At 70.9% G+C, this 56,455-nt stretch carries 50 protein-coding genes (1 of these 50 running past the window's edge); 18 read left to right on the top strand and 32 right to left on the bottom strand.

Annotation, left to right across the window (positions count from 1 at the left end; translation table 11 throughout):
* Positions 1–70 precede the first annotated feature (70 nt).
* Positions 71–553 carry a pyridoxamine 5'-phosphate oxidase family protein gene (locus MNOD_RS24980; protein ID WP_280113487.1) on the top strand — a complete coding sequence of 161 codons (483 nt, stop codon included), beginning with the start codon at positions 71–73 and terminating at the stop codon, positions 551–553.
* Between the two features lie 4 nt (positions 554–557).
* On the opposite strand, the gene MNOD_RS24975 is transcribed toward MNOD_RS24980, so the two are convergent.
* The 12 genes from MNOD_RS24975 to MNOD_RS24920 all read right to left on the bottom strand — a co-directional run bounded on the left by MNOD_RS24975 (position 558) and on the right by MNOD_RS24920 (position 10,662).
* On the bottom strand, positions 558–1,121 hold the full coding sequence (locus tag MNOD_RS24975) for a hypothetical protein (RefSeq protein ID WP_015931738.1): 564 nt from the start codon (positions 1,119–1,121) through the stop codon (positions 558–560).
* A gap of 23 nt (positions 1,122–1,144) precedes the next feature.
* A complete protein-coding gene (locus MNOD_RS24970; protein WP_015931737.1) occupies positions 1,145–1,357 on the bottom strand; it encodes a hypothetical protein in 213 nt (70 codons plus the stop codon).
* Positions 1,358–1,406: 49 nt separating this feature from the next.
* On the bottom strand, positions 1,407–2,426 hold the full coding sequence (locus MNOD_RS24965; RefSeq protein WP_015931736.1) for a formate dehydrogenase subunit gamma: 1,020 nt from the start codon (positions 2,424–2,426) through the stop codon (positions 1,407–1,409).
* A 165-nt stretch (positions 2,427–2,591) separates the two neighbouring features.
* Positions 2,592–3,188, bottom strand: coding sequence for a formate dehydrogenase FDH3 subunit beta (fdh3B, locus tag MNOD_RS24960; RefSeq protein WP_015931735.1), 597 nt, complete (start codon positions 3,186–3,188; stop codon positions 2,592–2,594).
* A gap of 18 nt (positions 3,189–3,206) precedes the next feature.
* Positions 3,207–6,146, bottom strand: coding sequence for a formate dehydrogenase subunit alpha (locus MNOD_RS24955; RefSeq protein WP_015931734.1), 2,940 nt, complete (start codon positions 6,144–6,146; stop codon positions 3,207–3,209).
* Positions 6,147–6,153: 7 nt separating this feature from the next.
* Positions 6,154–6,372: a formate dehydrogenase gene (locus MNOD_RS24950; protein WP_015931733.1), complete on the bottom strand. Its 219-nt coding sequence runs from the start codon at positions 6,370–6,372 to the stop codon at positions 6,154–6,156.
* A gap of 49 nt (positions 6,373–6,421) precedes the next feature.
* Entirely contained in the window at positions 6,422–7,081 is a 660-nt protein-coding gene (locus MNOD_RS24945) for a TorD/DmsD family molecular chaperone (protein WP_015931732.1), read from the bottom strand.
* Positions 7,082–7,168: 87 nt separating this feature from the next.
* Positions 7,169–7,825, bottom strand: a complete 657-nt coding sequence (locus MNOD_RS24940) for a DUF3306 domain-containing protein (protein ID WP_015931731.1) — start codon at positions 7,823–7,825, stop codon at positions 7,169–7,171.
* The gene (locus MNOD_RS24935) at positions 7,825–8,361 is read right to left on the bottom strand and encodes a DUF3305 domain-containing protein (RefSeq protein WP_015931730.1); all 537 of its coding nucleotides are present in this window, start codon (positions 8,359–8,361) and stop codon (positions 7,825–7,827) included. Before MNOD_RS24935 ends, MNOD_RS24940 begins: the two co-directional genes overlap by 1 nt.
* Entirely contained in the window at positions 8,358–9,362 is a 1,005-nt protein-coding gene (locus tag MNOD_RS24930; RefSeq protein ID WP_015931729.1) for a DUF6352 family protein, read from the bottom strand. The genes MNOD_RS24935 and MNOD_RS24930 overlap by 4 nt, the downstream gene beginning before the upstream one ends.
* The gene (locus tag MNOD_RS24925) at positions 9,359–9,922 is read right to left on the bottom strand and encodes a DUF6505 family protein (RefSeq protein ID WP_015931728.1); all 564 of its coding nucleotides are present in this window, start codon (positions 9,920–9,922) and stop codon (positions 9,359–9,361) included. Before MNOD_RS24925 ends, MNOD_RS24930 begins: the two co-directional genes overlap by 4 nt.
* Entirely contained in the window at positions 9,919–10,662 is a 744-nt protein-coding gene (locus MNOD_RS24920) for a biotin/lipoate--protein ligase family protein (protein WP_043752037.1), read from the bottom strand. The genes MNOD_RS24925 and MNOD_RS24920 overlap by 4 nt, the downstream gene beginning before the upstream one ends.
* A 162-nt stretch (positions 10,663–10,824) precedes the next feature.
* Between MNOD_RS24920 and MNOD_RS24915 the strand changes: the two genes are divergently transcribed.
* On the top strand, positions 10,825–12,795 hold the full coding sequence (locus MNOD_RS24915; protein WP_050783550.1) for a 4Fe-4S binding protein: 1,971 nt from the start codon (positions 10,825–10,827) through the stop codon (positions 12,793–12,795).
* 335 nt (positions 12,796–13,130) lie between these two features.
* On the opposite strand, the gene glgA is transcribed toward MNOD_RS24915, so the two are convergent.
* On the bottom strand, positions 13,131–14,672 hold the full coding sequence (gene glgA, locus MNOD_RS24910; RefSeq protein ID WP_015931725.1) for a glycogen synthase GlgA: 1,542 nt from the start codon (positions 14,670–14,672) through the stop codon (positions 13,131–13,133).
* Positions 14,673–14,874: 202 nt separating this feature from the next.
* Positions 14,875–16,497, bottom strand: coding sequence for an alpha-amylase family glycosyl hydrolase (locus MNOD_RS24905; protein ID WP_015931724.1), 1,623 nt, complete (start codon positions 16,495–16,497; stop codon positions 14,875–14,877).
* Positions 16,498–16,983: 486 nt separating this feature from the next.
* Here MNOD_RS24905 and MNOD_RS24900 point away from each other — a divergent pair, with 486 nt between their 5' ends.
* On the top strand, positions 16,984–19,503 hold the full coding sequence (locus MNOD_RS24900) for a glycogen/starch/alpha-glucan phosphorylase (RefSeq protein WP_015931723.1): 2,520 nt from the start codon (positions 16,984–16,986) through the stop codon (positions 19,501–19,503).
* A 114-nt stretch (positions 19,504–19,617) separates the two neighbouring features.
* On the opposite strand, the gene MNOD_RS24895 is transcribed toward MNOD_RS24900, so the two are convergent.
* Positions 19,618–20,727: a DUF2252 family protein gene (locus MNOD_RS24895; RefSeq protein WP_015931722.1), complete on the bottom strand. Its 1,110-nt coding sequence runs from the start codon at positions 20,725–20,727 to the stop codon at positions 19,618–19,620.
* 165 nt (positions 20,728–20,892) lie between these two features.
* On the opposite strand from MNOD_RS24895, the gene MNOD_RS24890 reads away from it, so the two are divergent.
* Positions 20,893–22,533 (top strand): GMC family oxidoreductase, encoded by a 1,641-nt coding sequence (locus MNOD_RS24890; RefSeq protein WP_015931721.1) that lies wholly within the window; start codon positions 20,893–20,895, stop codon positions 22,531–22,533.
* Positions 22,534–22,587: 54 nt separating this feature from the next.
* On the opposite strand, the gene MNOD_RS48240 is transcribed toward MNOD_RS24890, so the two are convergent.
* A complete protein-coding gene (locus MNOD_RS48240) occupies positions 22,588–23,037 on the bottom strand; it encodes a phospholipase A2 family protein (protein ID WP_015931720.1) in 450 nt (149 codons plus the stop codon).
* 263 nt (positions 23,038–23,300) lie between these two features.
* Here MNOD_RS48240 and MNOD_RS24880 point away from each other — a divergent pair, with 263 nt between their 5' ends.
* The 4 genes from MNOD_RS24880 to MNOD_RS24865 all read left to right on the top strand — a co-directional run bounded on the left by MNOD_RS24880 (position 23,301) and on the right by MNOD_RS24865 (position 27,452).
* Positions 23,301–24,221: an NAD(P)H-dependent oxidoreductase gene (locus MNOD_RS24880; RefSeq protein ID WP_015931719.1), complete on the top strand. Its 921-nt coding sequence runs from the start codon at positions 23,301–23,303 to the stop codon at positions 24,219–24,221.
* A 709-nt stretch (positions 24,222–24,930) separates the two neighbouring features.
* Positions 24,931–25,170 (top strand): hypothetical protein, encoded by a 240-nt coding sequence (locus MNOD_RS24875; protein ID WP_015931718.1) that lies wholly within the window; start codon positions 24,931–24,933, stop codon positions 25,168–25,170.
* A 212-nt stretch (positions 25,171–25,382) separates the two neighbouring features.
* On the top strand, positions 25,383–26,333 hold the full coding sequence (locus tag MNOD_RS24870) for a 3-hydroxyacyl-CoA dehydrogenase family protein (protein WP_015931717.1): 951 nt from the start codon (positions 25,383–25,385) through the stop codon (positions 26,331–26,333).
* 111 nt (positions 26,334–26,444) lie between these two features.
* The gene (locus tag MNOD_RS24865; protein WP_015931716.1) at positions 26,445–27,452 is read left to right on the top strand and encodes a glucokinase; all 1,008 of its coding nucleotides are present in this window, start codon (positions 26,445–26,447) and stop codon (positions 27,450–27,452) included.
* On the opposite strand, the gene MNOD_RS24860 is transcribed toward MNOD_RS24865, so the two are convergent.
* The 11 genes from MNOD_RS24860 to MNOD_RS24810 form a co-directional block, all read right to left on the bottom strand.
* Positions 27,410–28,678, bottom strand: a complete 1,269-nt coding sequence (locus tag MNOD_RS24860; protein WP_050783396.1) for an adenylate/guanylate cyclase domain-containing protein — start codon at positions 28,676–28,678, stop codon at positions 27,410–27,412. The two genes, MNOD_RS24865 and MNOD_RS24860, sit on opposite strands and share 43 nt — an antisense overlap.
* 217 nt (positions 28,679–28,895) lie before the next feature.
* The gene (locus MNOD_RS24855; protein WP_015931714.1) at positions 28,896–29,309 is read right to left on the bottom strand and encodes a VOC family protein; all 414 of its coding nucleotides are present in this window, start codon (positions 29,307–29,309) and stop codon (positions 28,896–28,898) included.
* Positions 29,310–29,408: 99 nt separating this feature from the next.
* Positions 29,409–29,897: a YciE/YciF ferroxidase family protein gene (locus MNOD_RS24850; protein WP_015931713.1), complete on the bottom strand. Its 489-nt coding sequence runs from the start codon at positions 29,895–29,897 to the stop codon at positions 29,409–29,411.
* A 14-nt stretch (positions 29,898–29,911) separates the two neighbouring features.
* Entirely contained in the window at positions 29,912–30,427 is a 516-nt protein-coding gene (locus tag MNOD_RS48235) for a hypothetical protein (protein ID WP_050783395.1), read from the bottom strand.
* A 204-nt stretch (positions 30,428–30,631) separates the two neighbouring features.
* Entirely contained in the window at positions 30,632–31,495 is an 864-nt protein-coding gene (locus MNOD_RS24840) for an outer membrane protein (protein WP_015931712.1), read from the bottom strand.
* Positions 31,496–31,765: 270 nt separating this feature from the next.
* Positions 31,766–32,533: a peptidoglycan editing factor PgeF gene (gene pgeF, locus MNOD_RS24835; RefSeq protein ID WP_015931711.1), complete on the bottom strand. Its 768-nt coding sequence runs from the start codon at positions 32,531–32,533 to the stop codon at positions 31,766–31,768.
* An 8-nt stretch (positions 32,534–32,541) separates the two neighbouring features.
* Positions 32,542–33,645: a class I SAM-dependent methyltransferase gene (locus MNOD_RS24830; RefSeq protein WP_015931710.1), complete on the bottom strand. Its 1,104-nt coding sequence runs from the start codon at positions 33,643–33,645 to the stop codon at positions 32,542–32,544.
* Positions 33,642–34,538: a prolipoprotein diacylglyceryl transferase gene (lgt, locus tag MNOD_RS24825; protein WP_015931709.1), complete on the bottom strand. Its 897-nt coding sequence runs from the start codon at positions 34,536–34,538 to the stop codon at positions 33,642–33,644. Before lgt ends, MNOD_RS24830 begins: the two co-directional genes overlap by 4 nt.
* Positions 34,539–34,597: 59 nt before the next feature.
* On the bottom strand, positions 34,598–36,145 hold the full coding sequence (ilvA, locus tag MNOD_RS24820; protein ID WP_015931708.1) for a threonine ammonia-lyase, biosynthetic: 1,548 nt from the start codon (positions 36,143–36,145) through the stop codon (positions 34,598–34,600).
* Positions 36,146–36,237: 92 nt separating this feature from the next.
* Positions 36,238–37,305, bottom strand: a complete 1,068-nt coding sequence (locus MNOD_RS24815; protein WP_043749363.1) for an AbrB family transcriptional regulator — start codon at positions 37,303–37,305, stop codon at positions 36,238–36,240.
* A 192-nt stretch (positions 37,306–37,497) separates the two neighbouring features.
* On the bottom strand, positions 37,498–38,439 hold the full coding sequence (locus tag MNOD_RS24810; RefSeq protein WP_015931706.1) for a LysR substrate-binding domain-containing protein: 942 nt from the start codon (positions 38,437–38,439) through the stop codon (positions 37,498–37,500).
* A 191-nt stretch (positions 38,440–38,630) separates the two neighbouring features.
* Here MNOD_RS24810 and MNOD_RS24805 point away from each other — a divergent pair, with 191 nt between their 5' ends.
* The 6 genes from MNOD_RS24805 (at position 38,631) to MNOD_RS24780 (ending at position 43,985) form a co-directional block, all read left to right on the top strand.
* Positions 38,631–40,220: a catalase gene (locus tag MNOD_RS24805; RefSeq protein WP_015931705.1), complete on the top strand. Its 1,590-nt coding sequence runs from the start codon at positions 38,631–38,633 to the stop codon at positions 40,218–40,220.
* A gap of 235 nt (positions 40,221–40,455) precedes the next feature.
* A complete protein-coding gene (locus MNOD_RS24800; protein ID WP_015931704.1) occupies positions 40,456–40,974 on the top strand; it encodes a MarR family winged helix-turn-helix transcriptional regulator in 519 nt (172 codons plus the stop codon).
* Positions 40,971–41,750 carry a DNA alkylation repair protein gene (locus MNOD_RS24795; RefSeq protein ID WP_015931703.1) on the top strand — a complete coding sequence of 260 codons (780 nt, stop codon included), beginning with the start codon at positions 40,971–40,973 and terminating at the stop codon, positions 41,748–41,750. The genes MNOD_RS24800 and MNOD_RS24795 overlap by 4 nt, the downstream gene beginning before the upstream one ends.
* The gene (locus MNOD_RS24790; RefSeq protein ID WP_015931702.1) at positions 41,735–42,073 is read left to right on the top strand and encodes a DUF6616 family protein; all 339 of its coding nucleotides are present in this window, start codon (positions 41,735–41,737) and stop codon (positions 42,071–42,073) included. The genes MNOD_RS24795 and MNOD_RS24790 overlap by 16 nt, the downstream gene beginning before the upstream one ends.
* Positions 42,074–42,316: 243 nt before the next feature.
* Positions 42,317–43,297: an IS110-like element ISMno29 family transposase gene (locus tag MNOD_RS24785; RefSeq protein WP_015927424.1), complete on the top strand. Its 981-nt coding sequence runs from the start codon at positions 42,317–42,319 to the stop codon at positions 43,295–43,297.
* Between the two features lie 307 nt (positions 43,298–43,604).
* On the top strand, positions 43,605–43,985 hold the full coding sequence (locus tag MNOD_RS24780) for a RidA family protein (protein WP_043752024.1): 381 nt from the start codon (positions 43,605–43,607) through the stop codon (positions 43,983–43,985).
* A gap of 18 nt (positions 43,986–44,003) precedes the next feature.
* Here the strand turns inward: MNOD_RS24780 and MNOD_RS24775 are convergent, their stop codons facing one another.
* The 5 genes from MNOD_RS24775 to MNOD_RS24755 form a co-directional block, all read right to left on the bottom strand.
* Positions 44,004–45,692, bottom strand: coding sequence for a methyl-accepting chemotaxis protein (locus MNOD_RS24775; protein WP_015931700.1), 1,689 nt, complete (start codon positions 45,690–45,692; stop codon positions 44,004–44,006).
* A 419-nt stretch (positions 45,693–46,111) separates the two neighbouring features.
* Positions 46,112–48,313 carry a 3-hydroxyacyl-CoA dehydrogenase NAD-binding domain-containing protein gene (locus tag MNOD_RS24770; protein ID WP_015931699.1) on the bottom strand — a complete coding sequence of 734 codons (2,202 nt, stop codon included), beginning with the start codon at positions 48,311–48,313 and terminating at the stop codon, positions 46,112–46,114.
* 72 nt (positions 48,314–48,385) lie between these two features.
* Positions 48,386–48,859, bottom strand: a complete 474-nt coding sequence (locus MNOD_RS24765) for a DUF2059 domain-containing protein (protein ID WP_015931698.1) — start codon at positions 48,857–48,859, stop codon at positions 48,386–48,388.
* Positions 48,860–48,995: 136 nt separating this feature from the next.
* Positions 48,996–50,204 carry an acetyl-CoA C-acetyltransferase gene (locus MNOD_RS24760; protein WP_015931697.1) on the bottom strand — a complete coding sequence of 403 codons (1,209 nt, stop codon included), beginning with the start codon at positions 50,202–50,204 and terminating at the stop codon, positions 48,996–48,998.
* A gap of 200 nt (positions 50,205–50,404) precedes the next feature.
* Positions 50,405–52,198, bottom strand: coding sequence for an acyl-CoA dehydrogenase C-terminal domain-containing protein (locus tag MNOD_RS24755; RefSeq protein WP_015931695.1), 1,794 nt, complete (start codon positions 52,196–52,198; stop codon positions 50,405–50,407).
* 228 nt (positions 52,199–52,426) lie between these two features.
* Between MNOD_RS24755 and MNOD_RS24750 the strand changes: the two genes are divergently transcribed.
* The 4 genes in view from MNOD_RS24750 to MNOD_RS24735 are tightly spaced (each overlapping or abutting the next) and all read left to right on the top strand, a layout consistent with a single transcriptional unit that may run on beyond the window.
* A complete protein-coding gene (locus MNOD_RS24750; RefSeq protein ID WP_043749359.1) occupies positions 52,427–53,524 on the top strand; it encodes a molybdopterin-binding protein in 1,098 nt (365 codons plus the stop codon).
* Positions 53,521–55,500 (top strand): molybdopterin biosynthesis protein, encoded by a 1,980-nt coding sequence (locus tag MNOD_RS24745; protein WP_015931693.1) that lies wholly within the window; start codon positions 53,521–53,523, stop codon positions 55,498–55,500. Before MNOD_RS24750 ends, MNOD_RS24745 begins: the two co-directional genes overlap by 4 nt.
* Positions 55,500–56,039 (top strand): molybdopterin-guanine dinucleotide biosynthesis protein B, encoded by a 540-nt coding sequence (gene mobB, locus MNOD_RS24740; RefSeq protein ID WP_015931692.1) that lies wholly within the window; start codon positions 55,500–55,502, stop codon positions 56,037–56,039. The genes MNOD_RS24745 and mobB overlap by 1 nt, the downstream gene beginning before the upstream one ends.
* Positions 56,023–56,455: the 5' portion of a molybdopterin molybdotransferase MoeA gene (locus MNOD_RS24735; protein WP_015931691.1), read on the top strand. Its footprint extends 821 nt past the window's final position; 433 of the gene's 1,254 nt are visible here — the first part of the coding sequence; the start codon lies at positions 56,023–56,025; its stop codon lies beyond the right edge, outside the window. Before mobB ends, MNOD_RS24735 begins: the two co-directional genes overlap by 17 nt.

Below are 56,455 nucleotides of genomic sequence, written 5' to 3'. Positions count from 1 at the left end.
GCCGGCCGTTCGCGCGTAGCAGGAGCGGCTCGGCTCGCCCTTCGCCACGGAGCGGCATCGGCCGGACACCATTCCGGCCGATGCCCGCCTCACGCAGGCCGAGGCGGCCTTCATCGCCACGCGGGACAGCCTCTATCCTGCCAGCGTCTCCGAGGATGGCTGGCCGTACATCCAGCATCGCGGCGGACCGCCCGGATTCGTGCGGGTGCTCGACCCGGATACCCTCGCCTGGGCGGAATTCGCGGGCAACCGGCAATACATCTCGCTCGACAACGTCACGGCCGACGATCGGGTTGCCCTGTTCTTCATGGATTATCCGGCGCGGCGGCGCCTGAAGCTTCTCGGCCATCTGGCGATCCGGGATGTCGCGGAGCGGCCGGATCTCGCCGAGGCGGTGGCGCTCGGCCCCTATCGGGCGCGGATCGAGCGCGTGGCGGAGCTGATTGTGGCCGGTTTCGACTGGAACTGCTCGCAGCACATCACGCTGCGCTTCACCGCCGCCGAGATCGAGGCGGCGATGGAGCGCCGGCGCCGCGAGACTGCGCTGGGCTGAGGCGCTACGGCGTGCCCGAGAAGAATTTCGGATCGAGGGCCGCGAGCGCGAGCAGGGGGGCCGGCATCACCACGCCGGCCCGGCGCATCTGCTGGGCGGCGGCGCGGCAGGCATGGACGTCCTTGGCGGCAATGGCCGCGTCCGCCTGCTCGATCATGGCAGGAGTCGGCTTGCCCTGAGGGGGCGCGGCCTGCGCGTTACTGGGCGCGGCGGCGTTCTGCGTCTGACCCTGCGGGCCGGCCGCGCCGGGCCCGTTATGCGCCACCGGTCCGCTCAAGCCCGATTTCTGCTGAGTCTCGCCCGCCGCGTTGGAGGGGAGGGCGGGCTGGCCGCCCTGCGGCGGCGCCTGCACGGCGGCATTGGACTGCTGCGCTGGAGCCGGGGCCGGGGCCGGGGCCGGGGCCGGCGCGGGCGGCTGGGCCGGGGCCGGCGGATGCACGAAGGCGGCCAGTTCCTGGCAGAGATCGTTCGGGGCCCGCCCGGCCCCGGGATCGCTCTGCTGCGCGAGGGCCGTCGCCGGCAGCAGAAGGGCGGCCGCAATCCAGGCCGCGCATGCGGGATGCGCCATCGTGATCCTCCCGTCCCGTCGCCTCACGAGCCCGCCGCCTCGGTCTTGAGGCCTGCTGCCGGCTCCGTCACGTTGCCGGTCCAGTGCGGCCCGACGAGGTTGGTGCCGGGGTTCGACACCCGGGCCCCCGAGGTCGCGAAGGCCTCGTAGGCGTATTTCTGGTTCGAGGTCAGCACGAAGGCCGCCCCGGCCGCGAGCGCAACGGCCATGATCACGGCCACCGCGAAGGCTTTCATCGCACCCGTCTCCTGCTGATCGGTGTCGCACCCATGATTCCGCCGGGACTCATTCCGCCGGGACCTGACCGCGGGCGAGCTGCGGCCCGCTCGCAGTCTTTGCCAATTGCTCCTTGACCCAGAGATCGTGATGGACCTTGGCCCAGGCGATGTCGACCTCCCCGCTGCCCATCGCGTCGTAGGCGCCCTCCATGCCGAGCGTGCCGATGTAGATGTGCGCCAGGATCCCGGCGATGAACACGACGCCGATCAGCGAGTGCACCACCTGGGTGATCTGCATGCCGTTGATGTCGGTGGCCGCGAAGGGGAACAGCATCATCAGGCCGGTGGCGCCCATGGCGAAGCCGAAGCCGATCACCATCCAGAACACCAGCTTCTGGCCAGCGTTGAAGCGCCCTGCGCTCGGATGGGCGTCGCCGAGGAAGCCGCCGCCCTGCTTGAGCCACGCGATGTCGATGCGGTTGGGGATGTTGTCGCGCAGCCAGACCACGAGCATGAACAGGACGCCGAGCATGAAGGGCCATGCCAGGAAGACGTGCGCGTATTTCGCCCATTGCGAGAGCGCCGCGAAGGCATCCGGACCGATCAGCGGCATCAGGAGGCGCTTGCCGAAGATGTAGTTCAGCCCCGAGAGCGCGAGCAGGATGAAGCAGGTCGCCGTCATCCAGTGCGTGAAGCGCTCGAAGCTGTTGAAGCGCAGCAGCTTGCGCCCCGATTCCTCGCTGTGCTCGAGGCGGATGCGCCCGCGCGTGAAGTAGAACAGCCCGAGCGCCGCGACCATGCCGAGAATGGCGATGCCGCCGATCCAGGGCATCCAGGATTCGTGGAACATGCGCCACTCCCGGCCCTGCGGCTGGATCAGGTTCGCCGCCTTGGCGTCGGGAATGGTGATGCGCCCGCCGATCTTCGGCGCCTGCTTGAACAGCAGGTCCTCGTTCACCGAGGAGGCGGTGGGGTTCGGGGTGCCGTCCGGCGCGTTCACCGCGCGGGACGGGCCGCACAGGCCGACCACCGCCCAGAGCAGGGCGGCCACTGCCAGGATCCCGAATTGCGTGAGCCCTCGCCGCATGGCGCGTTCCTCTCGTTCTTCCATCATCCCAACGGCCCGGGCTGCTGACGCAGCGGGTGCCGACGCAGCGGGCCGTTGACCTGTCTCGAATCTTCGACAGCGAACCCGAGGTTCGGCGAAGACCCGAGACTAGGACCGGCGGTCATTTTCATGTGACCGCCGGTCTCAGATCGCGACGGTCTCGCGGTAGGCCGTCTTCCAGCCCCAGGCGCCCGAGCCGTAGCCCCGCTTGATCACCCGCTCCTTGTAGATCTGGGCGATCATCTCGCCGTCGCCGGCGAGCAGGGCCTTGGTCGAGCACATCTCGGCGCAGAGCGGCAGCTTGCCCTCGGCCAAGCGGTTCGAGCCGTACTTCTCGTACTCGATGGTCGAGAGGTCCGGCTCCGGGCCGCCCGAGCAATAGGTGCACTTGTCCATCTTGCCGCGCGAGCCGAAGTTCCCGACGCGCGGATATTGCGGCGCGCCGAACGGGCAGGCGTAGAAGCAGTAGCCGCAGCCGATGCAGAGGTCCTTGGAGTGCAGCACCACGGCGTCCGCCGTGGTGTAGAAGCAGTTGACCGGGCAGACGGCCGCGCAGGGCGCGTCCGTGCAGTGCATGCAGGCCATCGACACCGAGCGCTCGCCCGGCTTGCCGTCGTTGAGCGTGATCACCCGGCGCCGGTTGATGCCCCAGGGCACCTCGTGCTCGTTCTTGCAGGCGGTCACGCAGGCGTTGCACTCGATGCAGCGGTCGGCGTCGCAGAGGAACTTCATTCGAGCCATGGCGGTGGCCTTCAATCCTTATGCGGCCTGGATCTGGCAGAGGGTGGCCTTGGGCTCCTGCATCCCCGTCACCGGATCGAAGCCGTAGGTCGTGATCGTGTTGACGCTCTCGCCCAGGACCACCGGGTCGGTGCCCTTGGGGTAGTAGCCCCGCATGTCCTTGCCCTGGTACCAGCCCGAGAAGTGGAACGGCATCCAGGCCACGCCCTTGGCGACGCGGTCCGTGACGAGGGCCTTCACCTTGGTCTTGGCGCCGTTCTCCGCCCCGTAGACCCAGACGAACTGGCCGTCCTTGATGCCGCGCTCGGCCGCATCCTTGGTGTTTATCTCCACGAACATGTCCTGCTGGAGCTCGGCGAGCCAGGGATTGGAGCGCGTCTCCTCGCCGCCGCCCTCGTATTCCACGAGACGACCGGACGACAGGATGATCGGGAAGTCCTTGGCGACGTTCCGCTCGACCGCGGCCTTCTGCACCGAGAAGCCGAGATTCGGCATGCGGAACTGCCGCTCGTCGGGGCGCGTCGGGTACTTGGCCACCAGGTCGGGCCGGGGCGAGTAGACCGGCTCCCGGTGCACCGGCACCGGGTCGGGCAGGTTCCAGGCATTGGCCCGCGCCTTGCCATTGCCGAACGGGCTCACGCCGTGGTCGAGGCAGACCCGCTGGATGCCGCCCGACAGGTCGGTCGCCCAGCTCACCGCGTCGACTTTGTTGCCGCCGATCTTCGTGATGACGGCGAGCTCCTCAGGGCTAAGGTCCTTGTCCCAGCCGAGCTTCTTGAACACCCCCATGGTGAATTCGGGATAGCCGTCCGTGAGTTCGGAGCCGAGCGAGTAGGAATCCTCGGCAAGCAGCGTCTGGCCGTTGCGCTCGGTGCCGAACCGGGCCCGGAAGGTGCCGCCGCCATCCTTCACGTGGAGTTCCGTGCTGTAGAGGATGTGCGTGCCGGGATGCCGGATCTCCGGCTTGCCCCAGCAGGGCCAGGGCAGGCCGTAATAATCGCCGCCCACCTCCGGGTCGTCCTTGGGCGCGCGCAGCGTCACGAGGTCGAACTTGTGCTGGTTGCGCATATGCGCCTTCAGGCGCTCCGGGCTCTGGCCGCAATAGCCGGTCGACCAGCCGCCGCGGTTGATCTCCCGCAGGAGGTCCTCCGCCTCCGGCACGCCGTTCTCGACCTTGATGTTCTTGAACATCCGGTCGGCGAAACCGAGCTTGGTGGCGAGCCGGTAGAGCACCTCGTAGTCGTTCTTGGACTCGAAGGCGGGCTTCACGATCTGCTCGCCCCATTGCAGCGAGCGGTTCGAGGCCGTGCGCGACCCGTCCATCTCCAGCGAGGTGCAGATCGGCAGGAGGTAGGTGTTGTCCTTGCGCGCATCCATCGCCGCGAAGGTGGTGGGGTGCGGGTCGCCGACCACCAGGAGGTCGAGGGCGCTCATGCCACTCACCGCCTCGGGCATGCGCGTGACGGTGTTGCCGCCATGGCCGAACACCATCATGGCCTTGATCGGCGAGCGCTGGTCGATCTGCTCGGCCGGCAACTTCACGGCATCGAACCAACGCGTGGAGGTGATGCCGGGCGCCTCCATGTTCTCCTTAGCCGAGCGCGCCTTGCGGCCGGCCATGGCCGGCACCTCGTCGAAGCGCGATTGCAGCCACTCGTACTCGACGTCCCAGACCCGGGCCCAGTGCCGCCAGCCGCCCTCGACCAGCCCGTAATAGAGGGGCAGGGTCGTCACATCGAGGCCGAGATCGGTGGCGCCCTGCACGTTGGTGTGGCCGCGGAAGATGTTGGCGCCCGTGCCCGACTTGCCGACATTGCCGGTGGCGAGGCACAGGATGCAGAAGGCCCGCACATTGGCGGTGCCGACCGTGTGCTGGGTCGCGCCCATGCACCAGATGAGCGTCGCCGGCTTCTCCTTGGCGAAGAGTTCGGCGACGCGCCGCAGCTGCTCGCCCGGCACGCCCGAGACGCGCTCGACCTCGTCGGGCGTCCACTTGGCGACCTCCTTGCGGACGTCCTCCATGGCGTAGACGCGGTTCTTGATGAACTCCTTGTCTTCCCAGCCATTCTCGAAGATGTGCCAGAGCATGCCCCAGATCACCGGGATGTCGGTGCCCGAGCGCAGGCGCACATATTCGGTGGCATGCGCGGCCGTGCGGGTGAAGCGCGGGTCGATGACGATCAGGTTCGCGCGGTTGATCTCCTTGCCGGAGAGCACGTGCTGCATCGAGATCGGATGCGCCTCGGCCGGATTGCCGCCCATGATGATCATGGTCTTGGCGTTGCGGATATCGTTGTAGGAATTGGTCTGTGCGCCGTAGCCCCAGGTGTTGGCGACGCCCGCCACCGTGGTGGAGTGGCAGATGCGGGCCTGGTGATCGACGTTGTTGGTGCCCCAGAAGGCTGCGAACTTGCGCAGCAGATAGGCCGCCTCGTTGGTGTACTTGGCCGAGCCGAGCCAGTAGACCGAGTCCGCGCCGGATTTCTCGCGGATGGCCTGGAGCTTGTCGCCGATCTCGTCGATGGCCTGCTCCCAGGAGATCCGCTGCCACTCGCCGTTCACGAGCTTCATCGGGTATTTCAGCCGCCGCTCGCTGTGCACGAGCTCGCGGATCGAGGCGCCCTTAGCGCAGTGGGTGCCGCGGTTGATCGGGCTCGCCCAGGAGGGCTCCTGGCCGACCCAGACGCCGTTCACCACCTCGGCCGTGACCGTGCAGCCGACCGAGCAATGCGTGCAGACGTTCTTGCGGATGGTCACCTCGGGGCCGCTCACGGCGGAGCCGGCTGCCTTGGCCGGGCGCACGGCGCCGAGCTGAAGGGAGCCTGCGGCGGCGAGGCCCCCCGCCAGGAGGCCGGATTGTCGCAGGAAGCTGCGCCGGTCGAGGGACTGGGGCAGCCCTCCTGTCACCGAAGGATGCGTCGTGCGGCCCGCAACGCCGCTCTTGCGCTTGGTCAGCATCGGGCCCTCACTTCTTCAGCGTCTCGTAGCCGTTGGTGCGGTAGAAGGCCTTCACGTGGTCGGTCTCGCGGTAGCGCCCGCGGGTCTCCTCCGAACCGGGATCGTAGGCCTTCGCGTCGGTGGCGGAGAGCGGCGAGACCAGGGCCGCCGCGGCGACGGCCGTGCCGCCGCCGAGCGCGCGAAAGAATTGCCGGCGTCCGACCTGGTCCTTCCTGTCCTGCTGCATCACTGGCTCCTCGAATGGAGACTTGGCCGTGGAGACTTGGCCGCGGGCCTTACGCATCCATGGCGAAGGCGGCGGTCTCGATCTCGATGAATGTCCGTCCGAGCGTGCCGACCGCCCGGTAGAAGGGCGTGGCCGCCGAGGCTTCGATGTCCTCGAACAGGCGCCGCGCCCAGGGTTTCAGGTGACGGTCGAAGAAGTGGCGCCCGCCCTCCGCGTCCGCTCCGAAGCGCCGCTCCGCCAGCCCCGCCATCACATCAAGAAGAATCGCGATGTGGTCCTCGGGTTCGCTGACCGCGGGGTCGCACTCGATGCCGAGCAGCGCCAGATCCTCGCGCACCCGGGCGAGGGGCCGCTCGTTCAGGAAGCCGGTGACGTAGTAGGAGGCGTAGGGAAGGATCTTGCCGCGTCCGACGCCGATGAAGAGGTCGAAATAGTCGCGGTCGAGATCGTGGAGGCCGCGATCCGAGGCGGCATGGGTGAGCGCCGCATCGGCGAGCGCCGCATGGGCCTTTCCGAGCGGGCTGTCGTTGCCACGCAAGCCATGCAGCGCCTCGATGAGGTCCGCGCCGGGTGGCCGTCCGAGCGTCGCTGCGAGAAGGTCGTACTGGCGGGCGCGCAGCACGTCGATCTCATCGATCGGGGTTTCGTCAGCCACCAACGCATCCACACCAAGGGCTCGGTTCACATCCGTGCGCCCGACCCCTCGCATCTCCACCCTCGCTCCGCGGTCGATCCGCCGCGGTGTGACGCCACATTATACCTTGGGGGCAGCGGAGCAATCCTACTTTTTAATGCATCAAAGCGGCATCGCGCCGCCGTGACGGCGCGTCCTGGCCGGCTTCGCGGCTTTTTCGGCCGCCTCTGGGGCCGTTCCGGCAGGTTCGGGGGGCAATTCCGGCAAAAGCTCCGTCGGCATCACCGGCACGGCCGGCGCCTCCCCGGCGCCGGGATCCGCCTTCGGTGATGGCACCGCCCCAACGGCGGGCCCCTCCACGGGGGCTTCCGCAGGCTCGGACACGGCCGCGCCTCTCGATGCGGCCGTCGGGGATTCCACCGGTGTCCGCCTCTGGCCGAAGATGCGCTCCACCATCTCGTCGACCTTGTCGACCGAGAGGAGCGGGCCGGCGCCGGGCACCGCGCCGGGGGTGTTCCAGTCCCAGGCATATTCCCGGGCCTCGCTCACGAAGTCGCGGATGGCCGGGTCGAGGGACCACATCCGGCGGAGCGCGGCGTTGCGCAGCAGCTTCGGGACGCCGGCGCGCAGGAACGGCGTCAGGTCGGTCTCCGGGGTCAGGGCATCGAGGGAGGGGAGCTTCGCCAGCTCCTCGGGCGGAAGCTCCGGCTCGGCCGGCGGCGCGACCGACTCCGTGACCGATTCCTTGACCGATCCTTGAGCCGGCTGTGCGGCCTCGCGCTTGCGGCGCGACCAGCGGGCGAGGAAGTCGCCGCTCATCACCGCTCCTCCCGCCGCGGAATCTGACGCGCCAGCGCCTCCGGGTCGGCCCGGTCGCGCTTGCGCTTCTCGAAGGGACGCTCGACGTGGTGGGCGGCGTAGTAGGCGGCGAGCCAGGCCTGCAACTCGGGCGGCATCGGCACCGCCTCGACGATCTCGCCGATGCCTTCCGCGAGGGATTCGCCCTCGTACGGGTCGGCCGTCACCGTGGCGATCTCGTAGGTCTCGGGCCCCGCCTGCCGGAGCGCGATCCACAGCGAGGGGCGGCCCGAGGCGAGGTTGTCGCCGTAATGCGAGGTCTCGGCCGGATGCAGCTCGACCACATGGGCGCCCGCGTAGAAGGTCTCCTCCGCCTCGCTCGCCGTCAGGCGCGTCCAGGGCGGCGTGTCCGGTCGGCCGGGCAGCACCGCGACGGGGAGCCAGGCATGGCTGGCCCAGGGGCCCTTGAGCCGCCGCTTCGCAACGATCACGCCCACCTCGAAGCGCGGCTCGATCGGTGCCGGCGTCCCGGTCACTGGGGGATCGACGGCAGTCACAGGGTCTCTCCCACGATCGGCAGCCCGGCGATCAGGTTCTGGGGCTTCACGGTCACGCGGCGGTCCGGCGTCATCGCGAGCAGCAGGTAGACGGGCTGCGATCCGACCCGCGGATCGATGCCGGCCGGGTCGGCGAAGGTCAGCGTGAACAGGGCGAGCACGCGGGCGCGGGCGGCCTCGTCGAGCGTTTCTCCGCGCCAGAGCGCATTGCCGATGCGTGTCGCCTCGGCGTCGAGGCCGACGAACCAGCGCCAGTCGCTATCCTCGATGCGCGCGCGCGGCGTCACCCGCACCTCCCGGTGCAGCAGGTGGCGCACCCAGGCCTCGATCACCCGGGCGAGCCCCTCGCGGCTGTTCGGATCGGAGCCGAGGTTGAGCGCCATCGTGAAGGCGTCCGACCGGCTCCAATAGGTCCAGGCGGTGTCGGCGGTCAGCACGTCGAGTTCGCCGATCGGCTCGCGGCCGAGCATGGCGACGAGGGGCGACGGGCGGCTGTTTCCCTCCGCCATCTCGACGATCTCGGCATCGGCCAGGAGCAGGCTGCTCTCGCCCGTCGAGACCGCCTGGGGCCGGAAGAACAACTCGCCCGCCCGCAGCACGAAGGGATCGTCGCAGCCGTCGAGGGCATTGCGGAGGATCAGGTGGACGAGCTGGTTGAGGAACAAAGCCGGCGTGCCGGCGCTGCCCCGCCGCACGAGATCGAGATAGGCGTCCTCGACGGAGCGCGCGGCGAGGAGGCGGTCGCGGAAGGCCAGCACCACCTGCCAGTTCTCGCGGGCATCCGGATCCGCGATTGCCGCGATCTCCGCGCCGGCCACGGGCCGGCGCGGGGCGGCGGAGAGGCGCGCATGCAGGCTCTGCTCGGCCGCACAGGCCTCCTCCGGCGGCACCAGCTCGGGCCGGGCCAGATAGGCGAGGAGGAGCTCGTCCGTGACCGCGAGCCCGCCGCCCTCGGTGCGCCGGGCGAGGTGATGCCCGCTGGAGACCCAGAATTCCGTCACGGCACCCTGCTCCCCGTCAGGCCGACGAGGTCCACCTGCTCCTCGGGCTCCTCGTCGATCTCGGCGAAGTCGAAGGCCCGCGCATAGGCGTGCCGGCGGTCGCTGCCCGGAACCGCGCCCTCGCGGGGGCGCAGCAGGCGGAACTGCTCGCGGATCCCGCCCGCGTCGAGGCTGCGATGGAGCGCCAGCACGCTGTTGACCGGCGGCTGGCAGAGGGCGGCGGCGGCTTCGATCTCCTCGCGGGCGGCCTCGCGCGCCAGCGCGAGGCTCGGGGCGCCGAGCCGCTCATGGATCTGCGCAGCCAGGGTCTCGACGGCGGCCTCGCGCTCGGCCTCGCTCGCCTCGCTCACCACCACGAGGGTCGAGAAGCCGAAGGAGCGGATGCCGAGGAAGCCCGACCGGAAGGCGATCCGCTCCTTCGGCGAGAGGCGTGCCGGATCGGCGTCGAGGAACAGGAAGGAGCCGGTGACGGCCCATTCGCCGGGCTCCGCGGCCTGCGCGAAGACCAGCGTGTCGGACGCGTCCACGCGCAGCGTGCGGGGGAGCTTGAGAGCGGTCACAGGCGCGGCGCTCCGGTGGCGGGATCGAGCCATGCGGCCACGTCGAGGGCGGAGCGCAGGGATAAGAGCCGCGTCCCGGCCCCGGAGGAGGCGAGGGCGTCGCCGCTGTCAGTGAGCGCGAGCCGCTCGCCGGGCGGCGCGGTCAGGAAGGTGCGGTAGCGTTCCGCTCCTCGCGCGAACCCGTCCTCCTCCAGCACCGACAGGCCCTTCATGACGTATTGGGCGAAGCTCTCGACGATGAGGCAAGCGGCCTCGCGCGGAAAACCTTCCTCCTCGAGCGAGGTGGATTCGGGCGTGAGTCCCGGATCGCCCGCATGCCGCTTCGAGGCGATCAGCATGGCGGAGAAGACGAGCCAGTCCGGCACCGCCTCCTCGGCGCAGTCCTTCGGCCAGGCGAGCCGCCCGCCGCCGAGGCGGGCTCCGTCGAAGCGCAGGGTGTCGGGCCACGCGATGGCGATCGGCTTGTCCGGCGGCGCGTGACTGCCGAGCGCGTCCGCCAGCGCGCCCATGCCGATCAGGAAGACGCGGCGGGCGAGCGCCAGCGGCTCCTCGGGCGCCAGCACCAGGGCGGCCTCGATCACGCTCCCGTCCGCGGCGAAGACCAGCGTTCCGGCCGCATCCTCGGCGGCGGCGCGACGGCAGGCCTCCGCATGGGCGCAAGCCCCGGCACCGAGCGTCACCAGCGTGAAGGGCGGAGGCAGCATCAGGCGCGAGGCGGCGCCCTCAGCGGCAGCTTTCATGATCGGTTCCATGGCGGGGGACCTGCGCCCACATGTCGGGTCGCACTTTTTAACGACTCCTAATATAGGCACGAAATCCCCAGCAAGGGACCCGAATTGCACAGGTTCAAGGACGAGACGGTGTCGGAGCGCGTGGTCATCGCCTGTTCCTGCGAGGGAACGATGCCGCTCGACACGGAGGCGATCGGGCGGGGATGCGGCGGCCGGCTGGAGACCGGCCACCAGCTCTGCGGGCGCGAGCTCGACCGCGTGCGCCGGCTCTTCGCCGCGGAAGCAGCGGTGACCGTGTCCTGCACCCTGAAGGCGCCGATCTTCGACGCGGTAGCGCAGGAGGAAGGGGCCGAGGGCCGCGTTGCCTACGCCAATATCCGGGAGGCGGCCGGCTGGTCGGACGAGGCGGCCGAGGCCGGTCCCAAGATGGCGGCCCTGCTCGCCGCGGCCGCCGAGCCGATGCCGCCGGCCTCCGTCGTGACGCTGGAGAGCGAGGGCGTGGTCCTCGTCTACGGGCGGGACGAGACGGCGATCGAGGTCGGGCGCCGGCTCGCCGACCATCTCGACGTCACGGTCATGCTGACCCAGCCCGGCGATGTCGTACCGCCCCGATTCGCAGATTTTCCCGTGCTCAAGGGCACGATCCGCACCGCGACGGGGCATCTCGGCGCCTTCTCGCTTGCCATCGATGACTACGCGCTGCCGGCCCCCTCCTCCCGTACGCGGCTGGTCTTCGGAGAGGCGCGCCACGGCGCGACCTCGACCTGCGACCTCGTGGTCGACGTCTCGGGCGGCACGCCGCTCTTCCCGGCTCATGCGCTGCGCGACGGCTATCTGCGGGCCGATCCGCGCGACGCCGCGGCGGTCGAGCGCGTGATCTTCGAGGCCTCGCACCTCGTCGGCACCTTCGACAAGACCCGCTTCATCGACTTCAAGGACGGGCTCTGCGCCCATTCGCGCTCGCGCATCACCGGCTGCACCCGCTGCCTCGAGGTCTGTCCCACGGGCGCCATCGCGCCCGCGGGCGACCACGTGGCGGTGGATCCTTTCGTGTGCGCGGGCTGCGGCGCCTGCGCCTCCGTCTGCCCGACGGGGGCGGCCGCCTACACACTGCCGCCGGCCGACGCCCTGATGCGGCGCCTCCGCCGCCTGCTGCGCGCCTACCGGACCGCCGGCGGGCGCGATGCCGTGCTGCTCATCCACGATGGCGACCACGGCGAGCCCCTCATCGATGCCCTCGCCCGCTTCGGGGCCGGGCTTCCGGCGCGCGTGCTGCCGGTGCGGGTCAACGAGGTCACGCAGATCGGGCTCGAAGCGCTCGGCGCCGCCTTCGCGTATGGCGCTGCCGCGGTGCGGCTGCTCCTGCGCGCCCGGCCGAAGCACGACGTCGCGCCTCTCCGCACGAATATCACCCGCGCCGACGCGATCCTGCAGGCCCTCGGCTACGGTCCGGCAGACGGCGCGCCCGTCGTGTCGCTCATCGAGACGGACGATCCGGACGCCCTCGGCCAGGCGCTCGCGGACACCGCCATCGGCACCGCCACTGCGGCGCCGGCGGGCTTCGTGCCGGAGGGCGACGCGCGCAGCGTGCTGCGGCTGGCGATGCGCGAGCTGCACCATGCGGCGCCCCGGCCGGTCGACCGGATCGCGCTCGATCCCGGCGCGCCCTTCGGCGGGCTCGTCTTCCGGACGGAGGCCTGCACGCTCTGCCATGCCTGCGTCGGCGCCTGCCCGACGAGCGCGCTCTCGGATGATCCCGACCGGCCGGTCCTGACCTTCTCGGAGAGCCTCTGCGTCCAGTGCGGGCTCTGCGCGGCGACCTGCCCGGAGGACGTCATCACGCTGGAGCCGCGGCTCGATTTCGCGGCCTGGGCCGCGCCGCGGCGCACGCTGAAGGAAGAGGAGCCGTTCGCCTGCGTGACCTGCGGCAAGCCCTTCGGCACGCGCAGCACGATCGAGCGCATCATCGGGCGCCTCCAGGACAAGCACTGGATGTTCGCCGGCAGCGCCGGACAGACCCGGCTGCGGGCGCTGATGATGTGCGACACCTGCCGGGTCTCGCACGTGGTGGCCGAGAGCTTCGACCCGCACGCCGCGCCGGGACCGAAGACGACCGAGGACTACCTGCGTGAGCGGGGCTGAGGGGCTGCCCGGTCGGCCAGCCGGACGCCGCCGGTCTTGATCGAACCTGAGATGCGTGGAGGCCGCTACGCACCCCGGCCGGCCACCCGGATCTCGGAACGGCGTTCAGAGGTGCTTCGAGGCCCGCTGGCGCGGGCACCTCAGTTTCGCTTGAGACCGCGTCAGCCCACGCGACGAGTCCGCCCGACGCGTCCAGCGACGATCATCGATCGGCTCGCCCGCTCTCCCTGTCCCGGGTCGCATTCCGCTGACGCTGCATGCGCCCGGGACAGGGAGAGCGGGAAGGGGCGGAGACGCTGTGATCCGCTCTCCGAACCGATCGTCCGGAAACCGGATCACGCCGCCCGCGAGCGCAGCAGCTCGGCGCCGTTGCCCATCGTCCGGGCATAGAGCGCGCTGTAGCTGAGCGCCGCCTTGTCCCAGCCGAAGCTGCGGGTCATGGCGGTGCGGCGCATGGTGTTGAGGTGGCGCTTCGACGCGAAGGTGTCGAGGGCGCGGCGAATGGCGCTGGTCAGGCCCTTGAGCGACGCCTCCCCGAACAGGAACCCGGTGACGCCGTCCTCCACCGTGTCGGCGAGCCCGCCGGTGCGGTGAGCGATCGGCAGGGAGCCGAAGCGCTGGGCATACATCTGCGCGAGGCCACAGGGCTCGAAGCGCGACGGCATCAGCAGGAAGTCGCTGCCCGCGAACATCCGGTGCGCATCGGTCTCGTCGAAACCGATCCGCACGCCGACCGCGCCGGGATGCCGCCGGGCGAGATCGAGGAAGGCGTTCTCGAAGCGCGGCTCGCCCTGGCCGGTGACGACGAGCTGGCCTCCCTCCGCCACGATCGATTCCGCCGCCGCGAGGGTCAGGTCGACGCCCTTCTGGTGGACGAGCCGCGACACGATCGCGAAGAGCGGGCCGCGGGAGACGCCGAGGCCGAAGCGCTCGCGCACCGCATCCGCGTTGGCGCGCTTGCCCTTCCAGTCGTCGGGCTCGAAGGCCGTGGCGAGGTGCGGGTCCGTCCGCGGGTCCCAGGTCTCGTCAATGCCGTTGAGGATGCCGGCGAGCCGGCCCTGCCGGGCGCGGGTGCGCAGGAGCCCGTCGAGGCCGCAGCCGAATTCCGGCGAGGTGATCTCGTGCGCGTAGGTCTCGCTCACGGTGGTGACGTGCGACGCGTAGAACAGGCCCGCCTTGAGGAAGGAGAGCTTGCCGTAGAACTCGACGCCGTCGATCTGGAAGGCGCCTTCCGGGACGCCGAGACGGCCGAGATTCTCGCGCGGGAACAGGCCCTGGTAGGCGAGGTTGTGGACGGTGAGGATGCTCGGCACCCGCAGGCCCTGCCAGGCCAGATAGGCGGGGGCGAGAGCCGTCTGCCAGTCGTTCAGGTGCAGGAGGTCGGCCGTCCAGTCCGGATCGGCGCCCTTCGCGAGTTCCACGGCGGCGAGGCTGAGGCGTGCGAAACGCAGATCGTTGTCCGGGAAGTCGCCGCCCTGGTCGCCGTAGGGCGAGCCGGCGCGGTCATAGAGCTCGGCATCGAGGAGCACGTAGACCGGCAGCCCGTCGCCGGTCTCGACGAGGCCGAGGTCGCAGGCCGGCAGCCCGTCCCGACCGGGAAGCTGGGCGACGACCGAAATCTCGGCGTAGCGCTCGATGACCTGGCGGTAGCCCGGGATCAGGATGCGCACGTCGTAATGCTGCCGCAGGGCCCGGGGCAGCGCCGCTGCGACCTCGCCGAGGCCGCCGGTCTTGAGGAAATCCGCCATTTCCGGCGTGGCGAACAGGATGCGCTGGCGCAGCGAGCCGTGGGAGGTGTCCGCGCGGCGACGGCCGGGGGGATCGGGGGGCGCAACGGACGCAGAAGACACGGAGCGCACGCACGCCGACCCCATCATCGAGAAAGCCCCCAACGCCGCGGGCCGAAAGAATGCTGGCGGAGGTCGCCACGGCGCCTGTTTCGACGCCGGCAACGCCCGCGAGCGTGGCCGGTTCCGCCGCGTCGCACAATATCGTGATCGGGCAGCATTTCAATTCAAAAAGCGCCGTTCGGCGAGAAAAAACGAGATTTATCCTTGAAAGGCCGAGCTTTTGTGAAGATTAACCTAGGTGAAGCTGGGCCGAATCCGACGCAGGCCTCTCCCTCAGGAGAACAAGGGCTTCGTCTCCCGCAAGTGCGAGATGGCCGTCCGCGGGCCTCTCGCCGATCCGGCTCCCGGAACTCGACAGCAGCACCCGCCAGCCAGAACCGGCGGGCAGGGGGACGCTGCAAGCGGCGTGCCCGAAATTCAGCAGGATGCGCAGCACCTCGTCCGCATGCTCCCGCTCGTACACGAAGACGTCGTTCTCGACCGAGACGGCCCGGTAGGCGCCGAGGCTCAGGGCCGCGTGCTCGCGCCGCAGCCCCAGCAGGCGGCGATAGAGGGTCAGGATCGAGCCGGGATCGTCGCGCAGCGTCTCGACGTTGCAGTTCGCGGCGTGGGGATCGAGGGGAAGCCAGGGCTCGGCGGAGGAGAAGCCGGCATTGGGGCTCGAGTCCCACTGCATCGGCGTGCGGGCCGGGTCGCGGCCGCGGCCAGGCTCGTTCTGCTCCCAGGGGTCGCGGGCGCGCTCCGGCGGGATCGGCACTTGCGCGAGCCCGATCTCGTCGCCGTAATAGAGGGTCGGGGTGCCGCGCAGCGTGAGCAGCAGGACGGCGGCGACACGCGCCTGCGCCGCGCCGACCCGGGCCGCGATACGGGGCTGGTCGTGGTTGCCCAGCACCCAGTTCGGCCAGCCGCCCGGCGGCAGCGCCGCCTCGTACTCGGCCACCAGCGCCGCGATGGTCTCGGCATGCCAGCGGGTCAGGATCAGCTGGAAGTTGAACGGCAGATGGGCGCCCGACAGGTCGACGCCGTAATAGGCCATCAGCCGTTCCAGCGGCAGGTAGATCTCGCCGATCAGCACCCGCTCGTCGTAACCGTCGAGCAGGGCGCGCATCTCGGCGATCACCTCCATCACCTCCGGCTGGTCCGCCGAGTAGAGGGGCGTGAGGCTGTTGATCTCGGCATCGCCCGGGACGTAGTCGGGGTTCGGCGGGTTGTCCCGCAGGGCCTCGTCCTTGATGAGATGCCAGATCACGTCGACCCGGAACCCGTCGACGCCGCGGTCGAGCCAGAAGCGCAGCACGTCGAGCATCGCCCGGCGCACCTCCGGGTTGCGCCAGTTGAGGTCGGGCTGCTCCTTCAGGAAGGCGTGATAGTAGGATTGGCCGGTGGCCGGATCCAGCGTCCAGGCCGGGCCGCCGAAATTGCTCACCCAGTTGTTCGGAGGCGAGCCGTCGGGCTTAGGGCTGCGCCAGATGTACCAGTCGCGTTTCGGGTTGTCGCGGGAGGACCGGCTTTCCTGGAACCACGGGTGCTCCACCGAGCTGTGGTTCGGCACGAAATCCATGATGACCTTGAGCCGGTGGCGGTGGGCCTCCGCCACGAACCTGTCGAAATCCGATAATGTGCCGAAGAGCGGGTCGATGTCGCAGTAGTCGGAGACGTCGTAGCCGTGATCGGCCATGGGCGAGCGGCAGACCGGAGACAGCCAGACCGCGTCGACCCCGAGCCAGGCGAGATAGTCGAGCCGGGCGGTGATCCCCTTCAGGTCGCCGACGCCGTCGCCGTTCGAATCCTGGAACGAGCGGGGATAGACCTGATAGACGGTCCCGGCCTTCCACCAGAGTTCACCGGGCATGGCTCGGCTCCGTTCTGCAGCGCTGCGGGTCGGGGAGATGGCAGGCGCGTGGACTCGTGCGAGCTGAGGCTCGTGCGAGACCCCGCGCAGACCTCCGCAGGCAAGCCGGAAGGGCGGCGCAGGTTCCCGCCCGGGCCTGTTTACAGCGCCCGCGTGACGGTCCGCCGACAGGTCGGGCGAGCACCGGCGCCGGAGCGTGCGGAACGGCACCGCCAAGCCGGCATTCGGGGGCGATGATCTGCACCCCTGCTCCTGGGTCATTCATGGCCGCTTCATCCCGGGGCGGCCACAGTCGTGTCCCGTTTCGATGCTACGTGTCGCGGCGGCTACAGGCCGGGAGACTCGACCGCGGAGGCGCCAACCGTCTCGACACAGCGACCGCAAGGTCACACGATACCGTAGGTTGGCCGTCATTTGCTGTACACAACGCGACAGAGAGCGCGGAGCAGCGAAGACGCCACCGGCGGCAGCAAAGGGGGTTTTGAGGTGCTGAACGAAGTTCTACTGGCAGGAGATCGCCGCACCGATGCCGCAGCGGACGAGCCGCGGGCGGGCTGGCGGCCGCCGGTCCCGAGCCTGTCCCCGAGCGCCGACACGGTGACGCTCCTGCATGACGCGATCCTGCGCAAGCTCGCCTACGCGATCGGCAAGTCGCCGGCCACCGCCCGCGACCGCGACTGGTTCGCCGCGACCGCGCTCGCCCTGCGCGACCGGGTGCTGGATGCCTGCCTCTCATCCGCCGCGCCGCCGGTGCCGCAGAAGCGCGTCTATTATCTGTCGCTCGAATTCCTGATCGGCCGTCTGCTCTCCGACGTGATGGGCAATCTCGGCCTCGCCGAGACGGCCCGCGCGGCCCTGGCCCAGCTCGGGGTCGATCTCGACGCCGTCGCGGGCGCCGAGCCCGACGCGGCGCTCGGCAATGGCGGCCTCGGGCGGCTCGCCGCCTGCTTCATGGAGAGCATGGCGAGCCTCGCCATCCCGGCCTATGGCTACGGCATCCGCTACGACCACGGCCTGTTCCGGCAGGTGATCGAGGACGGCATCCAGCGCGAGGTGCCGGAGACCTGGCTCGCCGAAGGCAATCCGTGGGAGTTCGAGCGGCCCGATTCGGCCTGCATGGTCGGCTTCGGCGGCGAGGTCGCCATGACGGTGCTGGCGGATGGCGCGATCCGCCGGGTCTGGCGCCCGGCCGAACTCGTGCGCGCCGTGCCCTTCGACACCCCGGTCGTGGGATGGGGCGCCAGGCACGTCAACGTGCTGCGGCTCTGGCAGGCGCGGGCGCTGGAGCCCATCGACCTCGCCCGCTTCAACGCCGGCGACCATGTCGGGGCGGTGGCCGAGCGCAGCCGCGTCGAGGCGATCTCGCGCGTCCTCTACCCGAGCGACGGCACGCCGGCCGGCCAGGAACTGCGCCTGCGCCAGGAGTTCTTCTTCACCTCCGCCTCGTTGCAGGATCTCGTGCGGCGCCACATCGCGGAGCGCGGCGACCTGCGCACGCTGCCCGACCATGCGGCGATCCAGCTCAACGACACCCATCCGGCGATCGCCGTGCCGGAACTGATGCGGCTGCTCGTGGACGAGCACGGGCTGCCCTGGGACGATGCGTGGCACGTCACGACCCATACCCTGGGCTACACCAACCACACGCTGCTGCCCGAGGCGCTGGAGACCTGGCCCGTCGAGCTGATGGAGCGGCTGCTGCCGCGCCACATGCAGATCATCTACCTCATCAACTGGATGCACCTCGAAGGGCTGTCGAAGCACGGCAAGGTCGATGCGGGGCAGCTCGCCGCGGTCTCGCTGATCGACGAGGCGCATGGCAAGCGCGTGCGCATGGGGCACCTCGCCTTCCTGGGCGCGCGCCGCGTCAACGGCGTCTCGGCGCTGCACACCGAGCTGATGCGCCAGACGGTGTTCGCGCCGCTCCACGCCCTCGACACCGACAAGATCGTCAACAAGACGAACGGCATCACCTTCCGGCGCTGGTTCCACAACGCCAATCCGGGCCTCACCCGGCTTAGCGTTGAGGCGGTGGGCGCGCGGGTGCTGGACGATCCGACGGCGCTCGAAGGGCTCGCCCGGTTTGCCGAGGACGCGGCCTTCCAGGAGCGCTACGCGGCGGTGCGGCGCGAGCGCAAGGAGGCGCTCGCCCGCGTGGTGAAGGACCGCACCGGCATCGCGATCGATCCGGCGGCCCTGTTCGACGTCCAGATCAAGCGCATCCACGAGTACAAGCGCCAGCTCCTCAACATCCTGGAGACGGTGGCGCTCTACCAGGCCATCCTGGCCGAGCCGCAGCGCGACTGGCCGGCCCGGGTGAAGCTCTTCGCCGGGAAGGCGGCGTCGAGCTACCATCAGGCCAAGCTCATCATCCGGCTCGCCTGCGACGTCGCCAAGCGCGTCAACGCCGATCCGGTGGTGGCGGGCCGGCTGCAGGTCGCCTTCGTGCCGAACTACTCGGTGAGCCTCGCCGAGGCGATCATTCCGGCGGCGGACCTCTCCGAGCAGATCTCGACGGCGGGCCTCGAAGCTTCGGGCACCGGCAACATGAAGCTCGCGCTCAACGGCGCGCTCACGATCGGAACCCTCGACGGCGCCAATATCGAGATCCGGGAGCATGTCGGGGACGAGAACATCTTCATCTTCGGGCTCACCGCGGCGGGCGTGCAGGCCACCACGGCCGAGCCCGGCTATGCGGCCCGCGCCATCGCGGCCTCGCCCCGCCTGAAGGCGGCCCTCGACCTGATCGCCTCGGGCGGCTTCTCGCCGGAGGAGCCGCACCGTTTCCGGCCGCTCGTCGACGAGCTCACCGGCCAGGACCGCTACCTGCTCACCGCCGATTTCGACGATTACTGGCGGGTCCAGCGCGAGGTCGATGCCGCGTGGCGCCGGCCGCGGACGTGGTGGCGCGCGGCCATCCTCAACACGGCCCGCACCGCGTGGTTCTCCTCCGACCGTACCATGCGCGAATACGCGGAGGACATCTGGCGGGTGGAGGTGGCGTAATACGGCTTCCGGTTGGATTCCTTCCGAGGTGAGGATGCGCGGGGAACCCCTCTCCCACTCGGGAGAGGGGTTCCCCGCGCGGACTCGTCTCGAAAAGATCAACCGGAAACCGGATCATTCCCCGGCCTCATCCAGGAACGCCTCGAAATCCTCCCGCACCCGCTCGGCCGCCTGCACGGCGCTGTCGCGCAGCCATGGATCGGGCAGGGCTTCCAGATAGGCCCGGAGCGGGCCGGCGCCGCCCACCACGCCGAGATGGACATTGGCGAGTTCGCGCCCCATCGCGTGCAGGAGATGGCGCTGGTCGGGCAGGTCTTCGATCTCGTCGATCTCGACCTTCCGGGCCTCGGGCGAGAGCCGCCGCAGCACCCAGGCGCCATCGTAGCGCAGCGCCGGGTCGGGGGCCCGGCAGGAAGCGGTGACGAGACGAGCCGAGTCGCCCGCCGGATCCGGGCGGACGGGCTTCCCCACATGCACCGCCGAGGGCGCCGCGGCCTTGGCCTCCCGCGCCGTGAGCCCGCCATTCCACTCGGCGACCGCCACGTAGCGCGGGCGGCCGAGGCTGCCGACGCCGGCGCGCCGCCGATAGAACTGCACCGGCCGCGCGCCGTCCGGAAGCGCGGCCAGCAGGCGGTCGCGCACGACCTCCGGCACCGCCTCGACGTCAAGCCGCTTCTGCTGCCGCAGCTTGCGCCAATGCGCCCGGGCATCGGCGCCGCTCGCGGCGGCAAGGTCCCGCAGCCAGGCGTGCCGGTCCTCCAGGATGAAGGGCTCCGGGCCGAAGCGCAGATGGGCCATATAGCCCTCCAGGATCGCATCCGCGGCCTCGGTGGCGCTTAAGTGGAAGTTGGGGCTCTCGGCCTCCAGGACGGCGCTCGCGGCGAGCCGCACGAGGTCGCTCGTGAAGGGCAGCTCCGCCGCCTCGTCGAAATCGTTGATGCCCCAGGCGAGGCGCCCGTCCGCATCCCGCCAGGTGCCGAAATTCTCCAGATGCATGTCGCCGACCACGAGCCATTTCGGGGCGAAGCGCACTTGGTCGGGAACCGCCGCGAAATGGTGGTGCCAGCGGTAGAAGCTCCCGCGCAGGAAGGCGAAGGGGCTCTGGCGCATCGCGGCGCATTTGCGCTTCAGGTCCTTGTCCCGGAGCGCGCAATAGGTCGCGACCCAGGCGAGATAGGCCTGCGTCTCCTCGGCGAAGCTGCGCGGGGCGCGGTCGTCACTCATGGGGCATTCCCGGAGCCCGGGGCGGGCGGGCCGCCATCTGAGACGCGGCTGCGGCCGATGCGCAAGGGCGCCGATTCCGGGCGACGGCGCAATCCGCCTCCGGCCTTGATGCGCCGGCCGTGATTTGCGCTAAACAACTCAACAACGCGCATCCCGGGAGGAGACATGGCGGACGCGAAGGGAGAGGCGCCCGAGGATTTCGGCGTCTACGACCACATCGTCGTGGGGGCGGGCTCGGCGGGCTGCGTGCTGGCGAACCGCCTTTCCGCGGATTCGCGCCGCTCGGTGCTGGTGCTGGAGGCGGGCGGCCGCGACAACTGGATCTGGTTCCACATCCCGGCCGGCTACCTCTTCGCGATCGGCAACCGGCGGGCCGACTGGCTCTTCACCACGGAGGCCGAGGCGGGGCTGAACGGGCGCCGGCTCGCCTATCCGCGGGGCAAGGTCATCGGCGGCTCCTCGGCCATCAACGCGATGATCTACATGCGGGGGCAGGCGGCCGATTACGACGGCTGGCGCCAGCTCGGGCTCGAAGGCTGGGGCTGGGACGACGTGCTGCCCTACTTCCTCAAGCACGAGGACCACATCGCGCCGCCGAACGAGTTTCACCGCTCCGGCGGCGAGTGGCGGGTCGAGCCGCCGCGCATCCGCTGGGCGGTGCTCGACGCGATCCGGGACGCCGCGGAGGCGGCCGGCATCCGGAAGATTCCGGACTTCAACACCGGCGACAACGAGGGCTCGTCCTACTTTCAGGTCAACCAGCGCCGCGGGCGGCGCTGGAGCGCCGCCCGCGGCTTCCTCAAGCCGGTGCTGCACCGCCCCAACCTGCGGCTGGAGACGGACGTCCATGTCGAGCGGGTGCTGATCGAGGCGGGGCGGGCGTCGGGTGTCGTGTTCCAGCGGGGCGGGCGGCGCTATCTCGCCCGGGCGCGGGCCGAGGTGGTGCTCTCGGCGGGCGCCGTCGCCTCCCCGAAGCTCCTCGAACTCTCCGGCATCGGCGACGGCGAGCGGCTGCGGGCGCTCGGGATCGAGGTCGTCCATCACGCGCCCGGCGTCGGCGAGAATCTGCAGGACCACCTGCAGATCCGCCCGGTCTACAAGGTGACGGGCGTGCCGACCCTCAACGTCACCTATGCCAACCTTCTCAAGCGCGCCTGGATGGGGATCGAGTACGTGCTCTTCCGGACCGGGCCGCTCACCATGGCGCCGAGCCAGGTCGGCGTCTTCGCCAAATCCTCGCCCGACTACGCCACCGCCAACCTCGAATTCCACTTCCAGCCCCTCTCCCTCGACAAGTGGGGGGAGGGCCTGCATCCGTTCGGGGCCTTCACGGCGAGCGTCTGCAACCTACGACCGTCGAGCCGCGGCAGCATCCATGCGGTCAGCCCCGATCCCGCCGCACCGCCCGCGATCCGGCCGAACTACCTCTCCACCGACGAGGATCGCCGCGTCGCGATCGACGCCCTGAAACTCACCCGCCGCATCGTCGCCCAGGCGCCGCTCGCGCGCTACCGTCCCGAGGAGTACCGGCCGGGGCCGGAGGTGACGAGCGACGAGGGCCTGCTGCGGGCCGCGGGCGATCTCGGCACCACCATCTTCCATCCGGTCGGCACCGCCCGGATGGGGCCGGACCACGAGCCGGGCGCCGTGCTCGATGCCCGCCTGCGGGTGCGGGGCGTGCGGTCTTTACGCGTCGTCGACGCCTCCGCCATGCCCCGGATCACCTCCGGCAACACCAATTCGCCGACCATCATGCTGGCGGAGAAGGGGGCGGCGATGATCCTGGAGGACGCGCAGCGGGGCTGAACCACCCCGCGCGAGGGCGTGCGGCGCGCGGATGCGCCGAACGGGTGATCCGGCCTATTCGTCCCCCTCGCCGTCAAGGTCGGCGGGGCCGGGCGGGAGGACGACGCGTCTCGGCGGGACCGCGAGGGAGGGGCCGGTCGTGCCGAGGGCCGCCGGAGCCATGGGCGACGCGGAGGGCAGCATCCCGGCGCCCAGGGCGATCATCCCGGCGAGCATGCGGATGTCCTCCGGCTGGCGCGGGTCGCGCGAGATGAGGTCGGCCTCCCGCGCGAGGCGCGCGTTGCAGGCCCGTGAAGGCAGCCCGCCATCGGGCGAGCAGGCATCGTGATGGGCGCAGGCCACGTCGAGCGCGTCGACCGGCGGCAGCGGCGCGTTGTTGCCCGGGCCGCAGTAATTGCCGTGGATGAGCATGGTCGGGCCGCGGTGATCGGGATTGAGCCCTTGCGCCTGGACGGGCGCCGCCAGACCGGCGGCGAGCAGGAGGGACAGGGAAAGCCGAACCATGATGCCTCGCGATTGCTGGGAGTCGCGCTCCGCGGCCGGGCCCGCTCGCGGCGGCGGGCAGGCCGGGGCGCGGTGACGCTTGATCGCTGGGCCAACCGGAGACCTGCGGTCCCGGTTCCTGATCCGGGGCCGGACGCTTGACCGCAGGTCGGACGGAGAACGCGGCGGCGGCCGGCGGATTGCCGGTGGCCGGGCGCGGTCTCGCTCCGGACCGATGCCATCCTGCGGTATCCTCTCAACCCGTTGCGAGAAGGCAGCCCGCCGTGGACACGCTGAAGGCCGAGACCGAGTCCCTTCCGCTGGAGGAGCGCCCCTTCCAGGTTCTCGTGGTCGCCGGCTCTGCGCGCCGCCGCGACGGCTGCCCCGGCCTCGACGGCAAGGCGCGCTTTCTCATGCACCGCATGCTCGGGCGCCTGCCGCCGGACTGGCAGGTCGACCACGTCGACATCGGCAACGAGCACGGGAAGCCGAAGATCCAGGGCTGCAACGGCTGCGTCGGCTCGTCCATGGCGCTCTGCGTCTGGCCCTGCAACTGCTACGCGCCGGACAGCGACCATCAGCCGGACCTGATGTGGAACGAGAGGCTCTACCCGCGCCTTGCCCGTGCGGATGCCTGGGCGATCATCGGGCCGGTCTGGTGGTACGGCCCGTCCACGAACCTGAAGGCGATGTTCGACCGTCTCGTCTGCGTGAGCGGCGGCAATCCGCGCCCGGACCTGATCGACAAGAAGAGCACCTTGAAGGCCCAGGCGCTGGAGCGCTCGCCCCTGTGGCGTCAGCTCAGCCGCAACCATCTGGAGGGGCGGACGGCGGCGTTCTTCTGCTACGGCAACCAGGGCGGCGACGAGCTCGACGAGGACGGGCGACCCCGCAACCTGGCGCACAGGGCTTGGTTCGATCCCGCGCTGCAGCCCTACCAGGGCGAGGAGCGGTTGGCTTATCAGGGCCTCGTCTGGCAGTGCCGCTACAGCGGCATCGAGGTGCCGGACCAGCTCTGGCGGCACGCGACGGTCGGGCGGGGCAAGCCCTATGCGGACGACCAGTCCGACGACATGGCCCGCGACGCCGATGCGATGGCCCGTTTCGACGCCTGGGTGGACGACTTCGTGCGGCACGTCACCGCCAAGGGGCGGGTCCCCGGCACCGCGCAGGCCGAACGGGCCGCCCAGCCCACGACGGCTTAGGATCAGGGAGTTCCGGCATCCCTGGCCGGGTCGGCCCACGCTGGTGGGCAACTCGGTCGCGGGCTTCACGAGAAACGCGCGCATCATGCCGCCGGCCCGAGATGCTGACGTATCGGGCCGTTGAGCCAACTCGGGTTTTCGGTGCCAGGCCAGAGGCTTGGCGACAATTCGAGAATGGAACCAACGGTCATGTCCAAGGCCCGTCGGGATCAGTTCAATACCGGCTGCGCCGATCGTGACGGATGAAACCGCGACTGGAAACCGCGGCTGACTGATCGCTCCCGCTCATGGCAGCCAACCCCGGCCCTCATGCTGAGGTGGCCGGCGCGAGCCGGCCCTTTGGCCGGCATCAGCCGGCACGCACCCCGGACCGGTGCTCCCGGCCACCAGAGCCTCGGACCAGCGTTCCGGCGTGCTTCGAGGGCCGGCTCGCGCCGGCCACTCAGCATGAGGAGCGGGGCGGCTTCCACGCAGGTCAGGTTCTATTAGCTCCCGCGCCGGCCGTTCTTCGCTGAGGAGACGCAATCGCCGGCCGACGACGTCCCGCGGCCCAGCGCGAGCCGGAGAGGCTGGCCGCCTCGGAGAGCGGCGCCGGCACGATCATGCAGGTGTCGTCGTCAACAGGCGCTATTTTGCAATGCAAAAATTTGTTGTGCAGCGCGGTATGTGATGATTTAATTGAATCAGAAGCCGATCACTGGAGGTTCCCATGCTCGTTCGCCGTTGCTGGAGCGCGTCCGCCGCACTCGCCGTTGCCGTTGCCGCCCTCGCCTCCGCTCCCGTTCGCGCCGAGGAGGCGCGCGTGACGGTGTTCCCGCCGCTCTATCGGGAGATCGCTCGCGAGACCCGCGCGATCGCGCCGCGAGCGGAGCTGACCACCACACCGCAGCCGGTGCCGGCCGCGCCCCGCAAGGCCGAGGCGGCGGAACGGGTCGCCCAGGTCCGCTGACGCGCCCGGACCGGGCAGGGCACCACAGGGGCCCGCCCGTCGGACAGGGCGATGCGACCGGTCCGTGACGGGCCGGTCGGGACGCGACCCCCTGGCCGAGTTCCGTGGATCATCGGCGTGCCCTTGCCGCGGCTCCGGCGCCGTTCCAGAGTGACCTGCCGGCCGACGCCCATCGGAGAACGGGGCGCGGATCGAACAGGGGAGGGGACGCGATGAGGCAGATCGCCGTAATCGGCGCGGGCCTGATGGGGCATGGCATCGCCCTGGTGCTGGCGCTCGGCGGGCATCGGGTGCGTCTGACCGACAGCCGGCCCGAGACGCTGGAGCAGGTGCCGGACCTGATGGCGTCGGCCCTCGACACGCTGCGGGAGGCAGGCGCGGTCTCCGCCGACTGGACGCCCGCACGCCTCGCCGAGGCGGTGCAGCTCCTCCCCGACCTCGCCGCGACGGTAGCCGGGGCGGATCTCGTCATCGAGGCGATCACCGAGAACCCGGAGGCGAAGCGCAGCCTGTTCGGCGACCTCGCGCGCCTCTGCCCGCCCGAGACGATCCTCGCCAGCAACACGAGCTATCTCGACGTCTTCCCGCTGATCCCGGAGGAGTGGCAGGCGCGCGCCCTCGTCGCGCACTGGTACACACCGCCCTACATCGTCGATCTCGTCGACGTGGTGCCGGGTCCGAAGACCGACCCCGCGGTCGTGGCCGAGATCCGCGACTTGGTGACCGGCCTCGGGCAGGTGCCGATCGTGCTCAAGCGCTTCATCCCGGGCTATGTCGCCAACCGCATCCAGTCGGCGATCTCGGCGGAGGTCTACCACCTGCTCGACGAGGGCATCGCCTCGCCGCGGGAGATCGACGACGCCATCATCCACGGGCTGGCGCTGCGCATCCCGATCCTCGGGCATCTCGCCAAGGCGGACTTCACCGGGATCGAGCTCCTGCGCCATGCGCTGGCCAATGCCAGCTACAGCCCGCCGCCCGCCCGCACCTCCTCGGCGGCGCTCGACGCGCTGGTGGCGGAGGGCCGCACGGGCGTCATGGCGGGCCGCGGCTTCTTCGATTGGGGCGGACGCGACCCGGCCGACCTGTTCCGCGACCGGGACCGGCGTCTCCTCGCCCTCAAGCAGGCCATGAAGGCGGTGGGACGGATGGAGGGGGACTGATACGGCCCGAGATGCTGACGCATCAGGCCGTTGGTATGAAACGGTCGACCGTTGTCCGAGCGATGCTATATCGGGGCGAACGCGTCCTTTCGCGCGGGAATCCGGCCGTCCATGTTCGACTTTCCCGTTCTCATCGGCGATATCGGCGGGACCAATGCGCGTTTCGCCGTGGTGCCGCGGCCCGACGCCGATCCGGTGACGCTCGCCCACGTGCAAACCGCCGCCTACCCGGACCCGAGCGCGGCGATCCGGGAGGCGCTGGCGCTTAGGCAGACGGCAGCCCCCCGCTCGGCGATCCTCGCCATCGCGGGGCGGGTCGACGGGCCGTCCGTCCATCTCACCAACGCGAATTGGGTGATCGAGGGCGCGCGGATCGGCCGGGATTTCGGCCTCAGCGCCTGCGCGGTGGTCAACGACTACGTGCCGGTGGCGGCCGGCGCGGCCGCCCTCGACCCGGCCGGCGAGGACCGGACGACCCTGGCGCCGATCGGCCCGGCTCTCGCGCCCGGCCGGGGCGCCCGGCTGGTGCTCGGCCCCGGCACGGGGTTCGGCGCCGCGGCGCTCGTGCCCTTCGGCAAGCAACTCGCCATCGTCTCCACGGAGGCCGGCCACACGGATTTCGGCCCGAGCGACGCGGCCGAGGCAGCGATCTGGCCGGCCCTGGAGCGGATCGAGGGACGCGTCACCGTCGAGACCCTGCTCTCGGGTCCCGGCCTGTCGCGGCTCTACGCGGCCCTCAGCGGCGGCAGCCGCGCCGCGCCGGCCGAGATCACCGCGCGGGGGCTGGCGGGCCAGGACCCGGCGGCGGTCGAGACGCTGAGGCTGTTCGCCAAGCTGCTCGGGCGTCTCTGCGGCGATCTCGCGCTCACCTTCCTGGCCACCGGCGGCGTCTATATCGGCGGCGGCATCGCTCCGCGCATCCTGCCGGTGCTGCAGCAGGGCGATTTTCGCCGGGCCTTCGAGCACAAGCCGCCCTTCTCCCGCATGATGCAGGCGATCCCGACCTGCGTCATCACCATCGCGGACCCGGCCTTCACCGGCTTGGCCGCGCTGGCCTCCCGGCCGGAGCTTTTCGCCTATGACGGGCAGGTCTGGCGGGCTGCGACCGGATCGGCCTGACCCGGGGCGGGATCGAGGGCCACCACGTCCGGGCAGTCATCCTCCCCGTCCCGCCGGGGCAGGCGGCGGCCAGGCGGGGCCGCGGGGTCGAGCAGCCGCGCGAATCGCTTCGAGACGGCGAGGTCGAGATTCTCGCGCTTGGCCCGGCGCTCGATGCGTGCGAGCGCGTTCATGGCCGGCCCGAGCACCGTGAACTCCGCCCGGTGGCCGTCGTCGAAGACGCCGACCAGCACCTCGCCCGTATGAAGGGCTGCCGTCACGTGAAGGGCCGGCAGCCCCTGCTCGACACGCCTCCGGTTGTCCTCGCTCACGCGGCGGCGGATCTCGCGGGCGCAGGCGAGGGCGGCCCGGGCCTGCGCCTCGGGCGACCCGTCGAGAAACAGCGCCAGCACGCCGTCCCCGATATACTTGTCCACGATGCCGCCCTGCCGGGAGATCGCTCCTTGAGCGGTCGCGCGGATGTCGAGGAGCCATCCGGCCACTGCGCTGCCGCCCCAGAAGCGGGTCAGGCTCGAGAAGCCGCGGATGTCGAGGGCGAGCAGGGCGGCGTTCCGGAAGCGCAGCGGCGTGTGGCCGTCCGGCGTGACGAGGTCGATCCCCGCCGGCACGAAGCGGGCGAGCTGCGCCCGTTCCTGCTCCAGGCGCAGAGCCTCGCCGAGGGCACGGCGCAGGCGCGCCACCCCGTCGATGACGAACAGGCCCGCCGCACTGAAGGCGAGGAGCCCGAAGGTCTGGTGGCTGAGCCTGAGCGCCGGCGCGAAGGGCGCGAGGTCCGGCCACACGACGCCGAGCGCCAGCACCAGCCCCCAGGCGCCGCTGACCAGACCGGCGAAGACGGCGGTCTGCGCGATGCGCAGGGTCAACCCCGTCTGCAGCAGGAGCAGGAAGGCCGGCAGCCAGCTGACCATATCGCCGGCATCGGATGGCCCCTTCGTCCCGGCCATCATGTGCTCGATCACGACATAGGCCGCGAGGGCCGCATCGAGCAGGGTCGAGATCCAGGACAGGCGACCGCCATCCCGGCGACGTTCGGCGAGGATGAGCCACACCGAACTCGCTGCGTATCCGCCGAGGATGAACCAGTGGCTGCCCGCATGGAGCGCGCCGTCATGGATCTGCGCCGCCACCAGGAGCAGCAGGAAGATCACCAGACGCAGCGCGAGCACACGGCGGCGGTTCCCGGCGGCCAGCACCGAGGCCAGGGTCTCCCGCGTCCGCCGCTGCACCGCCTCCCGGCCACCAATAGTCATGGGGCCGGATTTACGCTGCGTCCGCGCGGCCGTCGAGGGCCGGGCTCTCGCCGATTGTGCCTACGAACCGTGGGACGCTGACGAAGGGTGCGTCGAGCAAAAGCCGTTCACGGTGGAACGGTTTATGCTCGAAGCTTTTGAGTTTTCTGCATTTTTCTGCGACGAACCGGCATCCGCTTCGTCGGACAATGCTCTAGTAGCCCTTCCAGAGGCCCGGCGTAGCGAGTTCGACGAGGTGGCCGTCCGGATCGCGGAAATAGAGGCTGGTGCCGCCGCGCGGCCAGATGGTGCGGCCCTCGATGGCGATGCCGGACGCGGCCAGATGCTCCTCCCAGGCGCCCAGCGCCTCCGCCGGGATGGAGAGGGCGAGATGCAGCGGTCCCTGCCCGTCATGCGGCGGGATGGTGCCCCCGGGCATCTCGATCGGGTGCAGGGAGCCGCCGCGCGGGAACAGGAGCAGCACGCCGCCGCCGGCGACGTCGAAGGCGCGCATGCGGTGATCGGCGTGGATGCAGGGCAGGCCCATCGGGCCGCCCCAGAAGGCGGCGGCCCGCTCAAGATCCTCCACGTAGAGGACGGTTTCCAGGATGCCCGCGATCTCCGGCATGGTCGTCTTCCGGGGAATCCGAAGCGGCATCCGCTCCCGCCGGGACGGATGCCGCTCGGGTTTCTGGTCTTGGCCAGGGCGGGGGTTAGGCCCTCCGCCCTATGCGGCGGCCGGATTCACGGCCTCTTCGGCGAGTTCCGACAGAACTTCGTCGGTATTCTCCTCCTCGACAAGGGTCTCCTTGAGCAGTTCCTCAGCTTCCCCGAGGCCGAGCTGCCGGGCCCAGGCGAGAAGAGTGCCGTAGCGGGTGATCTCGTAATGCTCGACCGCCTGCGCGGCGGCGATCAGCCCGGCATCGAGCGCCTCGCCGCCCGAGAACTCGCTCATCACCTCCTCACCCTCGGCGATGATGCCCTGAATCGCCTTGCAGGTGACGCCCTCGGTTTTCTCGTCCAGGAGGCGGAAGATCTGGTCGAGGCGCTTGACCTGCTCGCGGGTCTCCTGAAGGTGGATACCGAAAGCGCCCCGCAGCGCTTCCGTGCTGGCGGCCTCGGCCATCTTGGGCAATGCCTTGAGAATCGCGTTTTCGGCGAAATAGGTGTCCTTGAGCTGGTGGAGGAACAGGGCCTTCAGGTCTTTCCCGGGCATCTTGGTACTCCTGATCAGTATATCAGTACCCCCGGAAACTCGGGCTCAAGGGGGATCGTTCCGGGCCGAGAACACCATTCGGCACCTTGACCGCGGCGGGCCGGATGGGCGTCGTGGAGCATCCTCACCGCCTCTTTTCGAGTCCCGCGATGCCTGCGCTCCCCGATCCCGACACGATCCTCACGCTGCTGCGTCGGGCGACCGAGAAGGTGCGCGCCGCGACGGCGCGGGCCCAGGCCGCGGAAGCGCGCGCGACCCGGATCGCCGCGCAGGTCCGTCCGCTGCTCGACCGCGTCGAGGCCGAGCTGCGCGCGGCGGCCGGTCGCGTGGAGGCGGCGCGGCGGGACGCGGCGGAGGCCGAGGCCCGCTGCGGGGCCGCCGAGGCGGTTCTCGCCGTGGAGCGCGAGCGGGCGCGGCGCCTGGAAGCGCGGCTGGCGACGGCCGAGGCCCGGCTGGCCCGGGCCCGGGAGGGTTCTGGCGGAGGAGCCGTCGCGGCCGCAGGCGAGCGGTCTCGACGCCGGAGCGGCCACCTCCCTCCATTGAGCGGCCGTCCGGAGGCGGGGTGCCGGGGCGTGCCGGTCGGAGGCTGGCAGGTGCGTCCCGACGGATGCCGGTTGTCATCGGTCGTCCGTCCAGGCGAGACGAAGAATCGGTCGCGGGGCTCCCGACAGGAGCGCAACGAAAAAGCCCGGCCTTTCGGCCGGGCTTCTGCTGGGGATCGGGGGGGCCCAGACTTAGTAGGTGCCGAACTTGTAGTTCAGGCCGGCGCGGACCACCGCGAACTCAGTGTCGCGGCGCAGGTTGGCGCCGCTGACCACCACCACGCCGGGGCTCGCCGTCGTGATGAGGGTGCCGGCATTGTTCACCGCGAAGGCGCCGCTGCGGTTCCGCTCGCGCTCCAGGTTCACGTACAGGCCTTCGACCTTCACCGTCACGGCGTTCGACTTGAAGAAGTTCAGGAACGAGTCGGTGGGCAGGGCGTACTCGACACCGCCGCCAGCGGTCCAGCCGGTCTGGAAGTCGTCGCGGTTGGGCAGGCCGAAGTCGCGGCCGCCGCCGCTGCCATAGGCGAAGCCGCCGGTGGCGTAGACCAGGGTGCGGTCGAAGGCGTAGCCGAGCCGGCCGCGCACCGTGCCGAACCAGTCGAGACCGGAGATGCCGGCCGGGTTGAACACCGTCTGGGCGGCGATCGGGCCGGTGGCCAGGAAGCGGTTGCGGTTGCGGCCGAAATCGGCGAACTGGGCGTCGGCCTCGAGACCGATCACCACGCCCGAGCCGGGCGTGAACTGGTAGTTGTAGCCGACCTGACCGCCGCCGACGAAGCCGTCATTGTTGTTGCGGTTCTGGAAGGCGATCACCGTCGGGGCAAAGACGAGGCCGGTGGCCGGGCCGACGCCGAGCACCGTCGGGGTGTTGTTGTCGTTGGTGCTGAAGCCGTAGCCGGCGTTGAAACCGGCGTAGAACCCGGTCCAGGTGAAGACCGGCACCGGCGTGAACACCGGCGGGGGCGCAACACGGCGCGGCAGATCCGCGGCCAGGGCGGAACCGGCGACGAGCACGCCCGCGAGGGCGGTGGCGCTCTTCAGAAGCGACTTCATGGTTCTGGTCCTCTCTACGATGCTGCGGGGACGTCCCGGCCGCGGCCCGACGATCTCCCGAAGCAGTGCCTCGACATATCCCGGCAGCCTTGTGAAAGCTGTGTCCTGGCGACAACGCTGGTGAGGTTCACCGCGGCCTTATCGGCGGTTCGTCGCCCGGATTCCCTTGGCTCCTTGCCGCTTCAACGCACGCGAATGGCCAAGGTTCACTGCGTTCCGAAAATTTTTCGTGGCCCGCGGTGTCCGGTGCTTGGCGAATTGGAAGTGCCGCTACGGCGTCAGCGCGATGGCCGACACGAGACGGCCGTAATCCGCCTCCCGGCGGTGTGTGGTGCGGCGATAGCTGAAGAAGCGGTCCGCATCGCCGTAGGTGCACAGGCCGAGATCCGCGACGGTGCCGACGCCCGCCCGGCGCAGCCGCCGCGTGATGTAGCCTGGCAGGTCGAACAGGTGGTGATCCGGTCGGTCGGGGCTCGGCGCGAAGCGGCCGGCATTCTCGGGATCGGCCTCGACGAAGCGGGCGCGGAATTCCGGGCCCACCTCGTAGGCCGCAGCGCCGATCGTCGGCCCGAGCACGGCGGTGATGCGCCCCCGCGCGGCACCAAGCCGCTCCATGGCATCGAGCGTCGCCTCGATGATGCCGGTGAGCGCTCCCTTCCAGCCCGCATGGGCGGCGCCGACGACCCGGTTTTCCGGATCGGCGAACAGGATGGGACCGCAATCGGCCGTGAGGATGCCGAGGGCGAGGCTAGGCACCCGGGTCGCCATGGCGTCCGCCTGCGGCCGCTCGGCGAAGGGCGCCTCGGCGATCACGCATTCGGCCGAGTGGATCTGGTACAGGCTCGCCAGCGCGCCGGGCGCCAGGCCGAGCCGCTCGGTCATCCGGCGGCGGTTCTCGGCGACGCGGGCGGGCTCGTCGCCCGAGCCGAGGCCGCCGTTGAGCGAGGCGTAGACGCCGTCCGAGACGCCGCCCTGCCGGGTGAAGAAGGCGTGGCGGATGCCGGGGAGCACGCTGAGGGCGGGAGCTTCGAGCAGCATGGCGGCGCCTATCCGGAGAGGGTGGAGCGGGGGAGGGCGGGCAGGCTCGGCAGCCCGGGACCAGAGACGCCCAAAACCTTAAAGAGCCGCCCCATTCCGGTGGGCGCATCGTCGGTGAGCCGCGCGGCGCCCGCCGCGATGGCAGCTGCCTGATCCGGCCGCGCCCGGGCCGACAGCCGCTCCACGCGCGAGCCGAGGCCGAGCGCCAGCAGGAAATCGCGCTGCATGACCGGCCCGTGGATGGCCGCGCCCGCCTCGCTCGCCGCACGGGCGAGGCCGCCGAAATCGACCTGCGCGGTAAGGTCGGTCTCCCCCGGCGCGTCGAGCACGCCGATCCTGCGGTGCCGGGAGACCGCCTGGAGCGTGTCGGTGAGGCCGAGGCCGGCTTCGCCGTAATCGATTGCGAGAAGCGCGCCGCCGTCCCGCACGAGGCGGCCGGCGAGAATGCGCATGAGGGCGAGCGCCACCGAGGGAACAGTCAGCACCGCGCCCTCCGGCGCCGCGACCGCAAGGTCCGGCACCGGGTCGGGGTCGAGGCCGAAGGCGAGGCCGGTGCCGTCCGCGGCGAGGCCGACCCGGCGCATGCACCAGCCGCGGGCGGTGCGCTCGTATTGGCGCACTGGCAACGCGTCGAAGAACTCGTTGGCGAGGATGAGCAATGGTCCCGCCGGCACGTCCTCGACCCGGTCGTGCCACGCGATCGGCCGGCCGATCGGGGCGAGGCGCTCCCGCTGCGCGGCGCGCAAGCTCGGGCTCGTCTCCACGAGGTGGAGATCGACCGCCTCCGCGAAGGCGGGCAAAGCGGTTCGGATGGCCCGGAGCGCGTCCGCCATCAGCGTGCCGCGGCCGGGGCCCAGCTCGACGAGGCGGCAGGGCGAGGGGCGACCCATCTCGTGCCAGACCGAAGCCGCCCAGAGGCCGAGGAGTTCGCCGAAGATCTGGCTGATCTCGGGCGCGGTGGTGAAGTCGCCGGCGGCCCCGAGCGGATCGCGGGTACGATAATAGCCGAAGCGCGGATGGCCGAGGCAGAGCGCCATGTAGTGCTCGACCGGGATCGGGCCGTTCTCAGCGATGAGCGCCCGCAGTTCCGCGAGCAGGGGCGTCGGGCTCACGCCGAATGCGCCTCGGCGTCGGCGGGCCCCTGCTCCAGCCGCGGGCGGGGCGCCGTGGCGCCCCGGAGCGCCAGCGCGATCACCACGATCCCGATGACGACCATCGGGATGCAGAGCAGCATGCCCATGGTGATGCCGCCGTTCAGCGCCGAGACCTCCGTGCCGAACAGGAAGCCGAGCTGCGGGTCGGGCTCGCGGAAGAACTCGCAGGCCGTGCGGGCGATGGCGTAGCCGAGGACGAAGATGCCCCCGAGGAGGCCCGGCCGCCGGAAGCCGAAGCGGCGCATGGCGAGCGCCATGGCGAGGAAGAGCAGGAGCCCCTCGGCCCCCGCCTCGTAGAGCTGGCTCGGATGGCGCGGCACCGGGCCGCCATTCGGGAACACCACCGCGTAGGGGAAGTCCGGCGCCGGCCGGCCCCACAACTCGCCGTTCACGAAATTGGCGATGCGGCCGAAGAACAGGCCGATCGGCACCGCCACGGCGGCGAGATCGAGGAGCGCGAAGCCGCTCAAGCCCCGCGCGCGGGCGAACAGCACCAGGGCCAGCACGGCACCGAGAAAGCCGCCGTGGAACGACATGCCGCCGCGCCAGATCGCCAGGATCTCGGCCGGATGCGCCAGATAGGCGCTAAGATTGTAGAACAGCACGTAGCCGATGCGCCCGCCGAGCACGACGCCGAGGGCCACCCAGACGATCAGGTCGTCGATATCCGCGCCTGAGGGCCGCCGCACCGGTCCCCAGAGGGACGGGAGGGCGACGAGGCGCTTGGCATAGAACCAGCCACCGACGAGTCCCGCGATATAGGCGAGCGCGTACCACTTGATCGCGATCGGCCCGATCGCGATGGCGACCGGGTTGATGGCGGGAAAGGGAATCGCGAGGAGCGGCATCATCGGGCGGCAGAGGTGAACCGACCGCGGCCCAGCGTCAACCTGCGACGCTGCCGCGGGGATCAGGCCGGAGGCGGCGCCTCGGCGCTCATGTTCCCGTCGAGGAAGAGCCGGTAGGCCGGGTTGCCGCTCTCGTCGTGATAGGGATAGCCGAGGTCGTCGAGGGCCCGCTGGAACCGGGTGCGGTCGCTCTCCGGAACCTGGATCCCGGCGAGGATGCGGCCGTAATCGGCGCCGTGGTTGCGATAGTGGAACAGGGAGATGTTCCACGCGTCGCCGAGCCCGTCCAGGAACTTCAGGAGCGCGCCCGGCCGCTCGGGGAACTCGAAGCGGAACAGCCGCTCGTCCGTCAGGCCCGGCACCCGTCCGCCAACCATGTAGCGGACATGGGTCTTGGCCATCTCGTTGTCGCTGAGGTCGAGCACCGGATAGCCGGCCTCGGTCAGGCTCGCGATCAGCGCGCGCTTCTCGCCCGGCTGCCCCTGGAGCTGCACGCCGACGAAGATGTGGGCGTCCGGGCCTTCCGCGTAGCGATAGTTGAACTCGGTGATCGCGCGTTGGCCCAGCGCCTGGATGAAGGCCCGGTAGCTGCCGCGCCGCTCGGGGATGGTGACGGCGATCAGCACCTCGCGGCGCTCGCCGAGCTCGGCCCGCTCGGCGATGTGGCGCAGCCGGTCGAAGTTGAGGTTGGCGCCGCTGTTGATGGCGACGAGCGCGCCGCCCGGACCGGCCCCGTTCTCCGCCGCCCAGGCCTTGAGCCCCGCCACCGCGAGCGCGCCGGAGGGTTCCGAGATGGCGCGGGTGTCGTCGAACACGTCCTTGACGGCAGCGCAGATCGCGTCGGTGCCGACCGTGACGACACCGTCGAGATACTCGCGGCAGAGCCGGAAGGTCTCGGCGCCGGCCTGCCGCACCGCGACGCCGTCGGCGAACAGCCCGACGGAGTTCAGCACCACGCGCTCGCCCGCCTTCAGGGCCGCCGCCATGCCGGCCGCATCTTCCGGCTCGACGCCGATGACCTTGGTCTCCGGCCGCAGGAACTTCACCACGATGGCGATGCCGGCCGCGAGGCCGCCGCCGCCGATCGGCACGAAGATCGCCTCGATCGGCCCGGAATGCTGGTGGAGGATCTCGAGCCCGATCGTGCCCTGGCCGGCGATCACCTCAGGATCGTCATAGGGGTGGATGAAGGTCAGCCCCTGCTCGGCTTCCAGCGCCTTGGCATGCGCGTAGGCCTCGTCGAAGGCATCGCCGTGCAGCACGGCGTTCCCGCCGCGCGCCCGCACGGCCTCGACCTTGATGGCGGGGGTCGTGCGCGGCATCACGATCGTCGCCCGCGCGCCGAGCTTGGCTGCGGCGAGCGCCACGCCCTGGGCGTGGTTGCCGGCGGAGGCGCAGATCACGCCGCGCTCCAGCGCCTCCCGGGACAGCCCCGCCATCTTGTTGTAGGCGCCGCGCAGCTTGAAGGAGAAGACCGGCTGCAGGTCCTCCCGCTTGAGGAGCACCGGCGCACCGATCCGGCCCGAGAGGCGCGGCATCCGGTCGAGCGGGCTCTCGATGGCCACGTCGTAGACGCGGGCGGTGAGGACCTTCTTGATGTAGTCGTGCACGGGACGATGTCCGGATGGCGGGAGGGGCGGAACCTTCCGCAAAGGCTGCCCCATAGCCGGTTTCGGCGCGCGACGCGAGCGTGGGCGTCAATTCAGCCGAGGCTCCGCGAGATCCACTTGGCGACGAGCGGCCCGGTGATGATGACGACGAGGAGCCGCAGCGTCTGGACGGCCAGCACGAAGGAGACATCCGCCCGCGAGCCCACCGCGATGATCGCCACCGAATCGAGGCCGCCGGGGCTCGTGGCGAGGATTGCCGTCAGGAGGTCGATCGGCAGCACGAAGGTGAGGCCGAAGGCCCAGACCCCGCAGAGCGCGATCAGGCCGAGGGTCGCCGCCAGAACCCCCGGCAGGGCGTAGAGGGTCGCGCGCACGGTCGCCCGGGTGAAGCGCAGCCCGACCGTCCAGCCGACCGCCGCATAGGCGAGGGCGAGCAGCCAGTCGGGCAGGCTCATGCTGGCCTGACCCGTGGCGTGGAGTGTCGCGCCGATCACCAGCGGTCCGATCATGGCGCCGGACGGGATGTTGAGCCTGCGGCCGAGCCACGCCCCGAGGGCCGCGACCGCCAGGGTCGCCAGCACGGCGCCCGGCTCGGGCGCGCCGACGGGGGCCGGCAGGCCGGCCGGTGCGTCGCCGACGAAAAGCCGCGCCACGATCGAGGCCGACAGCGCCACGCAGGCGACGCGCAGGTACTGCATGAAGGCGACGAGGCGCGGATCGGCGCCGTATTCCTCCGCCATGGCCACCATGGCGGCGGCGGCGCCCGGCGAGGAGCCCCAGGCCGCGGTGGTGCCGGGCAGGAGCCGGATGCGGGTGAGGAGCCAGCCCACGGAGGCGCTCGCCAGCACCGTCACGCCGACCACGGCGAGCATCAGGATTCCGTCCGCCATCAGTGTCCGCACGATGGAGGCGTTGACCGCATGGGCCACGAGGCAGCCGATCAGCGCCTGCGCGGCGAGGAAGCCGGCCTTCGGCACCCGGATCGCCGCGCCCGACACCCCGAAGCCGATCGCGGCGAGCATCGGCCCGAGCAGCAGGGCGGCCGGGAATCCCGCCGCGGAGAGGACCACGGAGAGGCCCGCCGACGCGGCGACGAGGCCGATCCATTGCGGGGCCGCGTACGCGACGGATCGGCGGAGGTCCAGGTCGGCAGGCTTCATGGCAAGCATCTTTTGGCCGCCCGCGCCCGATCCGGAAGCGGATCCGTCGGGGGACGACGCAGAGGGTCGCTAGAGCATTTTCCGACGAAGTGGATCCCGGTTCGTCGCAGAAAATGCGGCGAAATCAAAAACCTGGAGCAGGATCCGTTCCACCGTGAACGGACCCTGCTCTAGCGGCGAATCATGGCCCTGTCATGCCGAACCGGGCGCCTCCGCGTCGCTGCAGGCAAGCGTTGCACCCGGTGCATGCGCCCGGAAGAACGTCGCGAGCCGCCCCAGCCCCTCGCCGCGCGGATCGCTGGAGCGCCATGCGAGGGCGATCACGCGGTCGGGGCCGCCCTCGGCGAAGTGCCGGCAGACCGTGAGGCCGCTCGGATCCGGGCCGCTCGGCACGGCGAGCGCCGGCAGGAGCGTGTAGCCGGCGCCCGCCGCCACCATGGAGCGCAGGGTCTCCAGGCTGGTGGCGTGCCGCCCCGCCCCCGGGCCGGCCCCGCAGGCCGCCACCGCCTGATCGCGCAGGCAGTTGCCCTCGTCGAGGAGGAGCAGGTCACGCCCGGCGAGGTCGGCGGCCTGCGGCGCATCCCCGACCGCGAAGGCGTGATCGGCCGGACAGGCGAGCAGGAACGGCTCGCGGAACAGCGGCACCACGGTCAGTCCCGCCTCGGCGATCGGCAGCGAGACGAGGGCGGCGTCGAGCCGGCCCTCGCGTAGCCCCTCCAGGATCTCGGCGGTGCGCCCCTCGCTGAGCGCGAGCGCGAGTTGCGGGAAGTCCTGGCGCAGCTGGCGCAGCACCAGAGGGAAGAGATAGGGGCCGAGGGTCTGGATCGCCGCGAGCACCAGCCGGCCGGCGAGGGGGGCGCCGTGGCCCTCGCGGGCCAGAAGCAGCAGGCGGTGCGCCTCGGCCAGCACGGCCCGGGCCTGCCGCACCAAAACCTGGCCGCCCGGGGTCAGCAGCACCCGCCGGTTCGTGCGCTCGAAGATCGTCAGCCCGAGCGCCTCCTCCAGCTTGCGCACCTGAACGCTGAGCGTCGGCTGGCTGACATTGCAGCGCTCGGCCGCCCGCCCGAAGTGGTTTTCGTCAGCGACGGCAACGACATATTCGAGATCGCGAAGGGACAGGCCGGCAAGGTTCATAGGCGCTGTCTATCATTGATTTCGCAACGATGCATTGGCCATGCGGTCATGTGCGGGCCATAAGCCGAGGCGAGAACGGTTCTAAGGGCGGTTGGGGCCGACGCCCCCCGACCCTATGTCAGCCGTCCTCGCGCGGTGCCGATCTTTCCCTGCGAGCCGGCGTCGCGCCCTTCGGTTCAAGAGGAGGCTTCATGAGCGATCAACGCCCCATCCTGACGACCCGCCAGGGCCATCCGGTCCGCGACAATCAGAGCCTGCGCACGGTCGGCGAACGGGGACCCGCGACGCTCGAGAACTACCAGTTCATCGAGAAGATCACGCATTTCGACCGCGAGCGGATCCCCGAGCGCGTGGTGCACGCCCGCGGCGCCGGTGCTCACGGCTATTTCGAGGCTTATGGCAAGATCGGCGACGAGCCGGCCTCCAAGTACACCCGCGCCCGCGTCCTCAACGAGACCGGCGTGAAGACCCCGGTCTTCGTACGCTTCTCGACCGTGGCCGGCGCCAAGGAATCCCCCGAGACCGCCCGCGACCCGCGCGGCTTCGCCGTGAAGCTCAAGACCGTCGAGGGCAACTGGGACCTCGTCGGCAACAACCTCAAGGTCTTCTTCATCCGGGACGCCATCAAGTTCCCGGACATGATCCACGCGTTCAAGCCCGATCCGGTGACGAACCGCCAGGAGGCGTGGCGCTTCTACGACTTCGTGGCGCAGCACCCCGAGTCGATCCACATGGTGACCTGGCTGAAGTCGCCCTGGGGCATCCCGGCCAATTACCGCGAGATGGAAGGCTCGGGCGTCAACACCTACAAGCTCGTCAACGCCGAGGGCGTGGCGCACCTCGTCAAGTTCCACTGGATCCCCAAGCAGGGCGTGCGGAACCTGACCAACCGGCAGGCCGCCGAGATCCAGGCGCAGGATGTCGGCCACGCGACCAAGGATCTCTACGACAACATCATGGCGGGCAACTTCCCCGAATGGGAATTCGCCGTGCAGATCATGCCGGACGGCCCGAACGACCACCTCTCGTTCGATCCGCTGGACGACACCAAGCGCTGGCCCGAGGACCAGTTCCCGCTCCTGAAGTGCGGCCGCATGGTGCTCGACCGCGTGCCGGACAACTTCTTCGCGGAGGTTGAGCAATCGGCCTTCGGTACCGGCGTGCTCGTCGACGGCATCGACTTCTCGGACGACAAGATGCTGCAGGGCCGGACCCTGTCCTACTCGGACACGCAGCGCTACCGCGTCGGCCCGAACTACCTGCAGCTGCCGATCAACGCGCCGCAGCCCGGCGTGAAGGTCTATTCGAACCAGCGCGACGGCCAGATGACCTACACGGTCGACGGCACCGGCCCGAACAAGCACATCAACTACGAGCCGAGCACCCTGGCCGAGGGCCTGCGCGAGGCGCCGAAGCTCGCCAAGGACTACCACCAGCCGGTGACCGGCAATCTCGGCCGCTACCAGACCAGCCGGACCGAGGACGACTACACCCAGGCCGGGGAGCGCTACCGCACCTTCGAGGATTGGGAGCGCGAGGACCTGATCGCCAACCTCGTGGCGGACATGAAGGAATGCCCGGAGCCGATCCAGCTGCGGATGGTCTGGCACTTCTGGCACGCCGACGAGGATTACGGCCGCCGCGTGGCGGAGGGCGCTGGGATCGACCTGGAGAAGGCCAAGGCCCTGCCGCCGCTCCCGGGCCGCGTCGCCCCGCACAAGCGCCTCGCCGCCGAGACCTATTCGGACGGCAAGACGGCCCAGAAGGTCGCGGCGGAGTAGGCTCTCCCGCAGCCTGATGCTGCCCGCCCGGACGCCCCCGTCCGGGCGGGCTTTTTTGTTTGGTGCCGGGCCATCCGGGGCAACGACGAGCGGTCCAGCGCCGCTATCGCCCTCGATGCCGCCAGCTCATCGTGGGGTTCGGCGGGAGCCGGCTTCGGCGAGCGCGATACGGTCCGGAGGATATCTCCGCGCGTGGCGTTGCCATATGGTAAGGCGCCATATAGTATGGCGGCGTATGATAACGCTCGAACGGAAATACGCGGCCTTGCTGGCCAGGGCGGCTGCCGATGATGCGGCCCCGGTCGAGGAGATGCGCCTTTGCTTCGAGGTGCTGGCGCTCGCCGCCGCCATCGATCGCGACTGTGCGGCGCGCCTTGGGCCGCACGGCCTGTCGGAAGGCAAGTTCGTTCTCCTGTTCCTGCTGGAGGATGCAGAGGACGGGCTGTCGCCGCACGAACTGGCGGATCGGGCCGGCGTCACCCGCGGCACGGTGACGGGACTGCTCGATGGCCTCGAACGCGCCGGCTTCGTTCGGCGCCTCTCGCACGATGAAGACCGCCGCAGGCTCGTCGTGCGGCTGACACCAGAGGGCCGCCGGCTGGCGAAGGATCTCATCGCCGAGCATGGTCGGTGGATCGGCTCGCTGTTCTCGGACCTCTCCGGGGAGGAGCGCGCGGTGCTGAGCCGCCTCCTCGCGCGGGCCTTTGAGCGCACGGGCACCGGTGCCGAAGCGGACGGGAGGGCCGAGGCATGAGCCCGCTGCCCGACCGGCTCGCCGCCATCCAGGCGGGCTTACGGGAAACCGCGACCCTGGCCGAGGTGCTGGCGGTCGATTGTCCGGCGCTGCTGCGGGCGGTCTTCCCTGCGCTCGCATCCGAGTGCCGCGCCGAGGTGGAGGCGCTGTCGGGGAGCGGAATCCTGGCGCGCATGACGGCGATGGGCCATCTGCTACTCGACCGGCTCGGCCCGGCCGAGATCGCGCTCCTTGCCGCGCATCCGAGCGATACGGTGCGCGGCTGGGCCTGCTTCATGATCGGCGCGCGCGACATGCCGCTCCCCGAGAGGCTGACGGCGATCCGCCCGCTCGCGGATGACCACCATTTCGGGGTTCGGGAATGGGCGTGGCTCGCCGTCCGCCCTGCCATCGCGGCCGACCTCGACGCTGCCTTTGCCGGCCTCACGGGCTGGACCGGCGACCCGTCCGAGCGCATCCGCCGTTTCGCCTGCGAGGCGACGCGCCCCCGCGGCGTCTGGTGCCGCCATCTCGCCGCGCTGAAGGCCGATCCGCAGCCGGGACGGGCGCTGCTCGACCCTCTGAGGGCGGATCCGTCCGCCTATGTCCAGAACTCGGTCGGCAACTGGCTGAACGATGCGGCGAAGACGCGCCCGGACTGGGTCCGCGGCGTGATCGACGATTGGCTGTCCGGCCACCCCGCACCGGTCACCGGGCGGATCGCCCGCCGCGCCCTCCGCTCCATCGACAGAATCACTCCCGCCGAGAAGGACCCGCCCTCATGCACCACATGCTGATCGAGCTCTATGCGCCGAAGCCCGCTTGGCTCCGGCTCGACGCGGATGCGCGGCAGGCCGTCTTCTCCCGAATCGGCGAGGGGATGGGCGCGATCCTGGCGCTCGGCATCGAACCGCTGGCCTTCGGCGAGATCGCCGGAGATGTCGCCAACTCCGCCGGACAGCGATTCTTCGCCGTGTGGCGAGCGCCTGACCGCTCGGCCCTGGACGCGCTGGTGGAGGGCATCGCCGCGTCCGGGTGGCACGACTATTTCGAGACGGTGAACGCCGCCGGCGAGGCAGTCGACCTCACGGCGCATCTCGGCCAGCTCGCGGCCGCGTGAGACCGTCTCCGAACGCTTGGTTCGGAGACGGTCGACGATCGGCGCGCCCGGCCTCCCGCTCCCTCTTGCATGTTTGACGGGCCGACCAGCGCACCAAGCTGTGAGGTGCGTCGCGGCCGGTGGCCACCGGCCGCGACGCGGGCGGCCGGGATCGATCTCCCTCTAGGATTGGCACCGTGGGAAAGCAGGATCCGGCCGCCCTCTGGCTCTTGTCCTGAACAGATGCTGGGGAGCAAGTCCCGTATGCAAGGCAAGGAAGTGTCCAAACAAGAGACCGCGGGCAAGTCTAGCGTGGGGATCGACGTCAGCAAGAGCTGGCTCGACGTCCACGTCCTCCCCTCCGGCCAAGCCCAGCGGTTCGCCAATACCGAGGTCGGCATCCGGCAGCTCAAGCGCTGGCTTGGGCGCTTTGCTCTGGGGCTGGTCGTGGTCGAGGCCACCGGCAAGTGGCACCGCCAGACCCGCCGCAGCCTGCATGCCTCGGGCCTGCCGGTCGCCGTCGTCGATCCGTTTCGGGTGCGCATGTTCGCCAAGGCGCAAGGCATCTGGGCCAAGACCGATCGGCTCGATGCCCGCGTGCTGGCGCAGTTTGCCGCGGTGATGGCCCCCCCGCAGCGCCCGCCGGCCTCGGACGCGCTCGAAGCGCTCCAGGAACTGGTCGCGGCCCGCGACAGCGCCGTGGCCGAACAAACCGCCCTCAAGAACCAGCTGGCCGCGGCCGCAAGCCCGTTCCTGATCCGCCAGCTCCAGGACCGTCTGGCCAGGATCGCCGCGGACATCGAGGCCCTTGCCGGCGAGATCCGCCGGCTCATCGCGGCCGATCCCGGACTGGCCCGGCGGCATGCCATCCTGGTCTCGATCCCCTCGATCGGGGACACGATCGCGGCCACCCTGGTGGCCAGCCTGGCCGAGCTGGGCACCTGCAGCAGCCGGCAGATCGGCCTGCTGGCGGGCCTGGCGCCGGTCGCCGACGATTCCGGCGCGCGCCAGGGCGTGCGGGTCATCTGGGGCGGCCGCCCGCCCGTGCGCCGCGTCCTCTACCTCGCGGCGCTCTCGGCCGCCCGCCACAACGCCGGCCTGAAAGCCTTCCACGAACGCCTGATCGCCAACGGCAAGAAGCCAAAGTGCGCCATCATCGCCGTGGCCCGCAAGCTCGCCGTGCTGGCCAACAGCCTCATCGCTCAGGACCGCCTCTGGACGCCAAATCAGCCCCAACAGGCTTGACGCCAAACACAGATGCTTTCCCGGGCGCATGCAGCGTCAGCGGAGTGCGACCCGGGACCCAGCACAGGACGTCGCACAGCGACCGCTGGTCAGCCACGGTGAAGACATGCGGAGCCGCTTCGCGGCGAGTCCTCGTGCTGGTTCCCGGATCTTCTTCCGCTGACGCTGCAGTCGTCCGGGACAGAGGGAGCGGGATGGGACGGAGCAGAGTTCCGCGCCGGCCCGACCCGCATCGAGGACATCGCGAAACTCACCTGCTCGCGTATCGTGCCATTGGCGGCCGATGGGGACCGGGATGGACTTGGAGATGCGCAGGCAGGTCGACGGCGGCTCGCCCTTCGAGCGGGCCTACGGGTATTCCCGGGCCGTGGTGCAGGGCGGCTTCGTGTTCGTCGCCGGGACGACGGGCTACGACTACGCCACCATGAGCATGCCGGAGGATCCGGCCGCACAGGCGGAGGCGTGCTGGCGGACCATCGCGGCAGTCCTCGCCGAAGCCGGCTCCTCCCTGGAGCAGGTGGCGCGGGCGACCTACTACGTCACCGAGCGCAGCCATGCGGAGGCAGTGGTCGCCGTGTGCGGCCGGGTGATGGGCGAGATCAGGCCCGCCGCGACGCTCCTCGTCGTGGCGGGCCTGCTGCGGCTGGAGATGAAGGTCGAGATCGAGGTGACGGCGGCGCTGGCCTGACTGGTCAGGCGGGCGGCATCACGCCGCCCGCACGGTGGCCAGGAAGTGGACGACCTCGCCGCTCAGCCGCTCGGATTGCCGGGACAGGTCGGAGGCCGAGGCCAGCACCTGCGCGGCGGCGGCCCCGGTCTCTTCCGCGGCGCCCGCGACCGCGCCGATCGTCGCCGTGACGTCGCTCGTTCCGACCGCCGCCTGGGTGACGTTGCGCACGATCTCCTGGGTGGCCGCGCCCTGCTCCTCCACCGCCGCCGCGATCGAGCCCGAGACCTCGCTGATCTGCCGGATGACGCCGGTGATCCGGCCGATCGCCGCCACGGCCTCACCGGTCGAGCCCTGGATGCGGCCGATCTGGCCGGTGATCTGCTCGGTCGCCCGCGCGGTCTGGCCGGCGAGTTCCTTGACCTCGGCGGCGACCACCGCGAAGCCGCGGCCGGCCTCGCCGGCCCGCGCCGCCTCAATGGTGGCGTTGAGCGCCAGCAGGTTGGTCTGGCCCGCGATGGTCGAGATCATCGCGACCACGTCGCCGATCTCCGCCGCGGCCCGGCTCAGGTCCTGCACCACGGAGGCGGTCTGGCCCGCCTCGGCGACCGCTGCTCGGGCGAGTTCGGCCGAGCCATGCACCTGCCGGCCGATCTCCTGCACCGAGGCGCCGAGTTCCTCCGTCGCAGCCGAGACGGTAGTGACGTTCGCGGCCGCCTCCTCGGCGGCGGCGGCCACGGTGGCGGAGCGGCTGGCGGTCTCGGAGGCGTTCTGGGTCATGCCGTGGGCGGTCGCCTGAAGCTGGGCGGCCGCCGCCGTGACCGTGCCGAGAATGCCGCCGACGGCGGCCTCGAACCCGTCCGCCATCTCGCGCATCGCCGCCCGGCGCTGGGTCTCGGCATCCGCTCGCGCCGCGGCGGTCTCGGCCTCCAGCGCCCGCATCCGCAAGAGCGCCTCCTTGAAGACCTGGACCGCATCGGCGATGCGGCCGATCTCGGTGCGGGCGCCCTGATGCGGGACGGTGATCGCGAGGTCGCCCTCGGCGAGGGCCTGCATCGGGCGCAGGATCGACGCGATGCCGCGGGTGATGCCGCGGGTGATGAGGGCGGCGAGGATGACCGAGAGCAGGATCGCGCCGCCCGCTGCGGACAGCACCCAGGTCGTCATCTCGCCATAGAGCGCCGTCGCCTCGCGCTCGGCCTGCGCCGCGCCCTCGTTGTTGAGGCTGATGAGCCTGTCGAGGGCCACCGAGGCCTCGCGCCGCGAGGCCACGCCCTTGGCCTCGTAGAGCGCCAGCGCCTCGGCCTTCTGCCCGGAGCGGGAGAGGGTCGTCATGGCGTCGGCAACGCCGAGGAAGGCTTGCCAGTCGCGCCGGAAGGTCTCGAAGAGGGTGCGTTCCGCATCGCTGCCGATGAGCGGGAGGTAGCGCGTCGTCGCCTCGTCGAGCTTGGCGCGGCGCTGCGCGAGATCGGCATCGACGCCGGCGAGGCTCTTCTCGTCGGTGGTCAGAAGATGACGAATCAGGCTGGTGTTGTAGCGGCCGGTCAGCGCATCGATCTCGCCGGCCGTCCGTACGCTCGGAAGCCGGTCCTTCTGAACCCGCTGGAGAAGCGTGTCGATCCGCGTCAATCCCGCAAGGCTGATACAGCCGAGGCCGATCATGAGCGCCGTGAGGACGGCGAAGGCCGCCACCAGCTTTGCACGAATGGAGAGACGATCGAAGGACAAGGGAGGGCTCCTGCGGCAGCCCGATCCATGATGGGTCTGCGGGCTCTGGGACCGGATTGGTGCAGTGCAATCGTTAAGGATTCGATCTGCTGAACAAGATCGAAGCAATGCGCCGTGCAACTGATGCAACGCGATGACGGGAGCTGTCTTGGCGTGATCCATCTCGTGCGGGGACGGCGCGGTCCGATCGGTCGCCCCCCATGCCTCGCCGCGGGCGGTCACTCCTCGGCCGCGCAACCGTGCCGAGCCGGCCTCGGCGGCGTCGCACCAATACGAGGACCGCCCGCCGCACGCCGGACCGTGACTCGAACCCGCTCATCGCCGCCCGTCCTCGCGGCTGCGACGCCGCCCGGGAGGGCAGTCTGACGTCGGTTCGTCTCAGCCGGCTGGCGGCTGCGGCGGCCGGGCCGTTGTGGCAGTCAGGCCGCCTGCGTTTCGGCAGGGCGATAGAATCCCCCGCCCGTCTCCGCCATGGCAATCAGGTTGCCGGGCGGCGTGAAGCGGCCGCCGTGCCTGGCCTCCAGGCGCCGGCACAACTCCACGAAACGCCGCGCGCCCATCCCGTCGATGTAGGACAGGACGCCGCCCGTGAAGGGCGCAAAGCCGAAGCCGAGGATCGAACCGACATCGGCCTCGCGCGGATCCGTCACCACGCCCTCGCCGTAGACCCGGGCGGCCTCGACCGCCTGCGCCACCAGGAGGCGCTGCTTCAGCTCGAAGAAATCCACCGCGTCGGGGTCGAGGCGCGCGCCGGCCAGATCCGCGAGGCCGGGCCAGAGCCGCTTCGGCCCGGCCTCGGGATAGTCGTAGAAGCCCTTGCGGTTCTTGCGTCCGAGCCGGCCTTCCCGCTCGACGAGCGCCGTGAGGATGCGCTCCTGCACCGGGTTGACCGCGCCGTCCCCGAGCTGCGCCTTGGTGGCCTTCAGGATCTTCAGCCCGAGGTCGACGCCGACCTCGTCGTTGAGGGAGAGCGGACCCACCGGCATGCCGGCCTGCCGGCCGGCATTCTCGATCATCGCGGCCGGCACGCCCTCGGCGAGCATCAGGTGCCCTTCGAGTATATAGGCGCCGACGCAGCGGTTGGCGAAGAAGCCGCGGGCATCGTTGACCACGATCGGCGTCTTCTTGATCGCTCGCACGTAGTCGAGGGAAGCGGCGAGCGCCCGCTCGCCGGTTGCCCGGCCCATGATGATCTCGACCAGCATCATCTTCTCGACCGGCGAGAAGAAGTGGATGCCGATGAACTGGTCGGGCCGGCTCGACGCCTTGGCCAGGCCGGTGATCGGCAGCGTGGAGGTGTTGGAGGCGAAGATGGCCCCGGGGGGGATCGCCGCCTCGACCTTGGCGATGACCTCGGCCTTGACCGTCGGGTCCTCGAACACCGCCTCGATCACGAGGTCGCAGCCCGAAAGCGCCGCATAATCGGCCGTGGCGGTGATGCGGGCGAGGAGCGCGTCCCGATCCGCGGTCTTGGCGCGCCCCTTCATGATCTGGTCGGTGACGAGCTTGTGGGCGTAGGCCTTGCCCTTCTCGGCCGCCTCGACCGACTGGTCGATGAGGACGACCTCCAGTCCGGCCTGGGCCGTGACATAGGCAATCCCTGCGCCCATGAAGCCGGCGCCGACGACGCCGACGCGCTTCAGGCTGACGGGACCGACTGAGGCGGGGCGCCGGGCGCCCTTGTTGAGTTCGCCCATCGAGATGAAGAGCGAGCGGATCATCGCCGCGGCTTCCGGCGAGCGCAGGATCTTGGCGAAGTAGCGGCTCTCGACCTTGAGCGCGAGATCCATCGGCAGCTGCAGGCCCTCGTAGACGGATTGCAGGATCGCCTTCGCGGCCGGGTAGTTGTCGTGGGTCTCGCGGCGGTAGATGGCGTTGGCGGGCGGCCAGGTCATCATGCCGGCGGGCGAGTAGACCTTGCCCGAGGGCGCCTTGAACTTCGGCTGGTCCCAGGGCGCGACGGCCGAGCCGCCGTTCTTGATCCAGGCCTTGGCCTGATCGACGATCTCCTCGCGTTTGGCGACCGCATGGACGAGGCCCATATTGCGGGCCATGAGCGGGCGGATTTGCTCGCCCTTGAACAGCATCTGGAGGGCGTCGCCGGTCTGCATCAGGCGGGCGACGCGCTGGGTGCCGCCGGCGCCCGGGAACAGCCCGACCTTGATCTCGGGCAGGCCGACGCGGGTCTTGTCGTCATCCGAGAGGATGCGGTGGTGGCAGGCCAGCGCCAGCTCGAAGGCGCCCCCGAGGCAGGCGCCGTGCACGGCCGCCGCGAAGGGCTTCCCGCAGGTCTCGAGCTTCCGGTAGAGGAGCGTGAGGCGGCGCGATTCCTCGAAGAAGAAGCGCATGGCCTCCTCCTCGCCGCGCTCCCGCGCGAGCCGGGCATATTCCGCCCCGAGCCCCTGCAGCATCGTCAGGTCGGCGCCGCCCGAGAAGGCATCCTTGCCCGAGGTGATGACGCAGCCCTTGATGGACGCGTCAGCCGCCACCGCGTCGACGATCCGGTCGAGCTCGGCGATCACCTCCGGGGTGATGACGTTCATCGAGCGGCCGGGCATGTCCCAGGTCGCGAGCGCGATGCCGTCGGAATCGGTCTCGAAGCGGAAGTTCGTGAGGTCCATCGGGGCGTCCTTAACTCAAGGACCTGGAGCGGCCCTCCGCGGCGGGGCGAGCCGGCCGCGGAGGGGTTCCGGTCAGGGCTGTTTCGGGGCCGGGCCGGCACCCGGCTGCGGCTGCTGCTGGGCCATGGTCGCGAGCGCCAGCATGTTCATCATCCGCGTCACCGCATCCTTGGTGATGCTCGACACCAGCGAGTTCGGGTCCGCGTTCACCGCCTGGAACTTCTGGTAGACGGGATCGTCGTAGATCTTCAGGAGCTGCTTCAGCTCGTCGTCGCTGAACTTCTGGGCGTATTCCTTCGACAGTTCGTCCACGAGTTTGGCGCGCTCCTGCTCGAATCCCTTGTCGAGCTCGGGGCGCAGCCTGTCGGCCTTCTCGGCGGGCAGCGAGGCCAGCGAGCGCTCCTCGGCCTGCTTGAAGGCGAGGCCGAGATTCTTGGCGACGGTCCGCTCGATGATGGTGCGGGCGAGCGCCGCGCGGTCGTTCGCCAGCGCCGACGGGCTTGCGAGCGCGAGCGCGAGGCCGAGGAGGGGAAGCAACTTGGTCATGAGCGTTTCCTGTTGAGTGGCTTGGGAAGGCCGCCGACCGAAGGCCCGGTGGCGGCGCCAGCGTCAAGCACCCCCTTCGGACTGGAATCGTGTCCGCTGGACACGGAACCCGTGTCCGCCGCCCCAGCGAGCCGGTTCAGACCCGCTCGATGATGGTTGCGGTCCCCATGCCGGCGCCGATGCAGAGCGTCACCAGGGCCGTCGACCGGCCGGTGCGCTCCAGCTCGTCGAGCGCGGTGCCGAGGATCATCGCGCCGGTGGCCCCGAGCGGATGGCCCATGGCGATGGCGCCGCCATTCACGTTGACCTTCTCCGGATCGAGGTCGAAGGCCTGCTGGAAGCGCAGGACCACCGAGGCGAAGGCCTCGTTGATCTCGATGAGGTCGATGTCGGCAAGCGACATGCCGGCGCGCTTCAGCACCTTGCGGGTCACGTCGATCGGCCCGGTCAGCATCAGCGCCGGATCGGAGCCGATATTGGCGAAGGCCCGGATACGGGCGCGGGCTTTGAGGCCCGCGGCGGTTCCCGCCTCCTTCGAGCCGATCAGCACCGCGGCGGCGCCGTCGACGATGCCGGAGGAATTGCCCGGATGGTGGACATGGTCGAGGGCCTCGACCTCCGGATGGGCCGCGATGGCCACCGCCTCGAAGCCCCCCATCTGCGCCATCTGGGCAAAGGAGGGCTTGAGCGCGCCGAGCGTCTGCATGTCGGTGCCCGGCCGCATGTGCTCGTCGGTGGCGAGCAGGGTCAGGCCGTTGACGTCGCGCACCGGCACCACCGCGTTCGCGAAGCGGCCCTCCTGCCAAGCGCGGGCGGCGCGCTGCTGCGATTCGACCGCATAGGCGTCGCAGAGGTCGCGGGTGAGGCCGTACTTGGTGGCGATCAGGTCCGCCGAGACGCCCTGCGGCATGAAGTAGGACTTCACCGCGATGGATGGATCCACCGGCCAGGCGCCGCCGGAGGCGCCAAGCCCGATACGGCTCATCGACTCGACGCCGCCGCCGACCGTGAGGTCGTGCTGCCCGCTCATCACCTGCGCGGCGGCGAAGTTCACCGCGTCGAGGCCCGAGGCGCAGAACCGGTTGATCTGCACCCCCGGCACCTGCTCGCCGTAATCGGCGACGAGCGCCGCGGCCCGGGCGATGTCGCCGCCGGCCTCGCCGACCGGATCGACGCAGCCGAGCACCACGTCGTCGACGGCGGCCTTATCGAGTCCGTTGCGGTCCTTGAGGGCGCGCAGGGCCGTCTCGGCGAGGCGAAGCGCCGTCACCTCATGCAGGGAGCCGTCGGGCTTGCCGCGGCCGCGCGGCGTGCGGACGTGGTCGTAGATGTAGGCGTCGGGCATGGGTGCGTCGTCCCAGGATGTCTTGAGGCCGCCCGGTCGAGGGCCGCGCGGCGGATGGGAAATCGTCGGGCCGGGAGCCCGGATCAGGTGCGCGCCGCCCCGATGCGGGCGAGGCGCCCGACCGGCCCGCGGACCGCCCGAAGGCAGTCCGGCACGAGGTTGTCGGGTTCGGCCATCGGCGCTCCGGGCTCTCCTGCAGGCTAGAACATCTCGGCGGGCACCGCCATGACGGCCTCCGCGCCGGCCGAGATGCGGGCGAGCCGGGTCGCGGTCTCGGGCAGCACGCGCTCCATGTAGAAGCGGCCGGTCATCAGCTTGGCGTCCATGCGGGCGCCGATGCTGGTGCCCTCCGCCTTCCGCGCCGCCGCCGCCTTGGCGATGCGCGCCCACATGTAGCCCAGCGCCACGAGGCCCATCAGGTGCATGTAGTCGGTGGCGGCAGCCCCCGCATTGTCGGGCTTGGCCATGGCGTTCTGCATCAGCCACATCGTGGCCTTCTGCAGATCGCCGAGCGCCTGGGCGAGCGGGCCGACATAGCCCTTCAGGGTCTCGTCGGCACCGTTCTCCCTGCAGAAGGTCTCCACCTCCTGAAGGAAGCGCATCATCGCCCGGCCGCCGTCGCGGGGCAGCTTGCGGCCGACGAGGTCCATGGCCTGGATGCCGTTCGCCCCCTCGTAGATCTGGGCGATGCGGGCGTCGCGCACGAACTGCGACATCCCCGATTCCTCGATATAGCCGTGGCCGCCGAATACCTGCTGGGCCTCTACCGCATTGGCGAAGCCCCGATCGGTCAGCACGCCCTTCACCACCGGGGTCATCAGGCCCAGATGGTCCTCGGCCGCCTGCCGCTCGGCGGGGTCGGTGGCGCGGTGCGCCACATCCGCCTGGAGCGCCGTCCACATCACCAGGGCGCGGGCGGCCTCGTTGAAGGCGCGGATCGACAGGAGCGTGCGGCGCACGTCCGGATGCACGATGATCGGGTCGGCGGGCTGGTCGGGCGCCTGCGCGCCGGTGAGGGCGCGGCCCTGGAGCCGGTCCTTCGCATAGGCGACGGCGTTCTGGTAGGCGGCCTCCGACAGGCCGAGTCCCTGGATGCCGACGGCGAGCCGCGCCTCGTTCATCATCACGAACATCGCGTTGAGGCCGCGATTCGCCTCGCCGAGGAGCCAGCCCCTGGCTCCGTCGTAGTTCATCACGCAGGTCGCGTTGGCGTGGATGCCCATCTTCTGCTCGATCGAGCCGCAGGACACGCCGTTGCGCTCAGCCAGCGAACCGTCCGCCTTCACCAGGAGCTTCGGCACAACGAAGAGCGAGATGCCCTTGGTGCCGGCCGGGGCGCCCTCGATGCGGGCGAGCACGAGGTGGATGATGTTTTCCGACAGGTCGTGCTCGCCGGCCGAGATGAAGATCTTGGTGCCGGTGATGCTGTAGGAGCCGTCCGGGTTCGGCACCGCCCGGGTCTTCAGGAGGCCGAGATCCGTGCCGCAATGCGGCTCGGTCAGGTTCATGGTGCCGGTCCAGACCCCCTCGGTCATCTTCGGCAGGAAGGTCCGCTTCTGCTCCGCCGAGCCGTGGACGAGCAGGGCCGCCATCGCGCCCTGCGTCAGGCCCGGATACATCCCGAAGGCGACGTTGGCCGAGGAGACGAATTCCTGGATCGCGCTGTTGATCGTCGCGGGCAGGCCCTGGCCGCCATACTCGGCCGGCATCGACAGCCCGGTCCAGCCGCCGCCCGCATAAGCCGCGTAGGCGGCCTTGAACCCCTTCGGCGTGGTGACCGAGCCGTCCGGATGCCGGGTGCAGCCCTCGGCATCGCCCGGGAGGTTGAGGGGCGCCAGCACCTCCTCGCAGAGCTTGGCGCCTTCGGTGAGGATCGCCTCGACCACGTCCGGCGTCGCATCCGAGAAGCCCGGCAGGTTGCTGTAGCGCTCGAACCCGAACACGTCGTTGAGGAGGAACAGGACATCCTCCACGGGCGCCTTGTAGCTCGGCATCGGCCCTCGTCTCCCTCGATCCTCCGCGGTCGTCCCGCCGCGAGATAGTTTAGATCTAAACTATCTCGCGGCGGGACGGAAGGGGGCCCGCGTGCCTGACCATGCACGGCGACGACGCCTCCGATCCCTGCCCTTGATCGCGGGATCGCGATGCCGCATCCGGGTGGGCCGGATCGGCCTGACGCGGTCCGTCACGGATCGGCCGATGTCCACAGACCTCCTTCAGCCATGACGCGCCTTTCCCCTTCCGCCGTGCTGATGCCGCTTGCCGAGGCGCGGATGCGGCTGACCGCCGGCCTCCGGCCGGTGGCGCCCGAGACCTGCCCGGTCGGCGAGGCGGCCGGGGCCGTCGCCGCGTCCGATCTCGCCGCCGGCCGCGGGATGCCGCGGGGCCGCACGGCCCTGCGCGACGGTTGGGCGGTCGATGCGGCCGCGATCGTCGGCGCAACGCCCTACGCGCCCGTGTCGCTCGCGGGCTTAAGCCCCCGAGTCGAGGCCGGAGAGGCGCTGCCGCCGGGCACCGATACCGTGCTGCCCTTCGAGGCGGTGCTCGACGGCGAGGCGGTGGCCGATGCGGCCGCCGGAGAGGGCACGCGCCCGGCCGGCGGAGAGCTCCCGGAGGGCAGCTGGCTCGCGAGGGCGGGCGAGCGGCTCTCCTCCCTTCAGCTCCTGGCTCTGGCGGCGGCCGGGATCGGCGCCCTCGCCGTGCGCCGCCCGCGGATCGCCCTCGTGGCGACCGGGGAGGCATCCGACCTGCTCTCGCCGCTCCTCGCGGCGCTCGTCATCGGGGACGCGGCCCAGGTCGCGGCGACGCGATCCGTTCCGGACGATCCGGCGGCGATCGCCGCTGCCCTGGCGGAGGCCGAGGCGGACGCAGTCTTCGCGACCGGCGGCACCGGGTTCGGCGCCTCCGACCGCAGCGCCGAGGGGCTCGCTCGCGCCGGAACGGTCGCCGCGCACGGGATCGCCCTGCGGCCCGGCGAGACGGCCGGGTTCGGGGTAGCCGCGGGCCGTCCGGTTCTCCTGCTGCCCGGGCGGCCGGAGGCCGCGCTCGCCGTCTATCTCGCCCTCGGCCGTCCGCTCGTCGCGGCGCTTGCCGGGCGCATCCTTCCGCCTGCGCCCGCCGCCCCGCTCCTGCGCAAGCTCTCCTCGGTGATCGGGCTCTCCGAGATCGTCTTCGTGCGGCGATCCGCCGAGGGTGTCGAACCGCTCGGCGGTGCCGACATACCGCTTCATCGCCTCGCGCGAGCCGACGGCGCCGTGCTGGTGCCGCCCGAGCACGAGGGCTATGCGAAGGGCACCCCGGTCGAGATCCTGCCCCTGTGAGCGACGCGTTTCCCGCCGACGATTTCGCCGCCCGCCTCGCCGCCGCGGCGCGCCAGGAGCAGTTCCTGACCGTCGCCTCGCGCGAGCAGGCCCTGGCGCTCTTTCGGGCCGCGGTGCCGCATGTGCCGCTGGCCCCGGAGCCGGTGCCGCTCGCCGCCGCCCTCGGCCGGGTGCTCGCCCACGACATCGCCTCGCCCATCGACGTGCCGCCCTTCGACCGGGCCCTGGTCGATGGTTTCGCGGTGCGGGCCGCCGACACGGCGGGCGCGAGCGAGGCCGAGCCCCGCCGCCTGCGGCTCAACCGCGAGATCCTGGCCTGCGGGGTCGCCCCGACCCTCGCGGTGGCGCCCGGCACCGCCACCCCGATCGCCACGGGCGGGGTGCTGCCGCGCGGGGCGGATGCCGTCGTGATGGTCGAGGTCACCGAATACGTCGAGGACGAGGCGCCCGCCATCGATCTTGGACGCCCGGCGGCGCCCGGCCAGTTCGTGGGCTATGCGGGGGCCGACATGGCCCGCGGCGAGACCGTGCTGCGGCAGGGCATCGTGGTCACCGCCCGCGAGATCGGCATGCTGGCTGCCTGCGGCCTCGCCGAGGTCGCGGTGGTGCGCCGCCCGCGCATCGCCGTGATCTCGACCGGCGACGAGCTCGTGGCGCCGGGCGAGGCCCTGCCGCCGGCTGGCATCTACGACTCGAACGGCGCCATCGTGGCGGCTGCCGTCGCCGAGAATGGCGGCGAGGCGCTGCCCCGCGGCATCGTGCGGGACGACGAGGCGGCGCTCGCGGCGGCGCTCCACGCGGGCCTCGCGGAGGCGGACATGGTGGTGCTCTCGGGGGGCACCTCGAAGGGAGCCGGGGACGTCTCACACCGCATCCTGTCGCGGCTCGGCGCTCCCGGCATCCTGGTGCACGGGGTGGCGCTCAAGCCGGGCAAGCCTTTGTGCCTTGCCGCCGTCGGCACGAAGGCGGTGGTGGTGCTGCCGGGCTTCCCGACCTCGGCGATGTTCACCTTCCACGAATTCGTGGTGCCGCTGATCCGGGCGCTTGCCGGCCTGCCGCCCCGCGAGGAGAGCCGCGTCGAGGCGGTGCTGCCCCAGCGCCTCGCCTCCGAACTCGGCCGCACCGAATTCGTCATGGCCTCCCTTGCGAAGGGCGCGGCGGGCCTGGTCGCGCTGCCCCTCGGCAAGGGCTCCGGCACCATCACGGCCTTCTCGCAGGCGGACGGGTTTTTTGCTGTTCCGGCGGCGCGCGCCGGCCTGGAGGCGGGTGAGCGGGTCGCGGTCACCCGGCTCGGCGCCGGCGTGAGGCCGCCCGACCTGACCCTGTTCGGCAGCCATTGCCTCGGGCTCGACCGCCTGGTCGGGCGCCTTGCCGAGCGGGGCCTGCGGGCGCGGACCATCTGGGTCGGCTCGGCGGGCGGGCTCGCCGCCCTCAAGCGCGGCGAATGCGACCTTGCGAGCCTCCACCTCCTCGATCCGGAGACCGGCCGCTACAACGCGCCCTTCCTCACCGCCGGTCTCGCCCTGGCGCCCGGCTGGCGCCGCCTGCAGGGCGTGGTTTTTCGCCAGGGCGACCCGCGCTTCGCCGGGCTCGATGCGTCGCAAGCGGTGCGCCTCCTCCTCGCCGATCCGGATGCCGTGATGGTCAACCGCAACACCGGCGCCGGCACCCGGGCGCTCATCGAGGGCCTGCTCGGGGGCGCGCGGCCCGCCGGCTACTGGAACCAGCCGCGCTCGCACAACGCCGTGGCGGCGGCCGTCGCGCAGGGCCGGGCCGATTGGGGCGTCGCCATCGCGACGGTGGCGCGCGCCTACGGCCTGGGCTTCCTACCGCTCACCGAGGAGCATTACGACTTCGCCTACCGGGCGGAGCGGCGCGACGACCCGGCGCTGGCGACCTTCCTGGCGCTGCTCGCCGCGCCGGAGATGCAGGCGGATCTGCGCGAGCTCGGCTTCGCGCCGGCGGAGGGCGGCTGATGCGGGTGATCGGCCTCGCCGGCTGGAGCGGCGCCGGCAAGACGACGCTGCTGCGGCGCCTCATCCCGGCGCTGACGGCGCGCGGCTTGCGCATCGCCACCCTCAAGCACGCCCATCACGCCTTCGACGTGGACCAGCCCGGCAAGGATTCCTACCTCCACCGCGAGGCCGGGGCGAGCGAGGTGATCGTGTCTTCGGCGCGGCGCTGGGTGCAGATCCATGAGGTCGGGGAGGGGCCGGAGGCCACCCTGGCCGCGCTGCTGGGGCGCCTCGGCCCCTGCGACATCGTGCTGGTCGAGGGCTTCAAGCGCGAGGCGCATCCGAAGCTCGAAGTCTTTCGCGAAGCGAATGGCCGGCCGCCGCTCCATCCGGAGGATCCGCGCATCGTGGCGGTGGCGAGCGACGTCCCCTTCCCGGACGCCGCCGTGCCGGTGCTGCCCCTCGACGACGTCGAGGCGATCGCCGCGGCGGTGCTGGCCCGGGCGGAGCCGCTCCGCACGGTTCTCGAGAGGCTAGGGGTTCATGGCGCAACTCAGTGACGATTGCTTCGCCTTCGGGGGCCCGCTGCTCTCGGTCGATGCCGCCGCCTCCCTGATCGCCGAGCGGCTGCCGGTGGTGGCCGGCGTCGAGACCCTGCCGCTCGGGCAGGCGGATGGCCGCATCGCCGCCGAGGCGGTGCGGGCGCTCCTCGACCTGCCCCCCTTCGACAATTCCGCGGTCGATGGTTTCGCAGTCCGCTTCGCCGATCTCGCGCCCGAGGGCGAGACGAGCCTGCCCCTGCGCGGGCGGCTCGCGGCCGGCCGGGCCGAAACGGGCGTCGCGGCGGCGGGCGCGGCGGTACGGATCTTCACGGGCGCGCCGATGCCGGCGGAGGCCGATACGGTCTTCATGCAGGAGGATGTGCGCGTCGAGGGCGACACCGTCGTGCTGCCCGCGGGCCTCAGGCGCGGTGCGA

This window comes from Methylobacterium nodulans ORS 2060 (genome assembly GCF_000022085.1).
GTDB classification, from domain to species: domain Bacteria; phylum Pseudomonadota; class Alphaproteobacteria; order Rhizobiales; family Beijerinckiaceae; genus Methylobacterium; species Methylobacterium nodulans.
This window is presented reverse-complemented; position numbering and strand designations above follow the sequence as displayed.

What these genes read in the sequence shown, in the direction of transcription:
- MNOD_RS24975 (WP_015931738.1), bottom strand. Translation starts at nt 1,121, where the DNA reads ATGGCGCATCCCGCATGCGCGGCCTGGATTGCGGCCGCCCTTCTGCTG.
- MNOD_RS24970 (WP_015931737.1), bottom strand. Translation starts at nt 1,357, where the DNA reads ATGAAAGCCTTCGCGGTGGCCGTGATCATGGCCGTTGCGCTCGCGGCC.
- MNOD_RS24965 (WP_015931736.1), bottom strand. Translation starts at nt 2,426, where the DNA reads ATGCGGCGAGGGCTCACGCAATTCGGGATCCTGGCAGTGGCCGCCCTG.
- fdh3B (WP_015931735.1), bottom strand. Translation starts at nt 3,188, where the DNA reads ATGGCTCGAATGAAGTTCCTCTGCGACGCCGACCGCTGCATCGAGTGC.
- MNOD_RS24955 (WP_015931734.1), bottom strand. Translation starts at nt 6,146, where the DNA reads ATGCTGACCAAGCGCAAGAGCGGCGTTGCGGGCCGCACGACGCATCCT.
- MNOD_RS24950 (WP_015931733.1), bottom strand. Translation starts at nt 6,372, where the DNA reads ATGCAGCAGGACAGGAAGGACCAGGTCGGACGCCGGCAATTCTTTCGC.
- MNOD_RS24945 (WP_015931732.1), bottom strand. Translation starts at nt 7,081, where the DNA reads ATGCGAGGGGTCGGGCGCACGGATGTGAACCGAGCCCTTGGTGTGGAT.
- MNOD_RS24940 (WP_015931731.1), bottom strand. Translation starts at nt 7,825, where the DNA reads ATGAGCGGCGACTTCCTCGCCCGCTGGTCGCGCCGCAAGCGCGAGGCC.
- MNOD_RS24920 (WP_043752037.1), bottom strand. Translation starts at nt 10,662, where the DNA reads ATGAAAGCTGCCGCTGAGGGCGCCGCCTCGCGCCTGATGCTGCCTCCG.
- MNOD_RS24915 (WP_050783550.1), top strand. Translation starts at nt 10,825, where the DNA reads ATGCCGCTCGACACGGAGGCGATCGGGCGGGGATGCGGCGGCCGGCTG.
- glgA (WP_015931725.1), bottom strand. Translation starts at nt 14,672, where the DNA reads ATGATGGGGTCGGCGTGCGTGCGCTCCGTGTCTTCTGCGTCCGTTGCG.
- MNOD_RS24905 (WP_015931724.1), bottom strand. Translation starts at nt 16,497, where the DNA reads ATGCCCGGTGAACTCTGGTGGAAGGCCGGGACCGTCTATCAGGTCTAT.
- MNOD_RS24895 (WP_015931722.1), bottom strand. Translation starts at nt 20,727, where the DNA reads ATGAGTGACGACCGCGCCCCGCGCAGCTTCGCCGAGGAGACGCAGGCC.
- MNOD_RS24890 (WP_015931721.1), top strand. Translation starts at nt 20,893, where the DNA reads ATGGCGGACGCGAAGGGAGAGGCGCCCGAGGATTTCGGCGTCTACGAC.
- MNOD_RS48240 (WP_015931720.1), bottom strand. Translation starts at nt 23,037, where the DNA reads ATGGTTCGGCTTTCCCTGTCCCTCCTGCTCGCCGCCGGTCTGGCGGCG.
- MNOD_RS24875 (WP_015931718.1), top strand. Translation starts at nt 24,931, where the DNA reads ATGCTCGTTCGCCGTTGCTGGAGCGCGTCCGCCGCACTCGCCGTTGCC.
- MNOD_RS24870 (WP_015931717.1), top strand. Translation starts at nt 25,383, where the DNA reads ATGAGGCAGATCGCCGTAATCGGCGCGGGCCTGATGGGGCATGGCATC.
- MNOD_RS24865 (WP_015931716.1), top strand. Translation starts at nt 26,445, where the DNA reads ATGTTCGACTTTCCCGTTCTCATCGGCGATATCGGCGGGACCAATGCG.
- MNOD_RS24855 (WP_015931714.1), bottom strand. Translation starts at nt 29,309, where the DNA reads ATGCCGGAGATCGCGGGCATCCTGGAAACCGTCCTCTACGTGGAGGAT.
- MNOD_RS24850 (WP_015931713.1), bottom strand. Translation starts at nt 29,897, where the DNA reads ATGCCCGGGAAAGACCTGAAGGCCCTGTTCCTCCACCAGCTCAAGGAC.
- MNOD_RS24840 (WP_015931712.1), bottom strand. Translation starts at nt 31,495, where the DNA reads ATGAAGTCGCTTCTGAAGAGCGCCACCGCCCTCGCGGGCGTGCTCGTC.
- pgeF (WP_015931711.1), bottom strand. Translation starts at nt 32,533, where the DNA reads ATGCTGCTCGAAGCTCCCGCCCTCAGCGTGCTCCCCGGCATCCGCCAC.
- lgt (WP_015931709.1), bottom strand. Translation starts at nt 34,538, where the DNA reads ATGATGCCGCTCCTCGCGATTCCCTTTCCCGCCATCAACCCGGTCGCC.
- MNOD_RS24815 (WP_043749363.1), bottom strand. Translation starts at nt 37,305, where the DNA reads ATGAAGCCTGCCGACCTGGACCTCCGCCGATCCGTCGCGTACGCGGCC.
- MNOD_RS24810 (WP_015931706.1), bottom strand. Translation starts at nt 38,439, where the DNA reads ATGAACCTTGCCGGCCTGTCCCTTCGCGATCTCGAATATGTCGTTGCC.
- MNOD_RS24805 (WP_015931705.1), top strand. Translation starts at nt 38,631, where the DNA reads ATGAGCGATCAACGCCCCATCCTGACGACCCGCCAGGGCCATCCGGTC.
- MNOD_RS24800 (WP_015931704.1), top strand. Translation starts at nt 40,456, where the DNA reads ATGATAACGCTCGAACGGAAATACGCGGCCTTGCTGGCCAGGGCGGCT.
- MNOD_RS24795 (WP_015931703.1), top strand. Translation starts at nt 40,971, where the DNA reads ATGAGCCCGCTGCCCGACCGGCTCGCCGCCATCCAGGCGGGCTTACGG.
- MNOD_RS24790 (WP_015931702.1), top strand. Translation starts at nt 41,735, where the DNA reads ATGCACCACATGCTGATCGAGCTCTATGCGCCGAAGCCCGCTTGGCTC.
- MNOD_RS24785 (WP_015927424.1), top strand. Translation starts at nt 42,317, where the DNA reads ATGCAAGGCAAGGAAGTGTCCAAACAAGAGACCGCGGGCAAGTCTAGC.
- MNOD_RS24780 (WP_043752024.1), top strand. Translation starts at nt 43,605, where the DNA reads ATGCGCAGGCAGGTCGACGGCGGCTCGCCCTTCGAGCGGGCCTACGGG.
- MNOD_RS24770 (WP_015931699.1), bottom strand. Translation starts at nt 48,313, where the DNA reads ATGGACCTCACGAACTTCCGCTTCGAGACCGATTCCGACGGCATCGCG.
- MNOD_RS24765 (WP_015931698.1), bottom strand. Translation starts at nt 48,859, where the DNA reads ATGACCAAGTTGCTTCCCCTCCTCGGCCTCGCGCTCGCGCTCGCAAGC.
- MNOD_RS24760 (WP_015931697.1), bottom strand. Translation starts at nt 50,204, where the DNA reads ATGCCCGACGCCTACATCTACGACCACGTCCGCACGCCGCGCGGCCGC.
- MNOD_RS24755 (WP_015931695.1), bottom strand. Translation starts at nt 52,198, where the DNA reads ATGCCGAGCTACAAGGCGCCCGTGGAGGATGTCCTGTTCCTCCTCAAC.
- MNOD_RS24750 (WP_043749359.1), top strand. Translation starts at nt 52,427, where the DNA reads ATGACGCGCCTTTCCCCTTCCGCCGTGCTGATGCCGCTTGCCGAGGCG.
- mobB (WP_015931692.1), top strand. Translation starts at nt 55,500, where the DNA reads ATGCGGGTGATCGGCCTCGCCGGCTGGAGCGGCGCCGGCAAGACGACG.